The sequence below is a fragment of the Pantoea sp. USHLN256 genome (assembly GCF_037149875.1).
GTDB lineage: Bacteria > Pseudomonadota > Gammaproteobacteria > Enterobacterales > Enterobacteriaceae > Pantoea > Pantoea nemavictus.
The window spans coordinates 57,672-115,342 of record NZ_JBBCQO010000010.1 but is presented as its reverse complement, the minus strand read 5'-3'; the positions used below and the strand labels follow the sequence as shown (position 1 = coordinate 115,342).

The 57,671-nt window shown below is 56.9% G+C and carries 38 protein-coding genes and 3 tRNA genes (2 of these 41 cut by a window edge); 13 read left to right on the top strand and 28 right to left on the bottom strand.

Features of this window, described 5'->3' with window-relative positions; genetic code table 11:
* Both ppnN and xni read left to right on the top strand, forming a co-directional pair.
* Nucleotides 1-1,021, top strand: partial view of a nucleotide 5'-monophosphate nucleosidase PpnN gene (ppnN, locus tag WFL93_RS20145; protein WP_336778897.1) — the 3' portion only. It extends 344 nt beyond the left edge of the window; only the last 1,021 of its 1,365 coding nucleotides appear in the window; the start codon falls outside the window, past its left edge; the stop codon is at nt 1,019-1,021.
* Nucleotides 1,022-1,059: 38 nt separating this feature from the next.
* Nucleotides 1,060-1,818: a flap endonuclease Xni gene (gene xni / locus WFL93_RS20140; RefSeq protein ID WP_336778896.1), complete on the top strand. Its 759-nt coding sequence runs from the start codon at nt 1,060-1,062 to the stop codon at nt 1,816-1,818.
* Between the two features lie 328 nt (nt 1,819-2,146).
* Here xni and rlmM read toward each other — a convergent pair whose 3' ends face one another.
* The 4 genes from rlmM to WFL93_RS20120 all read right to left on the bottom strand — a co-directional run bounded on the left by rlmM (nt 2,147) and on the right by WFL93_RS20120 (nt 5,236).
* Nucleotides 2,147-3,247 carry a 23S rRNA (cytidine(2498)-2'-O)-methyltransferase RlmM gene (gene rlmM / locus WFL93_RS20135; RefSeq protein ID WP_336778895.1) on the bottom strand — a complete coding sequence of 367 codons (1,101 nt, stop codon included), beginning with the start codon at nt 3,245-3,247 and terminating at the stop codon, nt 2,147-2,149.
* Nucleotides 3,240-3,635, bottom strand: a complete 396-nt coding sequence (locus tag WFL93_RS20130) for a DUF423 domain-containing protein (RefSeq protein ID WP_007891744.1) — start codon at nt 3,633-3,635, stop codon at nt 3,240-3,242. Before WFL93_RS20130 ends, rlmM begins: the two co-directional genes overlap by 8 nt.
* Nucleotides 3,636-3,685: 50 nt before the next feature.
* Nucleotides 3,686-4,603 (bottom strand): transcriptional regulator GcvA, encoded by a 918-nt coding sequence (locus WFL93_RS20125; protein ID WP_007891745.1) that lies wholly within the window; start codon nt 4,601-4,603, stop codon nt 3,686-3,688.
* A 408-nt stretch (nt 4,604-5,011) separates the two neighbouring features.
* Entirely contained in the window at nt 5,012-5,236 is a 225-nt protein-coding gene (locus tag WFL93_RS20120) for a YgdI/YgdR family lipoprotein (RefSeq protein ID WP_007891746.1), read from the bottom strand.
* Between the two features lie 205 nt (nt 5,237-5,441).
* On the opposite strand from WFL93_RS20120, the gene csdA reads away from it, so the two are divergent.
* Both csdA and csdE read left to right on the top strand, forming a co-directional pair.
* The gene (gene csdA / locus WFL93_RS20115; RefSeq protein ID WP_336778894.1) at nt 5,442-6,647 is read left to right on the top strand and encodes a cysteine desulfurase CsdA; all 1,206 of its coding nucleotides are present in this window, start codon (nt 5,442-5,444) and stop codon (nt 6,645-6,647) included.
* A 4-nt stretch (nt 6,648-6,651) separates the two neighbouring features.
* A complete protein-coding gene (gene csdE / locus WFL93_RS20110; RefSeq protein ID WP_049852638.1) occupies nt 6,652-7,107 on the top strand; it encodes a cysteine desulfurase sulfur acceptor subunit CsdE in 456 nt (151 codons plus the stop codon).
* Here csdE and tcdA read toward each other — a convergent pair.
* On the bottom strand, nt 7,095-7,901 hold the full coding sequence (gene tcdA, locus WFL93_RS20105) for a tRNA cyclic N6-threonylcarbamoyladenosine(37) synthase TcdA (protein ID WP_049852637.1): 807 nt from the start codon (nt 7,899-7,901) through the stop codon (nt 7,095-7,097). The two genes, csdE and tcdA, sit on opposite strands and share 13 nt — an antisense overlap.
* A gap of 28 nt (nt 7,902-7,929) precedes the next feature.
* Nucleotides 7,930-9,078 (bottom strand): murein transglycosylase A, encoded by a 1,149-nt coding sequence (mltA, locus tag WFL93_RS20100; RefSeq protein WP_007891750.1) that lies wholly within the window; start codon nt 9,076-9,078, stop codon nt 7,930-7,932.
* Nucleotides 9,079-9,282: 204 nt separating this feature from the next.
* Between mltA and WFL93_RS20095 the strand changes: the two genes are divergently transcribed.
* The 3 genes from WFL93_RS20095 (at nt 9,283) to WFL93_RS20085 (ending at nt 9,617) form a co-directional block, all read left to right on the top strand.
* A tRNA-Met gene (locus WFL93_RS20095) sits at nt 9,283-9,359 on the top strand.
* 53 nt (nt 9,360-9,412) lie between these two features.
* Nucleotides 9,413-9,489 (top strand) — tRNA-Met (locus WFL93_RS20090).
* A 51-nt stretch (nt 9,490-9,540) separates the two neighbouring features.
* A tRNA-Met gene (locus WFL93_RS20085) sits at nt 9,541-9,617 on the top strand.
* 73 nt (nt 9,618-9,690) lie between these two features.
* Here WFL93_RS20085 and amiC read toward each other — a convergent pair.
* Nucleotides 9,691-10,926 (bottom strand): N-acetylmuramoyl-L-alanine amidase AmiC, encoded by a 1,236-nt coding sequence (amiC, locus tag WFL93_RS20080; protein WP_157178894.1) that lies wholly within the window; start codon nt 10,924-10,926, stop codon nt 9,691-9,693.
* A 233-nt stretch (nt 10,927-11,159) separates the two neighbouring features.
* Here amiC and argA point away from each other — a divergent pair, with 233 nt between their 5' ends.
* Nucleotides 11,160-12,488 (top strand): amino-acid N-acetyltransferase, encoded by a 1,329-nt coding sequence (gene argA, locus WFL93_RS20075; protein WP_007891884.1) that lies wholly within the window; start codon nt 11,160-11,162, stop codon nt 12,486-12,488.
* A gap of 808 nt (nt 12,489-13,296) precedes the next feature.
* Here argA and recD read toward each other — a convergent pair.
* The 12 genes from recD to rppH form a co-directional block, all read right to left on the bottom strand.
* Nucleotides 13,297-15,135 carry an exodeoxyribonuclease V subunit alpha gene (gene recD / locus WFL93_RS20070; RefSeq protein ID WP_336778893.1) on the bottom strand — a complete coding sequence of 613 codons (1,839 nt, stop codon included), beginning with the start codon at nt 15,133-15,135 and terminating at the stop codon, nt 13,297-13,299.
* On the bottom strand, nt 15,132-18,671 hold the full coding sequence (gene recB / locus WFL93_RS20065) for an exodeoxyribonuclease V subunit beta (RefSeq protein WP_336778892.1): 3,540 nt from the start codon (nt 18,669-18,671) through the stop codon (nt 15,132-15,134). The genes recD and recB overlap by 4 nt, the downstream gene beginning before the upstream one ends.
* On the bottom strand, nt 18,668-21,565 hold the full coding sequence (gene ptrA, locus WFL93_RS20060; protein WP_336778891.1) for a pitrilysin: 2,898 nt from the start codon (nt 21,563-21,565) through the stop codon (nt 18,668-18,670). Before ptrA ends, recB begins: the two co-directional genes overlap by 4 nt.
* A 107-nt stretch (nt 21,566-21,672) precedes the next feature.
* Nucleotides 21,673-25,053 (bottom strand): exodeoxyribonuclease V subunit gamma, encoded by a 3,381-nt coding sequence (gene recC / locus WFL93_RS20055; RefSeq protein WP_336778890.1) that lies wholly within the window; start codon nt 25,051-25,053, stop codon nt 21,673-21,675.
* Between the two features lie 115 nt (nt 25,054-25,168).
* On the bottom strand, nt 25,169-25,426 hold the full coding sequence (locus tag WFL93_RS20050; protein ID WP_442955897.1) for a prepilin-type N-terminal cleavage/methylation domain-containing protein: 258 nt from the start codon (nt 25,424-25,426) through the stop codon (nt 25,169-25,171).
* 16 nt (nt 25,427-25,442) lie between these two features.
* On the bottom strand, nt 25,443-25,862 hold the full coding sequence (locus WFL93_RS20045; protein ID WP_336778889.1) for a DUF2509 family protein: 420 nt from the start codon (nt 25,860-25,862) through the stop codon (nt 25,443-25,445).
* Nucleotides 25,859-26,398 carry a prepilin peptidase-dependent protein gene (locus tag WFL93_RS20040; protein ID WP_336778888.1) on the bottom strand — a complete coding sequence of 180 codons (540 nt, stop codon included), beginning with the start codon at nt 26,396-26,398 and terminating at the stop codon, nt 25,859-25,861. The genes WFL93_RS20045 and WFL93_RS20040 overlap by 4 nt, the downstream gene beginning before the upstream one ends.
* A complete protein-coding gene (locus tag WFL93_RS20035; protein ID WP_336778887.1) occupies nt 26,389-26,859 on the bottom strand; it encodes a prepilin-type N-terminal cleavage/methylation domain-containing protein in 471 nt (156 codons plus the stop codon). The genes WFL93_RS20040 and WFL93_RS20035 overlap by 10 nt, the downstream gene beginning before the upstream one ends.
* Before the next feature lie 237 nt (nt 26,860-27,096).
* Nucleotides 27,097-27,891: a thymidylate synthase gene (gene thyA / locus WFL93_RS20030; RefSeq protein WP_336778886.1), complete on the bottom strand. Its 795-nt coding sequence runs from the start codon at nt 27,889-27,891 to the stop codon at nt 27,097-27,099.
* Nucleotides 27,888-28,769: a prolipoprotein diacylglyceryl transferase gene (gene lgt / locus WFL93_RS20025; RefSeq protein ID WP_007890935.1), complete on the bottom strand. Its 882-nt coding sequence runs from the start codon at nt 28,767-28,769 to the stop codon at nt 27,888-27,890. The genes thyA and lgt overlap by 4 nt, the downstream gene beginning before the upstream one ends.
* Nucleotides 28,770-28,881: 112 nt before the next feature.
* Nucleotides 28,882-31,128 carry a phosphoenolpyruvate--protein phosphotransferase gene (gene ptsP / locus WFL93_RS20020; protein ID WP_007890934.1) on the bottom strand — a complete coding sequence of 749 codons (2,247 nt, stop codon included), beginning with the start codon at nt 31,126-31,128 and terminating at the stop codon, nt 28,882-28,884.
* 12 nt (nt 31,129-31,140) lie between these two features.
* Nucleotides 31,141-31,668: an RNA pyrophosphohydrolase gene (gene rppH / locus WFL93_RS20015; protein WP_007890933.1), complete on the bottom strand. Its 528-nt coding sequence runs from the start codon at nt 31,666-31,668 to the stop codon at nt 31,141-31,143.
* Between the two features lie 682 nt (nt 31,669-32,350).
* On the opposite strand from rppH, the gene mutH reads away from it, so the two are divergent.
* The 3 genes from mutH to WFL93_RS20000 all read left to right on the top strand — a co-directional run bounded on the left by mutH (nt 32,351) and on the right by WFL93_RS20000 (nt 34,545).
* Nucleotides 32,351-33,037: a DNA mismatch repair endonuclease MutH gene (gene mutH / locus WFL93_RS20010; protein WP_007890931.1), complete on the top strand. Its 687-nt coding sequence runs from the start codon at nt 32,351-32,353 to the stop codon at nt 33,035-33,037.
* 104 nt (nt 33,038-33,141) lie between these two features.
* Nucleotides 33,142-33,360, top strand: a complete 219-nt coding sequence (locus tag WFL93_RS20005; RefSeq protein WP_007890930.1) for a YgdI/YgdR family lipoprotein — start codon at nt 33,142-33,144, stop codon at nt 33,358-33,360.
* A 144-nt stretch (nt 33,361-33,504) separates the two neighbouring features.
* On the top strand, nt 33,505-34,545 hold the full coding sequence (locus WFL93_RS20000) for an NADP(H)-dependent aldo-keto reductase (RefSeq protein ID WP_049852626.1): 1,041 nt from the start codon (nt 33,505-33,507) through the stop codon (nt 34,543-34,545).
* 144 nt (nt 34,546-34,689) lie between these two features.
* Here WFL93_RS20000 and lplT read toward each other — a convergent pair whose 3' ends face one another.
* The 9 genes from lplT to WFL93_RS19955 all read right to left on the bottom strand — a co-directional run bounded on the left by lplT (nt 34,690) and on the right by WFL93_RS19955 (nt 53,613).
* A complete protein-coding gene (gene lplT / locus WFL93_RS19995) occupies nt 34,690-35,880 on the bottom strand; it encodes a lysophospholipid transporter LplT (protein WP_336778885.1) in 1,191 nt (396 codons plus the stop codon).
* The gene (gene aas / locus WFL93_RS19990) at nt 35,877-38,027 is read right to left on the bottom strand and encodes a bifunctional acyl-ACP--phospholipid O-acyltransferase/long-chain-fatty-acid--ACP ligase (RefSeq protein ID WP_336778884.1); all 2,151 of its coding nucleotides are present in this window, start codon (nt 38,025-38,027) and stop codon (nt 35,877-35,879) included. The genes lplT and aas overlap by 4 nt, the downstream gene beginning before the upstream one ends.
* A 567-nt stretch (nt 38,028-38,594) precedes the next feature.
* Entirely contained in the window at nt 38,595-39,995 is a 1,401-nt protein-coding gene (locus WFL93_RS19985; protein WP_442955896.1) for an efflux transporter outer membrane subunit, read from the bottom strand.
* On the bottom strand, nt 39,996-43,100 hold the full coding sequence (locus WFL93_RS19980; RefSeq protein WP_336778883.1) for an efflux RND transporter permease subunit: 3,105 nt from the start codon (nt 43,098-43,100) through the stop codon (nt 39,996-39,998).
* On the bottom strand, nt 43,097-46,267 hold the full coding sequence (locus tag WFL93_RS19975; RefSeq protein ID WP_336778882.1) for a multidrug efflux RND transporter permease subunit: 3,171 nt from the start codon (nt 46,265-46,267) through the stop codon (nt 43,097-43,099). Before WFL93_RS19975 ends, WFL93_RS19980 begins: the two co-directional genes overlap by 4 nt.
* On the bottom strand, nt 46,264-47,505 hold the full coding sequence (locus tag WFL93_RS19970; RefSeq protein WP_336778881.1) for an MdtA/MuxA family multidrug efflux RND transporter periplasmic adaptor subunit: 1,242 nt from the start codon (nt 47,503-47,505) through the stop codon (nt 46,264-46,266). The genes WFL93_RS19975 and WFL93_RS19970 overlap by 4 nt, the downstream gene beginning before the upstream one ends.
* A 142-nt stretch (nt 47,506-47,647) precedes the next feature.
* A complete protein-coding gene (locus WFL93_RS19965) occupies nt 47,648-49,048 on the bottom strand; it encodes an efflux transporter outer membrane subunit (protein ID WP_336778880.1) in 1,401 nt (466 codons plus the stop codon).
* A 287-nt stretch (nt 49,049-49,335) separates the two neighbouring features.
* Complete coding sequence (locus WFL93_RS19960) at nt 49,336-52,467, bottom strand: efflux RND transporter permease subunit (RefSeq protein ID WP_336778879.1); 3,132 nt, start codon at nt 52,465-52,467, stop codon at nt 49,336-49,338.
* A 9-nt stretch (nt 52,468-52,476) separates the two neighbouring features.
* Nucleotides 52,477-53,613, bottom strand: coding sequence for an efflux RND transporter periplasmic adaptor subunit (locus WFL93_RS19955; RefSeq protein ID WP_336778878.1), 1,137 nt, complete (start codon nt 53,611-53,613; stop codon nt 52,477-52,479).
* Between the two features lie 649 nt (nt 53,614-54,262).
* Here WFL93_RS19955 and WFL93_RS19950 point away from each other — a divergent pair.
* Nucleotides 54,263-56,812, top strand: a complete 2,550-nt coding sequence (locus WFL93_RS19950) for an Ig-like domain-containing protein (RefSeq protein WP_336778877.1) — start codon at nt 54,263-54,265, stop codon at nt 56,810-56,812.
* A 411-nt stretch (nt 56,813-57,223) separates the two neighbouring features.
* Nucleotides 57,224-57,671, top strand: the 5' end (the start) of a protein-coding gene (locus WFL93_RS19945) for an Ig-like domain-containing protein (protein WP_336778876.1). The gene runs 2,081 nt beyond the window's last position; 448 of the gene's 2,529 nt are visible here — the first part of the coding sequence; it begins with the start codon at nt 57,224-57,226; its stop codon lies beyond the right edge, outside the window.

Genomic DNA, 57,671 nt, shown 5'->3' with positions numbered 1-57,671 from the left:
ACGTTTCCAGCCTGAAGATACCGAAGACTCCGCGCACATCACCAACCAGGTTTTTTCGATACTGCGCAACGCGCGCGCACTTCATATTGGCGAGTACCCGAATACCGTGGTGTGCTGGGGCGGCCACTCAATTAATACGGTGGAATATCAATATTGCCGTAACGTCGGCACCCAAATGGGCCTGCGTGAACTCAACATCTGTACCGGCTGCGGGCCAGGTGTGATGGAAGCGCCAATGAAAGGTGCTGCTGTTGGTCATGCGCAGCAGCGCTATCACGACAGCCGTTTTATCGGCCTGACTGAACCGTCGATCATCGCCGCGGAGCCACCGAATCCGCTGGTTAATGAGCTGATCATCATGCCGGATATCGAAAAACGTCTCGAAGCTTTTGTGCGTATGGCTCACGGTATTGTGATCTTCCCTGGCGGCGTCGGCACGGCAGAAGAGTTCTTGTATTTGCTGGGTATTCTGATGAACCCGCACAACAGTGAGCAGGTTTTGCCCCTGATTCTGACCGGCCCCAAAGAGAGCGCCGATTACTTCCGTGTGCTGGATGATTTTATTGTTAACACGTTGGGCGAAGCAGCACGTAAGCACTACAAAATCATCATTGATGACGCCGCTGAAGTCGCGCGTCTGATGAAAAAAGCCATGCCGCAGGTGAAGGAATATCGTCGCGAAACCGGCGATGCGTATAGCTTCAACTGGTCGATTCGTATTGCACCGGAATTACAGGTTCCCTTCCTGCCCACGCACGAGAATATGGCTAACCTGAAGTTGTTCCCGGATCAGCCCGCCGAACTGTTGGCGGCCGATCTGCGTCGCGCCTTCTCTGGCATTGTGGCCGGAAACGTTAAGGAGATTGGGATTCGTGAAATTCGCGAAAAAGGCCCGTATAAACTGCATGGCGACGCCAATCTGATGCACCGTATGGACGAACTGCTGCAGGGCTTTGTTGCGCAGCAGCGTATGAAGCTGCCGGGCAGCGCTTACACGCCCTGCTACGAAATCATCAAATAACTCATCAGGAAGGCAGCCTGCGGGCTGCCGCTATCGCTATGTCGTTTCATCTTCTTATCATTGATGCGCTTAACCTGATCCGCCGCCTGCACGCCGTTCAGGGCTCGCCGTGCCGTGACAGCTGCGTTGCCGCCTTGCATCAGTTATTAGGCCATACTCAGCCCACGCACGTGGTGGCAGTTTTTGATAGCCATGAACGTCAGCCGGGTTGGCGCCATCAACTCCTGCCAGATTACAAAGCCGGTCGCCCGCCGATGCCGGAAGATTTACAGCGGGAGATGCCGGCACTGCAGGCTGCATTTCACGCTGCGGGCGTCAGCTGCTGGGTAGCGGATTTAGACGAAGCCGACGATCTTGCTGCCACGCTGGCAGTAAAAATGGCGGATGCCGGTCATCAGGCAACGATTGTGTCCACTGATAAAGGCTATTGCCAGTTGCTGGCACCGAATATTCGCATTCGCGACTATTTCCAGAAACGCTGGCTGGATGTGCCCTTTATCGAACAGGAGTTCGGCGTCTCGCCTGCACAGTTACCCGATTACTGGGGATTATGTGGTATCAGCAGCAGTAAAATCCCCGGCGTGCCAGGCATTGGACCCAAAAGCGCCCGTGAATTGCTAATGCAGTTTGGCTCACTTGACGCGATCTACCAGCAATGGGATCACGTGCCGAGTAAGTGGCAGGGAAAATTGCAGGAACAGCGGGAAATGGCAGAAATTTGTCGTAAAGTCTCGACGTTAAAACGAGATTTAGTGTTGCAGGGCAATCTTAACACGCTGAGATATAACGCTAAATAGCGGTCGCCATTAATGGCGACCTTACAACGGTTTTGAACCGTTTATAAGATATGCATAAAAACAATGCGGCCTGTTCAAACATATCCGCCAAAATAATTTGCACTACAGCAAGGCGGCAAGCGCGCGAGTCCCCGGGAGCATACATCAGTATGTGACCGGGGCGAGCAACGCAGCCGTAGTGCAAAGTCTGACGGCGGCAGGCATCCGCCAAAATAATTTGTGCTACAGCAAGGCGGCAAGCAAACGAATCCCCGGGAGCTTACACAAGTAAGTGACCGGGGTGAGTGCGCGCAGCCAACGCCGCTGTAGCGCAAAGTATGACGGCGGATTAGCGCTCGTCGCGACGGCCGCCTACAGCCGCCCAGAGCCGTCGTACGTGAACGGTGACTTCTTCACGGTCGTGATACAACTGGCGCGCCTGAATTTGCGCATTAATGCCCTGCGCTTTCAGTGCATCGTCAATCATTTTCAGGTTCTGCGTGACCTCTTCATAGCGCTTCTTCATTGGCAACTTGAGGTTGAAGATGGCTTCGCGGCACCAGCCATTCACCAGCCATTCAGACATCAGGCTCGCTACGCGCACCGGTTTTTCTACCATGTCGCACACCAGCCAGCTGATGTTGGTGCGCGGCGGACGGAATTTAAATCCATCTTCACGGCAGTGCGTGACTTGCCCAGTGTCCATCAGACTTGGCGCCATCGGGCCGTTATCCACCGCAAACACCCACATGCTGCGTTTCACCAGTTGATACGTCCAACCGCCCGGACAAGCGCCGAGATCGACGGCGTACATGCCGCTGGCCAAGCGCTCATCCCACTCATCGGCAGGCACAAACACGTGAAACGCCTCTTCAAGTTTAAGCGTGGAACGGCTCGGCGCATCAGAAGGAAACTTCAGGCGCGGAATCCCCATATAGAACGGCGAGTTGTTTTCCGGCAGCGAATAGCCAACATAGCAGGTGCCTGGCGCAATAAAGAAGACATGCACTACAGGACGCTTGGGCGTTTCGTAATTCAGCAGGATTTTGCTTTCACGTAGGCTGGCACGCAGCGGCACGGTTAATTTGCGACAGAACTTGGTGAGCTCTTTCGCTTCGTTGGTGTCCGGCACTTCAACCCGCAGTTCGCCGCCCTTTTCCACTACACCGGTCAGCATGCCGACAATCGGAGTGATGCGATCTTCCTGCGGCAAATCGCGCAGCAGTTCACCGACTACCAGCATCTGGCGTGCAAAAATAAGCTCGGCAAACGGCAGCGTTTGGATCAGCTTCTCTGCATCTTCCTGCTGATAGCATTCATACAGCACGTAACCCGAGTCATCTTTTACGCGTGGAAAGCCGTAAATCTCACGCTCAGCGGCTTTGGCACTGATTTCCGCCGCGCACTCTTTCTCAAATCCCGGACGGCAATAGAGTAAAACTTTATTCATGGCGATCTGCCTTTCGTTTCAGACGCAGTGCGCCAATCAACATCAAGAACCAGCCAATAAGGAAGCACAAGCCGCCCACTGGCGTAACAAAAACCCAAAACTTCATGTGCGACAGCGCCAGACAATACAGGCTGCCACTGAACAACACGGTACCGAGCGCCATCGCAGCGCTACTCCAGTAAAACCAGATATTGGCGCGGCGCAGCATGGCGGCACCCAGGCCGATCACCGCCAGCGTGTGATACGCCTGATATTCGAGGCCGGTGTGCACCCACGCCATTTCAGCTGGGCCGAGTGATTTGCTCAGCACATGCGCCCCGAAAGCACCAAACGCCACCAGCAGAAATCCACTAATGGCGGCAAAAACGAACATGGCACGACTGGACATCAAAAGAATCCTCAAGGTAATGCGCACATCACTGTGCAGCCATTAACGCATTAGTGATCGTAGCGAAAACGGAATTTTTCTTGTTCATTGGCCGCTTTTTCCAGGATCCACTGGCGAAAGGCGGCTATTTTACCCAGTTCTGCCTGACTGTCATGACAAACCAGATAAAAAGCATTTTTACTGACTAAGACGTCATTAAAAGGACACACCAGACGCCCGGCTTCGATTTCACTCTGCGCCATCACATTATTGGCCAGCGCCACGCCCTGACCATGAATCGCCGCCTGCAACACCATCGCGCTGTGGCTGAAAATCGGTCCCTGCTGCACATTGATATGCTGCAAACCGAGCTGACGAATATAGGATTGCCAGTCGCGGCGCGACGCATCATGCAGCAGTGTACAGTGCGCTAAATCGGCAGGCGATTTGAGCGGATGATCGCCCGTAAGCAGCATCGGTGAGCAGACCGGCAGTAAATATTCCGCGTACAACTTTTCCACGCGCAGGCCCGGCCAATTACCGCGACCGTAGAAAATCGCCACGTCGACATCGTCGGCCAATTTCTCTTCATCACGGTCTACCGCCTGAATACGCACGTCGATGCCCGGATAAGCCATATTAAAGCTGGAAAGACGTGGAACCAGCCACTGAATCGCAAAACTCGGCAGCAAACTGACGGTTAACGCACCTTTAGCGCTGCGCGCCTGTAGCTTGCGCGTCGCATCATTGATGGCGGAGAAAATCTCCTTGATATCTAAATAGTAGCTTTGACCTTCTTCCGTCAGTAAAAGCGAACGATTCCTCCGGCGAAACAGCTTTAAACCAAGGAAATCTTCCAGAGATTTTATCTGATGGCTGACAGCAGCCTGGGTAACAAACAGCTCTTCAGCGGCTTTGGTGAAGCTTAAATGACGGGCAGCAGCATCGAAGACGCGTAAAGCATTTAGCGGCGGAAGGCGTTTTGACATGGTTTTCCGTATCCGGATTGACAAGGTAATACTTCAACTTATACAAAGTCGCTACGTATTAGTTTTTTTAATCCGAGACATTATAATTTGTCCGTTGAGGAAGCTCCAGCAAATACCTATAGTTGCCGCACTTCCTGAGCCGGAACGAAAAGATTTCTAGAAACGTGCGAGAGATCGCAGACTTTTGGAGAGCTTTTGGCTTGTGGTCGTGATGTTGTGTTTGCATTTTGATCTGACGCTTGCAGATCAAGCTTTTAATTCCTGTAGATTTACCCTGTCTGTCCATAGTGATTTTAAATGGCACCGCTCATTGCGGTGCTTTTTTTTATGCCACACATCCTTGTGCGTCCCCTTCCGAGCTGTCGCTGCAACGACGCGACAAAACTAATCCCGGAAATCGTTATTCAGTTACTGCCCCATCTCTACCATCTCTTTGACGTCAGAGCGGTTAATTTGCTGCTTGTTGCCATTGGCATCCTGATAGCTGATCATACCGGTTTCGTCATCAACTTTAGGTTTGCCATCCGCAACAATGGTGCGACCATCGTTAGTGTGCATCACGTAATTGCTTGAACATGCGGCCAGGGTAAAGGCCATGGTGCACACGGCCAGCACTGCGGTGAGTTTATTCATCTTCTATCTCCTTGCAGATTGATTGCATTAAACCACCCGCAGGCGCGACTAAAGATAGCGCCAGTAGAATCGACCAGGAATCGCGATTCGTTATGCGGGTTTCGGTTCAAACCTTGCATTAATTAGCATAACGCGCTTTTCACGCTTTGCCAGGCAACGGGCCAGCTTTCGTCCTGGTCCTAACATTATTAACAGTAGGCTGAGTATGACCCTTTTTTCCCCTACCGCCTTTCGCCAGCAGTTTCCTGCGCTGAATGATGCCGGCATCTATCTCGACAGCGCCGCCACCGCGCTGAAGCCGCAAGCCGTCATTGATGCGACCGCCCAGTTCTATAGCTTGAGCGCGGGTACCGTGCATCGCAGCCAGTTCGCCGCCGCACGTGCGCTGACGGAAAAGTATGAACAGGCACGCGGTTTAGTGGCGCGCTGGCTTAACGCCGCAGACGACCGGCAAATTGTCTGGACGCGCGGCACCACCGAAGCCATTAATCTGGTCGCCAATAGTTGGCTGGCGCCACGGCTACAAGCGGGCGATGAGATTGTGGTTAGCGAAGCGGAACATCATGCCAATTTAGTACCATGGCTGATGGTGGCGCAGGCCAGCGGTGCGAAAGTGGTGAAATGGCCATTGGGTGCCGATCGCCTGCCCGATATCGCCCAATTGCCCGCCTTGCTTAACGCGCGTACTCGCTTGCTGGCCGTTGGCCAGATGTCGAACGTCACCGGCGGCTGTCCGGATCTGGCCCTGGCGATCCGCCTGGCCCATGACGTTGGTGCCAAAGTGATGGTCGATGGCGCGCAAGGCGTGGTGCATTGCCCGCAGGATGTGCAGGCGCTGGATATCGATTTCTATGCGTTTTCGGGTCACAAGCTTTATGGCCCGATGGGCATTGGCGTGCTATATGGCAAAGCCGAACTGCTGGAGGCTATGCAACCGTGGCAAGGCGGCGGCAAGATGTTGACGCAGGTCGATTTTAACGGTTTCACGCCGCAACCGGTGCCCTGGCGTTTTGAGGCCGGCACGCCAAACGTCGCCGGCGTGGTGGGTTTGAGTGCCGCACTGGAATGGCTGGCGCAACATCATGCCGAAAAAGCCGAAATGTGGAGTCAGCAGCTGGCGAGCCTGGCCGAAGAACAGTTGAGCGAAATACCCGGCTTCCGCAGCTTCCGCTGTGGTAATGCCAGTCTGCTCGCGTTTGATATTGCCGGTATTCATCACAGCGATATCGTCACGCTGCTTGCCGAGCAAGGCATCGCACTGCGCGCGGGACAACACTGCGCACAACCGCTGATGGCGGCGCTCGGCGTTAGCGGTACGTTGCGCGTCTCGTTCGCCCCCTATAATAATTTGCAGGACGTGGATGCGCTGGTGCGCGCCATGCACCATGCCGTCGACTTACTGAGTGAATAAGCTAATGACATCAACCTTGCTCGCCCCGCATCCGTTCGGCGATCTGATCACCGAAGCTAGCCTGACGGAAAAATTCACCCATTTTCATCAATGGGAAGATCGCTATCGTCAGTTGATCCAACTCAGCCGCCAGCTGCCCGCATTAGCGGAAGAATTAAAGACAGCGGATATCGAGCTAAGCGGCTGTGAGAATCGCGTGTGGCTAAGCAGCCAGTTGCTGAACAACGGCACGCTGCACTTTTATGGCGACAGTGAAGGCCGCATCGTGCGCGGTTTGCTGGCGGTGTTATTGACTGCAGTGGAAGGCAAAACGCCAGCCGACTTGCTAGAGCAAGATCCGCTGGCGTTGTTTGATACCTTAGGTCTGCGCGCGCAGCTCAGTGCATCACGCAGTAGCGGATTACAGGCACTGGCAGATGCCGTACAACGCGCCGCGCGCCAGCACACTCAGGCCGTTTGACGCGCCGCCTTCGCGAGGAATTTCTTCAACGCATGAGAGACCGCAACAAACCCAAAGGTAGCGGTCACCATGGTGGCCGCACCGAAACCAGCGGCACAATCCATGCGTTTCGGGCCTTCGGCGGTTGAGCGTGAGGTGCACACGCTGCCATCCGGCTGCGGATACATCAGCGCTTCCGTCGAAAACACGCAGTCGATGCCGAGCTTTCCTTTGCTGTTCTTCACCACGCCAAAATCGCCTTTCAACCTTTCGCGCAGTTTCGCCGCCAGCGGATCCTGAATGGTTTTCGCCAAATCACTCACCTGGATCTGCGTCGGATCGATCTGACCGCCCGCGCCGCCGGTGGTGATCAGCGGGATCTTGTTACGCCGGCACCAGGCAATCAACGCCGCTTTAGGGCGCACGCTATCAATCGCATCAATGACATAGTCAAAACCTGCCGACAACAGCTCAGCGGTATTTTCTGGCGTGATGAAATCATCGATGCAAATCACTTCGCATTCGGGATTGATGGCACGCATCCGCTCTGCCATCACTTCAGTTTTCGCCTGACCAACTTTGCCCTGCAGCGCGTGAATCTGGCGGTTGGTATTGGTGATACAGACATCGTCCATATCAATCAGGGTGATTCTACCAATGCCGGTGCGCGCTAACGCTTCCGCCGCCCATGAACCCACGCCGCCAATACCAATTACGCAAAAGTGGGCGTCGGCAAAACGCTGTAACGCATCCTGCCCATACAGACGCGCCGTGCCGCCAAAACGTTGTCGCCAGGCGTCGCTAACCACAGTCATAACCAAACCTTTCCGAAAAAACGGGACATTAATTAGAACCCAACAGCAGCGAACCGTTGTTGCCATTTTGTGGGTTGCTAAACACCGGCTGGCCGGTGCCCGGCGCGGCTTTCAGCACCCATACGCGGCCATAATGGTTGTAGAAACCCGCCAGATGCGCCGCATCCGGGCCAACGCCTTGATAGATATCGAAGTGCTGCCCTTTAATCGCGCCACCCACGTCCAGCGCGACCATCAAACGCATCTCATATTTGCCGTTGAACTTGCCCTTCTCATTCAGCTGCGGCACTTCCGCCAACAATACCGTGCCCGCCGGAATCAGCGAACGATCGGACGCCACTGATGCCTTGGCAATCAGCGGGACTGCGCTGGCGCCGCGTACCGGCACGTACTCTTCCGGCTTAAAGAAGACAAAGGATTGGTTAGTTTCCAGCACCGAACGCACTTCCTGCGGCGAATGCTCTTGCGCCCACTGACGAATCGCCTGCATCGACATATCTTCGCGCTTCACTTCACCGCGATCGATCAGCTCTTTACCGACGCTGTGATAGGCCCAGCCATTTTTGCCACCGTAGCCAAAGAAACGCAGCGGCCGACCATCACCAAAATCGACATAGCCGCTGCCCTGCACATCCATCATGAAGTTATCAATGAGCGAGTTGCTATAAGCAATGATGTAGCGGTCATCCAGTCCACCATTATAGATAGAAGCGCGGCTCGGCAGTTTCTGACCGCGGGTACGCGGTGGCATGCGGTAAATCGGATACTGGAATTCGCCCTGACGGGTATAACGCGCTTCCACCACCGGCGTGTAGTAACCGGTAAACTGCACGTTGCCGTAATTGTCAGTGCCTTCCATCTGATAGGCATTCAAGCCGAACTGATTGAGCTGGCGAGTATCAGCGCCAGACAGCAGCCAGTTTTGAATCGCACTATAGGTCCCGTTGTTGCGGCCGAACAGACCAGAAGAGGCGGTTTGAATCTGTACCACCTGATCGCTAAAGTCCTTACCGTTCACCGGACGCCCTTTGGCATTCGGTTGGTTAACCAGCCCAAGCGGTTGCTCCAGCTTGCCATCTATATATTGCTGACCGCGATCGGTCGGTTTAGAACTACAGCCCGCTAGCAGCGCGAAAAAAGCGCCCGTCAGTGCATATTTGGCCCAATGTGCTTTCATAACTTTCTCTTTTTATCGATTGTTTGCCCGGCGACGATAGCAAAGGGGCAGCAAGATTGAAATCTGCGACAAGCCGCCACGCTCACATCTGTACAATAATCCATCCAATGGCGAGTTTATTCACCAACTGACTGTAAATTTGGCGCTTTGTCTCAAAAAGGGGTTGCATCGCCGCGCGTCCAGAGTATAGTGCGCATCCACGGACGCGGGGTGGAGCAGCCTGGTAGCTCGTCGGGCTCATAACCCGAAGGTCGTCGGTTCAAATCCGGCCCCCGCAACCAATTCTTCTTAAATGAAGAGACAATGTGAAGTGTCGTGTAACGCGTCAGTCGGACGCGGGGTGGAGCAGCCTGGTAGCTCGTCGGGCTCATAACCCGAAGGTCGTCGGTTCAAATCCGGCCCCCGCAACCAATTGTCTTAAGAAGAATACAATGTGAAAAGTCGCTTAATGCGACAGACGGACGCGGGGTGGAGCAGCCTGGTAGCTCGTCGGGCTCATAACCCGAAGGTCGTCGGTTCGAATCCGGCCCCCGCAACCAATCATTTAAACACCTTAACGGGTGTTTTTTTGTTTCTGGCATCCGACAAAAAGCGGCATTTCTGCCGCCCTCTTCAGCGATGTGCCAGCGCCGCACCCTTGTCAAAATACGCCTTAATGCCATGCAGAATCGCCTCCGCCACCTGATGTTGATAACGCGGCGTACGCAGCTTGCGCTCCTCTTCTACATTACTGATAAACGCGGTTTCTACCAGAATGGAGGGAATATCCGGCGCTTTCAGTACCGCAAACCCGGCCTGATCAACGGTACGCTTATGCAGGTGATTGATGTGCCCCATGCGCGATAGCACTTCTTTGCCAAACTTCAGGCTGTCGCTAATGGTTTGCCGCTGCACCATATCGAACATGGTGTGATCGAGATAACGATCGCCGCTCATGCTGACGCCGCCAATCAAATCGGCTTCATTTTGCGTTTGCGCGAGGAAACGCGCCGCCGCCGAAGTAGCGCCGCTGGTCGAGAGCGCAAACACTGAAGAGCCGCGCGCAGCCCGACTGGTAAAGGCATCGGCGTGGATCGAGATAAACAGATCCGCACGCTGCTTACGTGCTTTCGCTACCCTTACGCGCAGCGGGATAAACACATCCTCATTACGCGTCATGTAGGCTTTCATATTGCGCTCTTTATCGATTAGCGCCTTCAGATAGCGACCAATCTTCAGCACAATGTCCTTCTCACGCGTTTTGTATTTTCCATGCGCGCCCGGATCTTCTCCGCCATGGCCAGGATCGATCATGATGATAATGGGTCGATCGCGCCCCGCTTTACCCGGCAGCGCCGCCTGCACCGGCTGATCGCGTTCAAGATCGCCCTGATTGTAATCCTGCAGTAATGCCAGTAGCGGATCCTCTTCCCGCGACTGCTGGCTGGGATAGAGATCGACCACTAAACGATGCTTGATACCGGCCACTGGCGCCAGGGTGAAAGTCTTCGGCGCGATGCTGCGTTTCAACTCCAGCACAAGGCGTACCGTGTTGGCATCAAACTGGCCAACGCGTGCCGTTTTGATATAGGGATCATCCACACGCACCAGTTTATCCACGCCTTTCAGTACCGGATTGATGTGCATATTTTCGATATCAATAACCAGGCGATCGGGATGACTCAGCGTGAACTGCTTGTACTTGAGGGGAACATTCGATTCCAGGGTAACGCGGGAATACGTCGATGATGGCCAGATGCGCACCGCCACAATATGCTGGCTGGCTGCCAGCCCGGTGCGCGTGACGCTAAGCATCAATAGTGCGCCTGCACCCTGTAATAATCGTCGTCGTGTGAAAGCTTCGGACATGCCGCTCCAACTGCTGTGTAATGTCTAAAAAATCGTCACTTGATGGCAAGAAGGCGAAAACTTTATTCGATGAGAAATGTCTTGTCTTGCCGGAAAACCCAGATAATGCAGTCTGTTAGCGCGTGTTGCATCAGGAAAATCGTAAAGTAACGTCAGGCCCGGCGCTTGCATTAATGGGCAAAACAGCATAAAAATACGAAAATTACGAATAAAAATGCAAAGAGGGTTTTGCCGTGAAGGAACGTAGTACAGAACTGGTTCAGGGTTTTCGCCATACCGTTCCCTATATAAATACCCACCGCGACAAGACATTTGTCATCATGTTAGGTGGCGAGGCCATCGAGCATGAGAACTTCTCTAGCATCGTCAATGATATCGGTCTGCTGCATAGCCTCGGCATTCGTTTAGTGGTGGTCTACGGTGCGCGTCCACAGATTGATGCCAGCATGGCCCAGCAACAGCTGGAACCGATTTACCACAAACACACACGCGTCACCGATGCGCAATCGCTCGAGCTGGTGAAGCAGGCCGCCGGCCGCTTACAGCTGGATATCACCGCGCGTCTGTCGATGAGCCTCAACAACACGCCGCTGCAAGGCGCGCATATTAATGTGGTGAGCGGTAACTTCATTATCGCGCAGCCGCTGGGCGTGGATGATGGTGTCGATTACTGCCACAGCGGCCGTATCCGTCGTATTGATGAAGAAGCGATTCATCGCCAGCTGGACAACGACGCCATTGTGCTACTCGGTCCGGTTGCGGTTTCTGTCACCGGTGAAAGCTTCAATCTGACCTCAGAAGAGGTGGCAACGCAGCTGGCGATTAAGCTCAAGGCAGAGAAGATGATTGGTTTCTGCTCCGAGCAGGGCGTGACCAATCGTGAAGGCGCCATTATTTCCGAGCTGTTCCCGAATGAAGCACAGGCGCGTATCGACGAGATGGAGAGCGACGGCGATTTTCTCTCTGGCACCGTACGTTTCCTGCGCGGCGCGGTAAAAGCCTGCCGCAGCGGCGTGCGCCGTAGTCATCTGATTAGCTATCAGGAAGACGGTGCTTTGCTGCAAGAGTTGTTCTCGCGCGACGGGATCGGTACGCAGATTGTCATGGAGTCCGCCGAGCAAATTCGTCGTGCCAACATCAATGATATCGGCGGCATTCTGGAATTGATTCGCCCGCTGGAGCAGCAAGGAATTCTGGTGCGCCGTTCACGCGAACAGCTGGAGATGGAGATCGATAAATTCACCATCATTCAGCGTGATAATCTCACTATTGCCTGCGCAGCGCTCTACCCTTTCCCCGATGAACAGATTGGCGAGATGGCTTGCGTCGCGGTGCATCCGGATTACCGCAGCTCGTCACGTGGCGAACTGCTGTTGGATCGCGTAGCGTTACAAGCGCGCCAGATGGGTCTCAAGAAGCTGTTCGTATTAACCACGCGCAGCATTCACTGGTTCCAGGAGCGCGGTTTCACGCCGGTGGATATTGAGTCGCTGCCTGAGAGCAAAAAGCAGATGTACAACTATCAGCGCCGTTCAAAGGTGCTGATGGCGGATTTGGGTTAGCACTTGCTGGTGGGCATTTATGCGCATCGGGAAGAGGTCGCCATGAATGGCGTAATGCCGATCAGTTAAGCGCTGAGCGATTTTCGTTCGCCCTCGGCTGGGGTAGTTTCAGCAATGCCGTGCGGCGACCGAGCAGAGGACGCCTGGCCGCGCCCTCTGCACTCCCGGGCCCTGCGCCAGCCCATCCCGCCGCTGCGCGGTGCCTTCACTCCCTCACGATTCCTGACGGACCGGCGGCGATTCGCTCCTGCTCAGCGCCGCCTCTCGCCGCATCCCTGCGGCTCGCCCTGGAATCCCTCACTCGCTCAGCGGGCTGGGATGTCGCCTCAACACCCGCGCTGCAGCATCAATGCCTATTCCTGAATTATAATCGCTGGAACGCCTGTAGGGTCGCCATTCATGGCGACCAGGTAACCCACAATCGTCAGCCAGCAAAATTTCAAATCATATGCGGTAATGACAGGCGACGGTGTTGGGCGCTATCCGCAGCGCCGAGCGCAGAGTGACGGCCAGGATGAGCCGACACGACGTCGGCGAAAGCGCGGCATGAGCCAGGGATGGCGAATCCGCGCGGTCCGTCAGGCCGGAGTGATAAGCGAGGGAACAGCGAGGACGGCGCAGGCGCGGATTGCTAAGGTCCGCGCCTTCGGACCTTAGCCCGGCCGCCGGCTTCACACATTCTGAAACTGCCCTAGGCTTAGCGGGCGGAACCCCCGCGATGCCAGTGCGCTGCTTAACTGACGAGCATTACGCCATGAATGGCGACCCTAGGATGCACTTGTAGGGGCGGCATTGATGCCGACCGGGTTTATTCCTCGCTTAACCGCTCGAGTAATCCGCTGCGTCGCTGGGTACGCAACTGCACCGCGCGGCGGAACACACTGTCATCGCTGTATAACGTCAGCTGCTTACGCGCACGGGTAATCGCGGTGTAAATCAGTTCACGGGTTAGCACCGGTAGAAACTGTGCCGGCATCACCAACGCCGTGTGATCAAACTCCGACCCCTGCGATTTATGTACCGTCATTGCCCACGCGGTATCGTGTGTGGGTAAACGACTTGGCTGTACCGCTTTAATGCTGCCATCCGGCAATGGGAAGAATACTTTTAGCAGGCCTTCATCGTCGAACAACGTAATGCCAATATCACCGTTAAACAGACCCAGCGCGCTATCGTTGCGCGTCACCATCACCGGACGTCCCTGATACCAACGACTGCCGCCGGTGGGACGACGAATCAACTGTAGTTGTATGAGCTTCTGCTCAATACGCTGATTCAACCCCTGCACCCCAAAGGGTCCTTCGCGCAGCGCGCACAGCAGCTGATAACGGCCAAACGCCGCAATAATCTCCGCCGCATCTGCCCGCTGGCTAATTAACCTGAGGAAAGGTTGATAGCCTGCGGCAATCTCCGTCAGCATCGCCTGATAAGCATCACTATCATTCAGCGGTTGGCGGGTGATATCGCTGAATCCCGCCTGAAACGCCGCTTCCACGGCTTTTGCATCTCCCGCGTTGACGGCGCTGGCCAACTGGCCGATGCCGGAATTAGCGTCAAAGCGGTAACTTTTACGCAGCAGGCAAATCGCATCGCGCACAGCGGGGGCGCTGACATCATCATTGCCCGCCACCGCACAGCCGGTGAGTTCGCTGAGTTGTGCTGCACGCGCAGGGCTGTAACCCGCTTCAGCACAGCGGCAGATATCACCCAGCACCGCGCCCGCTTCCACGGATGCCAGCTGATCGCGATCGCCAAGAAAAATTACCCGCGCCTGCGGTGGCAGGGCGGCAATGAGATTGGCCATCATGCCGAGATCCACCATCGAGGCTTCATCTACCACCAGCACATCCAGATGTAATGGATTTCCTGCGTGATAGCGCAAGCGCTGCGTTTCCGGCTGCGCGCCTAACAAACGGTGTAACGTGGTGGCATCAGCGGGGAAGCGCTGACGCTCCGCCTCGCTGACCGGCAACTTCTGCAGCGCTTTACCGAGTGATTCGGTAAGACGCGCCGCCGCTTTTCCGGTTGGTGCGGCTAACTGAACCCGCAGCGCACCTTCGCTGAGACGGATCAACGCGGCCAGCAGTTTTGCCACGGTGGTGGTTTTCCCGGTCCCTGGACCACCCGAAATCACCGCCGTTTTCTGCGTCAGCGCCACGGCAGCCGCAATTTTCTGCCAGTTATCCGGTTCGGTGCCAAATAGCTGATCCAGCACGGCTCTTACCTGCTGGGGTGCAAAAGGCTGTGCTGCCGACTGTGACTGAAAGAAGTGTGCTACCTGCCCTTCGTTGTGCCAGAGACGATGCAGGTAAAGACGATCTTCGCTTAATACAATCGGCGCCGCCTGCTCGCTATCACTGAGCGCAGACCAGCCGTTCAACAACGCAGGCCAATCCTGCGGCTCCCCCGCCGCTTGCCAGATAGCGTGCGCCAATTCTGGATGACGCCCCTTGAAAAGATTGTCACGGCTAAGCTGCGTCAGCGGCAAACAGACATGCCCATCCCCGGCTTCGGCACTCAGGCATGCCGCCAGAAGCAAGCGCGCCGGCTGATCGTCATCGGCCAGCAGTTGGGCAAACTGAACGTCCAATGAGCGCAGCAAGCGCAGCTCAGCCGCCTGAGATAAAAGCGCTGTCATGCTGCTCATGCTGACTCTCCTGGCCCGCGAAACAGGCTATCCAGTTGTGAGACAAAGTCGAAAGTGGGACGCGTGTGGAACACGCCGTTATCGGGCGAGCTGCCGTCCATGCCACGCAGGAAGAGATAGAAAACGCCGCCGAAGTGCTGCTCATAGTCGTAATCCGGCACACGATGCTGTAAATAGCGGTGCAGCGCCAGCGTGTAGAGCTGGTACTGCAAATCATAGCGATGATCGATCATTGCCTGCGCCATTGCCTGCGGCGTATAAGCTTCGTGGCTGTCGCCAAGCCAGTTGGATTTATAATCCAGCAGATAGTATTTACCCTGCCAGCGGAAGACCAGATCAATAAAGCCCTTCAGCATGCCCTGCACCTGACGGAAATCCAGCGGCGGAGCCTGAGCCGATAACGCATCCTGGGAGATCAACGCGCTCAGTTCATGCGCGGTCAGCACATTATCAATCGGCAGATAGAACGCCATCTCCACCAAACGATCGCTGCTCTGCACCTGCGCCAAATGAATGCCCTGCGCATTCAGCGGCGTGCTCAGCACGCGCGTGATCCACTCGCTCAGCATCGGTTGCCAGTGCAGCGGATAGCCATTTTGTTGCAGATGCTGCGCCAGTTTCTCCTCGCTGGGCGGTTGCGGGAAATCCAGCGACTCGAACAGCTCATGCAAAAATGTGCCGGGTGCGGCGCCGCGCGGGAAGTGGTGTGGCGTCAAGGCGGCTTCCCGCTCTTCTTCAAGATCCTCTTCGCCCGCCGCTTCAACATCGAAGTTAGGCATCACATCGAGTAAGCGATGCGAACTGTGCTGCTGTAAACCGGAATAGCTGGTCACACGCCAGGGATCGGCCAGTACCCGCGTCACAGCACGTGCGCCCAGCGCGCTATCGGCGACCGCATCGACCTGCCAGCGCTCGGCATCAATGTCATCCGCCAGCACCACGTCAGTGCCCGCTGCGTCCATTTCATGCAGTAATGTAGCGAGCTGTTCAGCCGTCGCCGCCTCGCCGCGTTGCAGCAGGAACCCGAGCGCGCTTTTGTGCAAATCGCTCGCACCTTCTTTTTTGCGCGTGCCACGAAACAGTGGCGCCACGCCAACGCTGCAGTGAAAGATCGAGCGGGTCAACGCCACGTAGAGCAGGCGCAGATCTTCCGCCAGACGTTCCTGTTCAGCCAACGCCAGGCTCTCCTCATCGGCTTGCAGATCCAGTACTGCGTTGAAGTTCTCACGATCGTGATACAGCGCGGTATCCGCTTCACGGAACCCGGCGGCAAACGGCAGCCACACCAGCGGATATTGCAGACCTTTGGATTTATGAATGGTAACAATCTGCACCAGATGGCGATCGCTCTCCAGACGCAGCTGCTGGCTAGCCGACTGGCTATCCGGACGCGCAATCTGCTGTGCCAGATGGCGCACCAGCGCATGCGGGCTATCCAGCTGCGCAGCCGCCTCCTGCAACAATTCACCCAAGTGCAGTAAATCGGTCAGGCGCCGTTCGCCGTTGTCCGAAGCCAGCAGATTTTCGGCCAGCTGACGTTCCAGCATCATTTCACGCAGCATCGGCAACACGCCGCGCTGCTGCCACACCAGTTGCCAACGGGCAAAGGTGTCAACCAGTTCGTCCCAGCCGCGCGCATCCTGATCCAGCGCATCAAGTTGTGAGGCATCGAAGGCAAACAGCGAGGTAGCCAGCGCGGTGCGCAGCATACGCTCCTGCTCCGGTGCCAGCACGGCCTGCAGCAGCCACAACAGTTCGCGCGCTTCCGGCGTGGTGTAGACGCTGTCGCGGTTCGAGAGGTACACCGACGGGATGCCGAGAAGATTCAATGCTTCGCGAATCAGGTTGGCTTCGTTACGGCTGCGCACCAGCACCGTGATATCCGAGGCTTGCACCGGCCGCAACGCCGCTGCTTTACCCAGCATCGCGCGCTGCTGCTGTCCTGCCTGCAACCAGCGACTAATATCAGCAGCACACTGCTGCGCCATCCTTTGCTGATAATCGCCCACGCTGCAGCCGTCACCCGGCTGCAGCCAGAAGCGCAATGCCGCTTGCTCAACCTGGTCGATACTGAGCGACAGCTGCTGATTAGGGGGCGCGAAGTGCACCGGCTGGAACGGAATATCGGCAAACAAGAATGGCGCGTCGAGGCGCGCAAACAGCTGGTTGACGCTGTTGACCATCGCCGGTGAGGAGCGCCAGTTGGTATCCAGCGTGTAGTGCGCACTCACTTCACTACGCGCGCGAATGTAGGTAAAGATATCCGCACCACGAAACGCATAGATCGCCTGCTTCGGATCGCCAATCAGCAGTAGCGCATGGGCTGGCTGATTGATATACAGCGTGCGGAAAATACGGTATTGCAGCGGATCGGTATCCTGAAACTCATCGATCAACGCGACCGGAAAACGCTGGCGGATAGCCTGCGCTAGCTGCTCGCCGCCAGGCTGCTGCAGCGCTTCGTCGAGGCGGCTTAACAGGTCATCAAAACCGAGTAGCGCCTGCTGCCGTTTCTCTTTGCGTACTGCCGCTCGCACCTCGACCAGCGCTCGCGCAATCACTAAATCGCGCAGCGAAAGTGGCTGCTTGAGGAAGCTGTCGATGGCGTCGAATAAAGCATGATGCGGCGGATTGCCCTTCTTAGTCTTCTCTTCAAGCATGCGCTGGCCAAAACGCGCCAGTTCAGCGGGCACCTGATAGTCGCGCGTTTCGCTTTGCGCCCAAAAATTCACCTTGTTGACCCAAACCGGCAAATTTTTGCTGCTGTAGCTGCGCTTATCCACATCGGATTGACCGACCAGCGCCAGCACCTCTTCACCCGCCGCCTGCCATTGCGCTTTCATGGCGGCGATACGCGCCAGGTTTTCGCTGTGGCGCGAGGCCAGCGTTTCACTGTCGGCCGGCGGCAGGCGCAGGCCAGGTGATTCGCCCTGCAACCACGGACGCAACGTCGCCAGTAGCTGCTCCGGACCGCTCCATTCGCTGACGATCACGCGCGCCACATCCAGCGTTAGCGGATAGCAGTGACGACGCCAGAAATCGGCCGTCGCCTGACGCAGCAACAGCTGCTCATCTTCAATCAGCTGTTGTTCAAACAACATTCCCGACTCAAAGGCGTTGAGATTGAGCATGCGCTGGCAGAAGCCGTGAATCGTGAAAATCGCCGCCTCATCCATTTGACGTTCGGCGGCCAACAGCAGCGAAGCCGCATCAGCAGGCTGCGGAATCTCCTGCAACAGTTGCATCAGCATCGGGTTGCCGCTGACGCCGCGCAGGCAGGCCAATCGCAGCTCGTGGATGTTGGCACGAATACGTCCACGCAGCTCGGCGGTAGCAGCCTCGGTAAAGGTCACCACCAAAATTTCTTCTACCGACAGCGGACGGGAATACGCATTTTGTCCACCTAACCCGAGCAGCAGGCGCAGATAGAGCAGACCGATGGTAAAGGTCTTGCCTGTTCCGGCTGAGGCTTCAATCAGACGCTCACCGCGCAGCGGCAGCGTCAGGGGATTGAGGGTTTCAGGTAACAAACTCATTGCGCATCACTCTTCACTGGCAATGATTGCTGCAATTTCTGCACCTCATCCCAGGTGGTCCAGCCCGGCAATGGCGCGTAGTCATCTTTGGTTGAGCCATCATGGTTACCGCCAACCTGCGAAATCATCGCCATGCCTTGTTGCGCTAACACCGCCTGATGGAAGAAGTCGGCCAGACCCGCTGGCGTCAGCTTTCGAATTTGCTCAATCGCTTTTTCACGCGTATCGAAAGCAAAGTTCTGCCGCTTAAAGTCACGGTTAAAGCGGTTCGCCTCTTCATCCAGCGTCTGCGGGCGCTGCTTCATATCATTGATCAGCGCCTGCTGATACTGCGCGAAATCTTCCGGTTTCATGGTGCGCAGGCGCTGTTCAGCCTGCGGATAAAAGGCCTCGAAGCGTTGCAGTAAGAAGGCAGGTTGTTTGCTGTTGCTTTGCAATAGGAAACCGATCCCCCATTGGCGACCAATCGGCATCTGATAGGCAAACACGGCATAACCGAGCTGCTCTTCGGTACGCAGCTGATTGTAGAACCAGGGCTGCACAATCTGGCTGAGCATGGTGCTGTTCGCCATACTGGCATATTCGCTATACCCCAGCGGCACATAGAGCGCCGCCAGCGCCGAGTCGGTGCTGCTGCCCGCTTTCTGCAGGTTCGCTTTCATCGCTTTATCTACCAGCACATAATCACTGTGCCAGTAGCCGTGACCGTCGCTCTGCAACTGCTGTTTGAGTTCATCACCCAGCTGTGTAACGCGATCCGCAGAGAGATTACCCACCACCATCATCTCTGGCGTGGCGTGATGAATCAGCGCATCGCGGTAATCAGTGACCTCTTTCAGCGTGATATCTTTCACCAGTTTGCGACGCGTTTCACGCTGGGTATAAGGCAGCTGCGACAGCATCTGCATCGGTTGAATGGCTTGCTCAAACGCTTTGCCTTTTTCGGCGGCTTCCAGGCGGTCCAGATACCATGATTTGGCCTGCTCCAACTGCTGTTGATCCGGCGTAAAGGTGGCATAGCCTTCCACCAGTTTTTTCAGCAACTCCGGCAAACGTTGGGTAAAGCCGCTGGCGCTAAACACGATGCCATCATCTTCGCCAGTGGAGAAGCTGATGCCGCCAACCGATGCCTGCGAGTTCAACTCATCCAGTGCCAGACTGGAGAGATAGTCATTCAAACCAAACAGCACCTGCTGACGGGCATCGCTAATCGCGGCTTTATTGCGTAGCGCTAAGGTGATGGCAGCTTTGGGTTCACTGGCGAAAATCTGGCTTGGCATCCAGTAGATGCGCATGCTGTCGCCATTGGTGAGCGCGACCGGATGATCGTAAGTTTTACCTGCGGAAGGCATGATGGCGAAATCAGACGGAATATAGGGATTCAGGGTTGGCATCGACAGCTGGAGCTGGCTCGCTCGCTGTTGCCAGTCACTGAACTGCGCGTCACTGATTTTATCCACCTGATACGGCGCATTCACAAAGTAAGCTTCTTTGTTATGCGGCTCCTGCGGGCTGATATACCAGATGCGCGCATTCTGCGGCGTCATTTCATCAAGACGCGCTTTGATGGCTGCGGGATCGAATTGATCGGCCAGATAGGGCGCATCCAGCGTGTGTTCAACCGGCACCCGCAGCATGGTATCCACCAACCATTCGATGTAATCCATATCGCGCGTGATTGACGGATAGCGGAAATCCAGCGCCAGCACGTGAGAAACTTCATCAAAGTAATCTTTGCTGATGCCCTTATTACGCAGCATATCGAGATAGTTAAATACGGCGGCGACCACCTCATCGCGCTGCGCCAGACCTTTATCGGTCAACGACACGCTGATGGCGAACACGCCGCTGTTACGCTCGGTCATGGGATCGGCACCGGCACTGACGCCGTCCGACAGGCCCTGTTTTTGCAGCCAGTCATTGAGGGTATTTTTGCTGCGATTGCCGAGGATATAGCTGATCAGCGTATCGGTTTTACTGCGGAACCGATCGCTGTTATTAGGAATGCGGAACTCAATTTTTAACTGCTTGCGCGGCTGAGCCGGCACGTAGTGAATGATAATGCCCTTCTGCGCATCGGTCACAACCGGTACGTCGATCTTCGGTATCGTGGTCTGATGATTAGCGACAAGACCAAAGGTTTTTGCCGCAATGTCGGCCATCTCCGGCAGCGGTTTATTACTGTAAATCACCGCCTTCATCAGGTTGGCTGAATAATGGCTGCGGTAAAAATCGGTCAACGCCTGATGCAATTTGCTGTCTGGTTTATCACTTAACGTATCCAGATTACCGCCAGAATAGCGTGAGCCGGGATGGGCCGGATTAAGGGTTTCAGCCCCAACCTGCGCCATGCGCAAACCATCGCGTGAGCGGGCCATGGTGAGTTCGGCATTGACGGCATGGCGCTCACGATCGGCATTGACCGGATCGAGCAGCGGCTCAGCAATCGCATCGGCCAGACGATCTACCGCGGGCTGCAGCGCATCGTTCTCCACTTCCAGATAGAACGCCGTGCGATAGGACGCGGTGCTGGCATTGTGGCTGCCTCCGTGTTTTTTCAGGAATTCGGCAAGGTTATCAGGCTGCGGATAACGCTTAGACCCCATCAGCACCATGTGCTCGAGATAGTGCGCCAGACCCAGTTGCTGATTGGGATCATCCAGCGAACCAATCGGCAACGTCAGTGCTGCCAGAGATTTCGGCGCGTCCTTGTCTGAGACCAGCAGTACGGTCATGCCGTTGCTTAAGGTAATCGCCTGGTAACTGCGTGGATCGTGATCGCTTTTACGAATGGTTTCATTAATGGGTTGCCAGCCGCGATCGGTATCGGCAAAGGCATTCAGCGCCAACGTGCTCAGCAGCAGCGCTCCTATACAGCGTGCGTAGATCCGCATTTAAACCCCTTACGTTACCCTTTTCCGCTGGCTGTGTGTCCAGCGGTGAAATAGAAAAACTTTTTTATAGTGTTGGGAACAGCTTCGAACCAAGCCGCGCCCGATTGCTAATCATCATGTTGATGCGCGAGACGCACCGGTAAATACCAGTGGCGTGCGGCGGCAGTCATTGCCTCTACCGTCGCTTCATCCAGTGTACGGCTAAGGCGCTGCAGATAGGGATCGCTGCCCTCGCCTTCCACCTGGAAACCACCCTGCCAGGCTTGCAGCAGTTTGTTAAGTGCCTTTTTCTGCGTTGCTTCGTCTTCCAGTAGCTGGCGAGACTTGCTATCAAAGCTCGCCTCCAGCCAGGCACCGCCAGACTTGTTCAGCAGCATCAGCGGCTGAACCAACCCGGCCTGATAACCTGCAACGTACTCATTGAGCAGCGCTAACGCCTGTTCGGCGGCTAGCGCAGTGAAGCGCCAATGACTCTGCTTGCGCCCGTACATGCGGCTTTCACCCGTACCGCCTAGCGCGCAATACACCAGATGCTCCAGCCATAACAGCAGGCCATCATTCATATTGAGTACGCCCGGACGCCAGCGTAGCAGTCCATCAGCTTGCACCTGAGTAAGCCAACCGGTCAATTGCACCTCAGCCAACTTCAGGTTGATCTCCCAACTCTCGGCCGGCTGGCGCTGACCACTCACTTCAGCCGCTACTTCCTGCATCTCTTCGGTCTGGCTCTGCCAGAAAAGTTCCCCGAATGGGCCATAAGGCAGATTGCCCGCAGCGCGATGGCGGGCATACAGCTGCGCCGGATCGTCACCGTTGACCAGCGTGTTCAACAGCTGGGCGTTAATTTGGTAGCGCTCCAGGCTGTCCGGCGCGAACGGTTCGCTGTCGGGCAGTTCACTCTCCTCCATCCAGAAGGCAACCCCTAAGCGCTGCTGGAACCAGGCGCGCACCGGATGTCGCCAGAAGCGTAGCAGTTGTTCCAGCGACAAGGTCTCTAACGGCACGGCAGGTAATGGCTGTACGAAATGCGGCTGCGCCACACCGCTGCCGCTGGCCGCTGGCAGCCACTCCGCGGCAAAACTTTGGCCTTGTGCGCCCGGCTGGAAGTTCTCAGCGGCAAAGGGCATACGGCTATGCAGCTTCTGCAGGTGTTCGCGTACGCGCTGCTCGCTGACATCAGGTTCACAGGCTTCATCGCCCGGCAAACGGAAACTCTGCCCGAGATAATCCACCAGCTCACTCACCAATACCGACGGATAGCGCTCCGTGTTGTCCTGAATTGCCCGGCCGATATAGCTGATGTACAGCTGCTGCTGCGCCGAAATCAGCGCTTCAAGGAACAGATAGCGGTCATCATCGCGGCGGCTACGATCGCCTTTACGCATCTGCTGCTGCATTAAATCAAAGCCCAGAGGCGCTAAGGTACGCGGGTAAACGCCGTCGTTCATTCCCAACAAGCACACTACCTTGAAAGGAATGGAGCGCATCGGCATCAGCGTACAGAAGTTGATTGGACCGGCGAGGAAACGCTGGCTAATTCGCTGCTGATCGAGGCGCGAACGCAGTTCATCACGCAACAACGTAACCGGAATGGGCTGTTGATAGGCCGCCTGCATGCCTTGTTCGATAATCTGCTGCCACTGTGTTTCGACCAGCAGCAGCGCGGCTTCACTTTCAGCATCACCGCTAAAGAAGTTTTCAATCAGTTCCCGACACAACGGCATCCACTCGGCTAACGAGCGCTCTTCGGCCAGACGGGCGCGCCACTGTTCAAGTCGCGACAGTAATTCGGCCAGATGCCCCGCCAGCTCGGCGATCAATCCACTGGATTCGTCATACGGCAGAATGCCTTGCCAGTCGCCATTTCTGCTCTCTAGCGCATAGCCCAGCAGCATGCGCTGCAGACCAAAGCGCCAGGTGTGCTGGCCGGTAACCGGCAGTGCCAATGCTTCAACGCTGGCATCATCTAATCCCCAGCGAATACCCGATTCCATCACCCAGCGACGCAGCAGACGCAGGCCGCTTTCATCCACTGAGAAACGCTGCGCTAACGCCGGAACTTCCAGCAGCGCCAGCACATCTTCCGAGGCAAAACGGCTCTCCGGCAGCGCCAGTAAACTGAGCAGTGCCAGAATCGCCGGGTGCGCCTGGCTGGCGCGCCGGTCCGAGATGGCAAAAGGTAAATAACGTTCACTCGGCGCGCTGGCAAAAGCGGCCTGAATGAAAGGTGCATAGCTGTCGATGTCGGCCACCATCACAATGATGTCGCGTGGCTTAAGCGCGGGATCGGCTTCCATTAGCGTCAGCAGATGATCCTGCAGCACTTCGACCTCGCGCTGAGCGCTGTGACAGACCTGCAGCGTGATCGAACGATCTTGCGGATCGAGCAGGCGCTTCTCGCGGCTGTCGGCCAGCTCTCCGGCGTTTAACCCGATCACCGCTTTATCATCCAGGTTGAGCAGGTCCGCTTGCAGGCTGTGCAGCAGGTTGTCCTGCGGCATTTCCACGAAGGCATCAATGTCGTTGGCAGCAGATTCCATCTGGCTCAGTAAAAACAGATTATCGCGCCCGAGTTTGCCCCAGGACGCCAGCAGTGGATTGGTTAACTGCTGCTCGCCGAGGTCATTAAACAGTGCCGAGGCGCTGGTCGGATCGCGGAAGAGTGGCTGCATTTCATCCGATTGAATTCGGCGGCGCTGGCGGCTTTGCAGCTTCGCCAGGAAGGCGTAATCCTGAATGTCGCCCCAGTAGTGGCGGCAGGGATTGGTGAACAGCAGATGAATATCGATGTGCCGACCTAGCGCCTCCAGCGCCTGCAAGTAGACCGGGGGCAGCGCGGAGATACCACAAATGAACACGCGTTGTGGCAGACCGGGCGGTGGCGTATCTGCCTGCTCAAGCTTATGGATAAAGCGAGCATAGAGATTGGCACGATGCCACATCGGCTGGCCCAGACTCTCCGTGAAGTTGACCAGATCGCACCAGAGCGGTGCCTGCCACTGTTGTGATTCGCCTAAGCCATCAATCAGCTCGCCGCGCTCCCAGCTGTTGAGCCAGTCCGAGCGATACACCAGATATTGGTCAAAGAGATCGGCCACGCGGGCGCTGAGCTGATACAGCTTGCGCTTGTCATCGTCGTCATTGAGATAGTGGCGCAGCGGCTGAAAAGCCTCTTGCTCCAGCAGTGTCGGCAGCCGATGCATTAGCTTCCAGCTCATGCTGGCTTTGGTGAAGGCGCTCTCCTCAGGAATATCAGGCAGCACCTTAACGAACATGTTCCAGATAAAACTGGCGGGCAGCGGGAAATCAATGTTGGCGGCAATACCGAAACTGTTGGCCAGCTCCATTTGCAGCCACTGTGCCATTCCCGGGCTTTGCACTAGCACCTGCTCAGCAGCAAGCGGATCGGCCAGCGGTTGGTTTTCAATCAGAATGCCTGCCAGATTTTTCAACAGATCAAGCTGATTGGAATGATAGACCCGGAACATAATTCTCCTTCAAAGATATACCCGTCATACTTCATGCCGCAGGTGCGTTGGCTGCACGCACGCAGCCGAGCCACTCTACCGTTTATCGCCATTGATGCCTACCGCTGAGGCCATCTCAGCGGCAATTGAGCTGCCCTAAAGAGGCCGAACGCTGTTGTGGTCCCGTAACCGTGACGCGCTCCAGCGTACAGCCACTGCCCAGGCTCTGCTGCTGGCGCTGGCTTTGCCAGCCCTCAACCTCATGGCCAAGCAGCGCCTGACCGGCAACATGCCAGGCTTGACGCTGCTGCCACTGTAGGCTGAAGCCCAGCGCCAGCGCGCGATGGTATTGCAGCAACGTGCTGATGGTCATCGCCAGCAATAACATCGCCACCAGCGTTTCTGCCAGACTAAAGCCCTGCTGCTGGCTGACACAGCTCCGGCTGCGACAGGGGACAGTAATCAATCCAGCCATGCTCTTGCGGCTGCGGCTGCGTGTTGCGCATCGATACCCAACGATAAAGCCACAGCGCCTGCCCTTCCCCATGTCCTGATAACAACGCATTGTCATCCTCCATTCTTAACAAGCAACTTTGCCACTGTTCTGCCGCCCACTGCTGGCATTGCCAGCCGGTTGCCAGCGGCCAGTTTTGTACGCTCCCCCACGCTAATGCAGCCTGCGCCTGCGAGAAATCCTTACTGTGCTGCTGCTCATCAGCCACTAACACCATGCCTTGCGACAGCTGGCTGCGCGTCGCGTGCAGCGTCAATCCGCCCATCAGTAACATCATCAGCACCATGCCCAGCGTGCTATTGCCGCGTTGCTTCACAGATTGATTCCTTCAATCCAGTTTTCCAGCGCCACACTTTGGTTACCGACGTGTCCGGCCAGCTGTAGAATAAGGCGCGAGCCTTGGCGTTCGACTTTGAAGGCATCAAGCGTGAGAAAGGCCGGATCGGACAGTTTCTCCCAGCCGCTGCTGTTGCACTCATCCACGCCACGCTGCATTTCCAGCTGCCCGCTGCGCAGTCGATAGCCGTAATAATCACTTTCGCTGTGGCCCACGCCCTCCCAGCGACCATTGCTGTTTTCATCCCAGCGCAGCAATACGCAACTGCCGTTAGCGACCAGCGTCAATGCCGAACCACTGCATTGACCGTGACAATAACCAGCACGACGCAATGCCTTTTGCAGCGTATGGGCGATCTGCTGCAGCTCCTGTTGTAACTGCACGCGCTGTTGCAGGCGCAGATTTTGTTCGAGCAGCAGCGGCAAAAAACGTCCGACGCTAATCATCAATACCGCGCCAATCGCCATGGCAATCAGCATCTCCAGCAGGCTGAACCCGCTTTGCGCTATTCGCATCCTTTCTCTCCCGGCTGGCAGGCGCGGATACGTGCTCTGGCGGAGATAATCAGGCGCCAACGCCCGGCATCGCTGGCGAGATCGATGCTGCCAGGGCGCCCGACATCGCGCCGACCGTAGAAACCGACGTCACCGGTGATCGCGGCGATACGCACGCTGTCATGCGGCGGTTTATACAGCCAGCGTGATGGCAGCGCGCAGCCCTCCGCGGGCTTTGCTCCTGCGCCAAGACAACCGTTCTCGCCTGGCTGCAACCACAGCGTAAGATCGCGATTATGCCAGTTGGCATGGGCACGCAGCCGCAGCAGGAATCCCTGCAGTTGCAGCACGCTGTCGCGCAGCTGTTGGTACTGCTGCCAGCGCTGCCAGCCTTGTAAGGCACCCACGCTGAGGATGCCAGCGATCACCATCACCAATAACAGTTCAGGCAAGGTGAAGCCGTGGTTATCGTTTCTGTTCATGGCGGCTAATTTGCCCGCCGAGAGGATGCCCAACAAGCGGCAGAGTGACGCGTTGGGGAATGCTGCGCAGGGAATCACTGGGATGTGCAGAGAGATACAGATTTTTGCGAGGCAGATTCAGAATAAATGTGCAGATAGAGGGTTAGTCACCATGAATGGCGACCTTACAGCTATTGAGCTCAGAGCATAAAAAAGCCCTGCTCGCATTGGCAGGGCTTTTCTTCCATCGCAGCAGCGTTAAATCGCTACGGGCGCTTTAATCGCTGGATGCGGATCGTAGCCTTCAATCTCGAAATCTTCGAACTGATAGTCGAAGATTGAGGCTGGTTTACGCTTGATCACCAGCTTCGGCAGCGGACGCGGTTCACGCGTCAATTGCAGTCGCGCCTGCTCAAGGTGATTGCTGTACAGATGCGTGTCGCCGCCAGTCCAGACAAAATCACCCACTTCGAGATCGCACTGCTGCGCCACCATATGCACCAGCAGCGCATAGCTGGCGATATTGAAGGGCAGACCGAGGAAGATGTCGCACGAGCGTTGATACAGCTGGCAAGAGAGCTTGCCGTTGGCAACGTAGAACTGGAAGAAGGCATGGCAAGGTGCCAGCGCCATCTGATCCAGTTCGCCCACGTTCCACGCCGAAACGATGATGCGGCGGGAATCCGGGTCGCGCTTCAGCTGCTCAATCACTTTGCTAATCTGATCAATCTCTTCACCCGAATTGCTGCCCCAGCTGCGCCACTGCTTACCGTACACCGGGCCAAGATCGCCGTTCTCATCTGCCCACTCGTCCCAAATCGTCACCTTGTTGTCTTTCAGATAACCGATGTTGGTGTCGCCTTTGAGGAACCACAGCAGCTCATGAATGATCGAGCGCAGGTGCACTTTCTTGGTGGTAACCAGCGGAAAACCGTCCTGCAAATTGAAACGCATCTGGTGGCCAAAGATGGAGAGCGTGCCGGTTCCGGTGCGGTCGGCCTTTTCTGCGCCTTCATTCAGCACATGTTGCATTAGGTCCAGATACTGTTTCATTTTACCTCACGAGTTTGTTGCTGCGGACGACGACGATACGCCCAAATCATCATTATCACCCCGGCCAGAATCATCGGGATCGACAAAATTTGTCCCATGCTGACGCCGCCTTCGAACAGGCCAAGCTGTGCATCCGGCTGGCGGAAGAATTCAACGATGATGCGGAATGCGCCGTAGCCAATCAGGAACAAGCCAGAGACGCTGCCCATCGGACGCGGCTTGCGAATAAACAGGTTCAGGATGATGAACAGCACGATGCCTTCAAGGCACAGTTCATACAGCTGTGACGCATGACGCGGCAGCACGCCGTAGGTATTCAGCAAATCCTGGTACTGCGGATTATTCGCCGCCAGCGCGATATCTTCGCTGCGTGAGCCCGGGAACAGCATGGCGTATTTGAAGTCTGGCGCCACGCGGCCCCACAGTTCACCGTTGATAAAGTTGCCAAGACGACCAGCACCCAAACCAAACGGGATTAGCGGCGCAATAAAATCAGCCACCTGGAAGAAGGTACGTTTGGTACGGCGTGCGAAGATCAACATCACCACGATGACGCCAATCAAGCCGCCATGGAACGACATACCGCCATCCCAAACCTTGAACAGATACAGCGGATTCTCAAGGAACAGCGGCAAGTTATAGAACAGCACATAGCCGATGCGGCCGCCGAGGAAGACGCCGAGGAAGCCCGCGTACAGCAGGTTCTCCACTTCTTCTTTTTTCCAGCCGCTGCCCGGTTTGTTGGCACGACGCGTCGCCAGCCACATGGCAAAGATAAAGCCCACCAGGTACATCAAGCCGTACCAGTGAAGCGAAACCGGTCCGATAGAGAAAATTACCGGATCGAATTGGGGAAACGAAATGTAGCCGTCAGTCATCTTTCACCATCGTTTTTTCTGCCCTGAAACGGGTCTGGCTAAGGGTTGATATAATAAAAGGCCGCGCATAATAGCACAGCCCGGGTATACAGAGTCCGGCAAGTTGTAACCGTTAACGCCCGCCGCGAATCAGGCCGCCTAAACCGCGACGCTCCATAAAGGTAGAGACTAAATGGCGCACTTCCGATGCCGTATGCGCCGCCTGTCCCTGCTCGCTGAGCTTCTGCGCTTCCTCAAAATCGAGATGGCGCAGCAGATATTTCACGCGCGGCACGTTTTTACCGTTCATGCTGAGGTGGTGATAACCCATCCCCACCAGCAGCGCGACGCACATCGGATCGCCGGCCATTTCACCACACAAGCACAGCTCCAGTTTGGCCTGGCGGGCTTCACTGGCAATGGTGTGCAGCGCCCGCAGCATCGCCGGATGCAGTGAATCATACAGATTCGCCACGCGCGTATTGTTGCGATCAACCGCCAGCAGATATTGCGTGAGATCGTTGGTCCCCACTGAGATGAAATCGATACGATCCGCCAGATGCGGGATCATAAACAGCATCGACGGCACTTCAATCATGATGCCAATGCGCGGCTTGGGAATCACATAGCCCAGCATCTCTTCCACTTCACGACCGGCGCGATCGATCAGACGACGCGCTTCATCAATCTCGTCGATATGGCTGATCATCGGCAGCAAAATGCTCAGGTTGCCGGATGCCACGTTGGCACGCAGCATGGCACGCACCTGCACCAGGAAGATCTCCGGTTGGTCGAGCGTCAGGCGGATGCCCCGCCAGCCAAGACAGGGATTCTCTTCGCTAATCGGCATGTACGGCAGCTGTTTATCGGCGCCGACATCGAGGGTACGTAGCGTGACCGGCTTGTCGTAGAACAGCTGCAACATGCCCTGATACTGCGCCACCTGCTCCTCTTCGGACGGGAAGCCGTTATGCAGCATGAAAGGAATTTCGGTGCGATACAGACCAATACCGTCAACCCAGCTGTCGAGCGCCCGCTCATGTTCCGGGCTAAGTCCGGCATTTAGCATCACCTGAACCCGTTCACCGCTTTTCAGCTCGCCGGGCTGCTCAACGACACCTTCGGCCATTTTGCTCAGCGCGTTCTCTTCGCTGATCAAACGCTGATACTCCTGCACCAGCACCGGTTCAGGATCGATCAGCACTTCGCCACGATAGCCATCAACAATCAGCAAACGTTTGTTGAGCTGCGCCGGTAAAATATCCGCGCCCATCACGGTTGGAATGCCCATCGCGCGCGTCAAAATCGCCGCATGTGAGTTGGCCGCGCCATCGCGCACCACCACACCGGCTAAACGCTCCTGCGGCAGTTCAGCCAGCGTGGTGGCGGTGAGTTCATCGGCGACTAACACGAAGCGTTCCGGCCAGGCATTGGTGCCGACCAGCGAATCATCGAGGTGGAACAGCAGACGTTGACCAAGCACACGCAAATCGCCGGCGCGCTCACGCAGATATTGATCCTGCAGATTGGCAAACTGCTCGGCGAACTTCTCGATCACCTGCTTAACCGCCCACTCCGCCACGGATCCGCGTTCGATCTCATCAAACAGATCTTTTTTCAGCCGCGCATCGGTGAGCAAGTGCGAGTAGAGATCGAAGATCGCCGCGCTCTCTTTCTGCACGCTGGCGGCAAAACGTTTACTGAAGCGGCGGAACTCGTTACCCGCCTCGCCCATCGCCATCACCAGACGCTCACGCTCACGCTGTACGTCAAGGGTGGAAGCGGCGGAGACCTGATCGAGCAGCGGCTGGGTTTCATCTACCCAGCCTGGCGCAACCGCCACGCCGGGTGACGCGGCAATGGCTTTGACGCGCGTCTGACGGAATTGTCCAAACAGTTGGCCGAGCTGCGACTGCGACAGCAAGCCCGCCATTTGCGTGGCGAGCGTGACGAGGAAGGACTCTTCGCTCTCATCAAACTGACGGTGTTCGCGCTGCTGGATAACCAACACGCCAAGCAGCTGGCGGCGGCTGATAATGGGTACGCCGAGGAAGGAGCGATAACGCTCCTCTTTAACAGAAGGAATGTATTTAAAGCTAGGATGGCTCTGCGCGTCGGCGAGGTTGATCGGCTCGGCTAACCGTCCGACGAGGCCAACAATGCCTTCGTCAAACGCCAGCGTGACCGTACGACCACGCGGCTTTTTTAGCCCGCGTGTCGCCATCAGGTAGTAGCAACGACGATCGTGATCGGCGAGATAAACCGAGCAAACCTCGGTTTCCATCGCAAGGCAAATTTCGTTTACCAGAATGTCGAGTGCTTCATTCAGACGTGGAGCACTCGCCACTTTCTCTACTATTTCGCGTAACTGAGTGAGCATAAAGGGCGTGGCCTATCCTCTTTTACGTCGTTGGGCGGCGTTATTGCGCTGCCCGGCACTCTCCTGCATAGACATCACCACGCCAGCGAACTCTTTCATGACGCGGCGATACACATCGCGCTTGAAAGAGACCACCTGACGCACCGGATACCAGAAGCTAACCCAGCGCCAACCGTCAAATTCAGGCGTGCTGCTGTGCTGCACATTGATTTCCGCGTCACTACACATCAACTGCAGAAGAAACCACTTTTGTTTCTGGCCGATACACACCGGCTTTGTGTCCCAACGCACCAAACGTTTTGGCAACTTGTAGCGTAACCAGTTTCGGGTTGAAGCAAGTATTCGAACATCTTTGCGGTGTAAACCCACTTCTTCGAACAGTTCGCGATACATCGCCTGTTCAGCGGTTTCACCCGGATTGATGCCTCCCTGAGGAAATTGCCAGGAGTGCTGTCCAAAGCGCCTGGCCCATAACACTTGTCCTTGCCTGTTACAGATTACGATACCAACATTCGGGCGGTAGCCATCATCATCGATCACTGGACTACCTCAAAGCTAAATTTGAATAGCCTGATTGTTTCACACTCCTTACAGGCGGTAAACCACTGGATACCGGGCTGCAAGCAGAATAAAAACAGGATAACTCACAGAGATGAGCCAAGTTATAAACAGCAAGGGGGATTTATCAGCGATCTTATTCACCTTTTCTGTGGATAGCTTTGTGCAGAACACGGGAATGACGTGAATAACCGCTTCGGAAAATTCTCATCGCCCAACCTTGAAATCACATTAAATTTGATATTTTTCATTATGATAAATTCATATTACTATTAAATGCCCATAAGGATCCTGGGTTATGCTCGCGTCTATTTTTTCGATCGGTCAAAGATCCATCAGCGACGTTTTTATCCACAGAGAACGCCCTAAACCTGGTCAAAGAAAGGAAAAAAAGCGTTCAAAACGCGAAAGTCAAGGCTGTAAATGGAAACAGGGGTAGGCGTAACAGGGGGTTACCCCATTTTTCTGTGGATAACCTGGTTCAACACCTGTTCATTGTCGATAACAAGCTGGGATAACCTTGCGATAACCGCAGACGCCTGGTGGTTATACGATTAAAAAAGCATGCTGAATCATGCTATTATCAGCGTTATTCACTTAACTGCCATGTGGACAAATCCAGGCCGCGTTTACTGTTCACTCTTCAACCAATGTGAGTTTTAGCATGCACTCCTCGCCCTTATTGTCATCGCCGCCTGAAAACGAAGCGGAATTACTGCAACGTGCCCAGCAGCTGGCAGGTCAGACATTTGCCGCGCTGGCGGCGCAGATCAACTTGCCTATTCCGGCGGATTTGAAGCGCGACAAAGGCTGGGTCGGCATGCTGCTGGAGCTGCATTTAGGTGCCAGCGCCGGCAGCAAAGCCGAGCAGGATTTCGCCCATCTCGGCATTGAATTGAAAACCATCCCGGTGGATGCACAAGGCAAACCGCTGGAGACCACCTTCGTCTGCGTCGCGCCATTAACCGGCAATAGCGGCGTCACCTGGGAAACCAGCCATGTGCGTCACAAGCTGGCGCGTGTGCTGTGGATCCCGATTGAAGGCGATCGTGCGCTACCGCTGGCCGAGCGGCGCGTGGGTTCACCGCTGTTGTGGCATCCCAACGAGGAAGAGGAGCAGCAGCTGCGGGAAGACTGGGAAGAGTTAATGGATATGATTGTGCTCGGCCAGGTTGAGCGTATTACCGCCCGGCACGGCGCCTGGCTGCAAATCCGGCCCAAAGCCGCCAACAGCAAAGCCCTGACCGAAGCGATTGGCGAACATGGCGAGCCAATCATGACGCTGCCACGCGGCTTTTATTTGAAGAAAAGCTTCACCGGTCCACTTTTAGCGCGACATTTTTTACTGTAAACGCATATTGCTGCCGATAACTTTAGGAATGATGCGATTACTCCTGGCGATGAAAGCATTTATTACTACACTTTTGCAGTTGAAGTCGCGAGAAGGAGATAAGAATGAAAGGGTTGGTGAGTGCAGTGGGTTTGGCGTTGGTGGCGGTATTGTTGAGCGGTTGCAGCAGTGATTACGTCATGGCGACCAAAGATGGCCGTATGATCATGACAGATGGCAAACCGGCCATCGATAAAGAGACAGGATTGGTGCAGTACACCGATGAGAAAGGCCATCAGATGCAGATCAATGGTGACGAGGTCTCAACCATCATTGAGCGTTAAGTGCCAAATTGCCAAGCCTGCACGCGTTTTCCCCTTGTGCAGGCGATTTCCCGAACTTTCCCCCCTTCCTTCCGCGCCGCTTGACACGTTATAGTCCCAAAGGACACAACATTCCCTTTCATAATGAAAAAAGGATGCCGGCAAATGCACTATCACCGTATTCCCCATAGCACGCTGGAAGTGAGTCAGCTGGGGCTTGGAACCATGACGTTTGGTGAGCAGAACAGCGAAGCCGACGCCCACGCACAACTCGATTACGCGGTTAGCAGTGGCATTAACCTGATTGATACCGCGGAAATGTATCCGGTGCCACCGCGCCCGGAAACCCAGGGATTAACCGAACAATATATTGGTAGCTGGCTGAAGAAGCGCGGCAGCCGTGACAAAATTATTCTGGCCAGCAAAGTTGCCGGACCAGTACGCGGCGCGGATGCCTCGATTCGCCCGCATCAGGCGCTGGATCGCAAAAATATCCGTGAAGCGCTGGATGCTAGCCTGAAACGCCTGAATACCGATTATCTCGATCTCTATCAGCTGCACTGGCCGCAGCGTCAGACCAACTATTTCGGCAAGCTGGGTTATCAATATACCGATTCCAGCGTGCCGGTCACGCTGCTGGAGACACTGGAAGCGCTGACGGAACAAGTGCGCGCAGGTAAGATTCGCTACATTGGCGTGTCGAACGAAACCGCGTGGGGCGTGATGCGCTACCTGCAGCTGGCCGAGAAGCATGAACTGCCGCGTATCGTCACCATCCAGAACCCGTACAGCCTGCTGAACCGCAGCTTCGAAGTCGGTTTGGCGGAGATCAGCCAGCATGAAGGCGTTGAGCTACTGGCTTATTCGAGCCTGGCGTTTGGTACGCTGAGTGGTAAATACCTGAACGGTGCGAAACCGGCCGGTGCGCGCAATACGCTGTTTAGCCGCTTTACCCGCTACAGCGGCGATCAGTCACAGCAGGCGATTGCCGCTTACGTGGCGTTGGCGAACAAGCACAATATGGATCCTTCGCAGATGGCGCTTGCCTACGTGCGTCAGCAGCCGTTTGTTGCCAGCACCCTGTTGGGCGCAACTACGCTGGAGCAGTTGAAGATTAACGTGGAGAGTTTCAATCTGACGCTGAACGCCGAGGTGTTAGAGGAGCTGGAAGCGATTCATCGCCAGTTTACTTATCCCGCGCCATAAATTGCATTTTGCATCCCTTGCGCAATAAATTGCGCCGCTACAAATATACGCACATTTCCGTAGCGGCGCGATTTATCGCGCGTAGTTCTAGCTTCATGCCAACTTTGCGCAATAAATTGCGCCGCTACGGTATGTTGCGCTGCGTTACTTACGGCTTTTCCACCACAGCACCGCAATTGCCACGGCGAAAATCGCACCGAATCCCACGCCGGTCGCCACCGCAGGCGCACCCAGCTTAATCGCCACGGTATACAACCCCAGCATCAGCAGCATGGCGCTGTTTTCACCCAGATTCTGCACCGCAATCGCGTTACCGGAACCCACGGATTCTTTGCCGCGCTCCTGCAGCAGCGCATTGAGCGGCACCACGAAGAACCCACCCAGCGCACCAATCAGCATCAGCACCAGATAAGCATTCAGCAAGCTCTGTTGTAACGCGAACACCACCACCATCACGCCAATCAGCACGCCCGCCGGCATGCAGCGACGCACGGTTTGCAGCGTCACCAGTTTTGCCGCCGCAGCCGCGCCAATCACGATGCCAATCGCCACCATCGCATTCAGCGTGGTCGGGGTTTTATTGTCGCTGATGCCAAGCGCCACCGGCACCCACAGCACCAGCAGGAAACGCAGCGTCACGCCTGCGCCCCAGAACAAGCTGGTGCCGAGCAGCGAGAAACGTGTTTCGCCGTTGCGCCACAGTATTTTGGTCGCCGCCACGAAGCTGCGCAGCATCGCGCCAAAATGCCAGCTCTGGCCCGGACGCGCTGCCGTCAGGCGCGGAATAAAGATATTCGCCACCACCGCCATGGCATACGTCATGGCACACACCACCAGCGCGGCGACCAGGTTCCAGTCCGCCAGAATACCGCCTGCCACTGAACCCAGCAGAATCGCCGCAATGGTCGAGCCTTCCATTAAGCCATTGGCTTTCACTAAGCGTTCACCGCTGGTGATTTCGGTCAGAATGCCGTACTTGGCCGGCGAGTAGGACGCCGCGCCAATCCCCACCAGCGTGTAGCCGAGGAACGGATTGAAGCCAAAGCAGATGATCAGCGCGCCCAGCAGCTTGAGGCTGTTGGCGAACATCATTACCCGACCTTTGGCGAAGCTATCTGCCATCTGCCCAACAAAGGGCGCGAGCAGAATGTACGTGGCAACAAACAGCATTTGCAGGATTGGCTGGCTCCAGTCCGGATAGAACTGATTCTTCAGCAGCGCCAGCGTGGCGAACAACAGCGCGTTGTCGCCAAACGCCGAGAAGAACTGCGCCACAATCACCGCCAGCATGTTGCGCGATAACAGCGGTGCATCCTTATTTAACACCTGGCTCATGCTTGTTCCTCTTCCGCCAGCTGCTTCAGGCTGACATAGTCCGGTTTACCGCTGCCCAGCATCGGTAGCTGTTTCATCACACGGATATCGCGCGGCACCGCCAGCTCCGGCGCACCGATCTCACGCGCCGCTTGCAACAAGGTGTCGCGGCCCAGTGCGCTATCGGTAGTGAACAACACCAACGCTTCACCACGATTGCCGTCCGGACGCAGCGATGCGGCATGCTGCTTCTCATGCGAGGCTTTCAGCGCGATTTGCTCAACGATTTCCAGCGATACCATCTCACCGGCAATTTTGGCGAAGCGCTTCGCACGGCCCTGAATCTGGCAGAAACCGCCTTCATCAAAGCTGACGATGTCGCCGGTGTCGTACCAGCCCGCTTCCATTTCGCCTTCGCCGTTATCGGCGACCGGCACTTCCAGCACGCCTGGATTCTCCACGCGCAGATAACCGTTCATCACGTTTGGACCACGCAATTGCAGGCGACCGCCCTGCTCAATGCCCGGTACCGAAATCAGACGCGAATCCATGCCGGGCAGAATACGGCCCACGGTGTGATTTTTTGCCGCCATCGGCACGTTAATCGCCACCACCGGCGCGCACTCGGTCACGCCGTAGCCTTCAAGAATGCGAATGCCGTATTTATCCATGTAGATCTGACGCGTCGCTTCCTGCAGCTTCTCCGCCCCGGCCACCACATAGCGCAGCCGCGCAAAATCATACGGGCTGGCGAAACGCGCGTAGTTGCCGAGGAAGGTCGAGGTGCCAAACAGCACGGTGCAGTTACGGTCATAAACCAGTTCCGGCACGATGCGGTAATGCAGCGGGCTTGGGTAGAGGAAGACCTGCGCGCCGGTCAGCAACGGCGTAAACAGGCCAACCGTCAAACCGAAAGCATGGAACAGCGGCAGCGCCGACATAAAACGGTCGCGCGGCGTGAAGTCCGCCACGGTACGAATCTGCTCTACGTTCGCCAGCAGGCTTTTATGTGAATGCACCACGCCTTTGGGATTGCCTTCTGAACCGGAGGTGAACAGCACCATTGCGGCATCTTCCGGCTGCTGCTTGACCTGCGCGCGGCGCGGCATCAGCAGATGCGCCACAATCCACACTTTGTCTTTCAGCGTGACGGTATCTTTCAGATCTTCCAGGTAAATCCACTGCACTTCTGTCAGGCCCTGCGGCAGATGCCACAAGTTGCCCTTTTCGAGGAACTGGCGTGAGGTGAAGACGGTTTTTACCTGTGAAGCGGTGAGCGCCGCACGCATGCCATTGACGCCCGCGGTGTAGTTGAGCATCGCCGGAACGCGTCCGCGCAGCGATGCGCCCAGGATCGCCGCCGCCGTCACCGTGGCGTTCGGCAGCAGCAGGCCCACGTATTCGCCTTGCTGACTATAGCGTTCAAGAATGCGCCCCACGCCGAGCGCTTTCTTCAGTAAACCGGTGTAGCTATCCGGCTTGAAGTTGACGTCTTCGATGCACGGCTTCATCAGCCCATAACGCTGGCGCGCATTAAGAAACGCCTCGAACAGCGTTTCACGCGGACGCACCGCCATGCGCGCTTCCATCATCACATGGTGTAAGTGCTCACCCGCCAGTTGACGGCGATCGCGCGCGCGTTTGGCTTCGGGCATCGGGATCACCGTCGCCGGCAGCACCGTCAAGGTGATGCGCGGGAACAGGCGGCGCTTAAACACGCCCGCCAGCCGACCAAACGGCGTATATTCCGCGCCTTCAATACGCATCGGCACCACGGTGGCGCCAGATTTCGCCGCCACAAAACCGGCGCCGCTGTAGATCTTCATCAGCGAGCCGGTCACGGTAATGCGCCCTTCCGGGAAGATCACCACCGGACGCCCTTCATTGATCATCCGCACCAGATGTTTAACCGACATCGGCTTGGTGGGATCGAGCGGCACGAAGTCGATAATCGGCTTCAGCAGGCGCATATACCACTGTTCGCTGATCGACGAGTAGACGGCAAACACCGGTTTGATCGGCAGAAACAGCGCCACCAACACCCCGTCGAGAAACGACATGTGGTTGGGGGTAATCAGCACTTTTTCTTTATGTAATGCCGTGAGATCGCCGCGCAACTCCACACGCCACAGCAGGCGGAACAGGAAACGGAAGAAGGTCAGTAACATGCCAGCTCCTTAGCATTCGCAAAAAATGGCTCTTACGATGCAGGATCTCAGGTTTTTCGACAAGTGGCGCGGTGATTTAAACGCAATTGCGGGACGGTGCGCTGTCTCACATCTCGGTCCGTGCTGGCTGTCTCCCTCCTCGGTCCGTGCTGGCTGTCCCCCTCCTCGGTCCTCCCCCGCGAGCGGGGGAGGAAGATGCTGCTACATGTTAGTGCTGAAGCTGCATGTGGCAGCGTCTCCTTCCCCTACTTGTGGGGGAAGGCCGGGATGGGGGGCAGCGAGCACAATTCAGCTACAGCGAGCAAACTGTTACCCATCAGCCCGGTTTGTACCTGAATGGCGACCTGGGTTACTGCGAACCCGCCTGCCAGCCACCGCGAGCGGGGGAGGAAGATGCTGCCATATGTTAGTTCTGAAGCTGCATGTGGCAGCGTCTCCTTCCCCCACTTGTGGGGGAAGGCCGGGATGGGGGGCAGCGAGCACAATTCAGCTACAGCGAGCACATTTTAACGACAGCGAGCAAACTGTTACCCTTCAGCCCGGTTTGTACCTGAATGGCGACCAGGCTTACTCATCCGCCTGCCAGCCGCCGCCCAGGGCGGCGATCAGCGCCACGCTGCTGACCCACTGGGTGCTCTGCAATGACAGCAAACTCTGCTGTGCGCTCAGGCTGCTGTTCTCGGTGGTGGCGACGTCGAGATAGTCGATCATCCCGGCATCATACTGATTGCGCGTGACCCGCGCCGATTCCTGCGCCGCGTCGGTGGCGCGCTGCTGCGAGGCAATCTCGCCCTGCAGGGTATTCAGCTGCACCAGATAATCTTCCACTTCGCCCATGCCCGTCAGCACCGCCTGGCGATAGCTGGCGACGCTGGCATCATAGGCGGCGCGCGCCTGTTCCACCTTCGACGAGGTAGCCCCGAAATCTAACAGCGTGCCGCTCAGCTCCGGCCCCAATGACCAGACACGATTGGGCAGCGAGAACAGGCTATTAATCGCCGATGAACTCACGCCGCCGCTGGCGCTCAGCGTCAGATCGGGATAGTAACCGGCAATCGCCACGCCCACCGCCGCATTGGCCGCTGCCACGTTACGTTCGGCGTAGGCGATATCGGGACGACGCTGCAGCAGCTGCGAGGGCAGGCTATTGGGGATCTCAGGTAACGCGGCATCCAGCTTCGCCACCGGCAGTGAAAAATCAGCCGGTGCGCGGCCCAGCAGCAGCGCAATCGCATGCTCCATCTGCGCGCGCTGCCACTGATAATCCTGCGCCGAGGCGCGAGCACTCTCCAGCTGCATCTGCGCCTGCGCTAAGGTGGCGCGCGATTCGCTGCCAGCGGCATATTTGTTTTCAATTACCGTCAGATAACGCTGATACGCATCAATGCTGCGCTGATAGAGCGCGATTTTCTCGTCGATGATGCGCAGCTGGAAATAGTCCTGCGCCAGCTCGGACTGCGCGCTCAGGGTGATATTCGCCAGTTCGGCTTTGCTGGCCTCGGCGCTGGCGTTGTTCTCCTCCAGCGTGCGGCGCAGTTTGCCCCACAGATCCAGCTCCCAGCTGGCGCTGAGATCGGCGGCGTGGCTGTTACTGACGCTGCGCTGTCCGCTGGTGCTGGCGCGGCTGCCGCTGCGCGTGCTGCTGGCGTCATAACCCAGCGACGGCAACAGCGCGGCGCGTGATTGCGCAGTCAGCGCCTGCGCTTCACGGTACTGCGCGGCATAGCTGGCGACGTTCTGATTGGAGATACTGACCTGTTTCAGCAGGCTATCCAGCGTGGCGTCGTGATACACCCGCCACCACTCGCCTTTGCTGGCGGTATCCTGCGGCGTCGCCTGCTGCCAGCCTTTAGCCTCTTTAAAATGGGTCGGCATCGCTATGGTGGGGCGCTGATAATCGGGACCAACGGCACAACCGGCCAGCAACAGCGCCAGCAGGACGGGAGTTATTTTCACGGACATTTTCATCTATCGGGATTCCACATGACGCAACCGCAGCCACTGACGCTGCGTGGCACGGCTTAAACGATCGAGCCAGAGATAAACCACCGGCGTAGTAAACAGCGTCAGCAGCTGGCTCAGCGCCAGACCACCGGCAATCGCCATGCCGAGCGGGCTGCGCAAGTCAGCATCACCACCGCTGCCCAGCGCCAGCGGCAGCGCGCCGAAGAAGGCGGCCAGCGTGGTCATCATGATCGGACGGAAGCGCATAAGACAGGCTTGGGTAATCGCCTGCTGCGGCGACATGCCCTGCGTGCGCTCGGCGTGAATGGCAAAGTCGATCATCATAATGGCGTTCTTTTTCACGATACCGATCAGTAGGATGATGCCGATCAGCGCGATCACCGTCAGCTGCGTATTGGTGAGCAGCAGCAGTAACAGCGCCCCGACGCCCGCCGACGGCAGCGTTGAGAGAATGGTGATGGGATGGATATAGCTCTCATACAGCACGCCGAGCACGATATACACCGCCGCCAGCGCCGCGATAATCAGCCACGGCATGGTGGCGGTGAGCTGGGCAAACGCCGCCGCCGTGCCGGCAAAACCGGCCTGAATGGTGGACGGCAAACCGAGCTGCGCCATCGCCTGCTTGATCAGCGCCTGCGCCTGCTCCAGCGATACGCCATCATTAAGGTTGAACGCCACGGTGCTGGTGGCCGATTGGCCCTGATGCGCCACCGACAGCGGCGCGTTGCCGCCTTTAAAGCTGGCGAACGCTGCCAGCGGCACGCGATCGCCGCTGTCGTTAATCACATACAGCTGCTGAAGAATCGCCGGATCGCGCGTGTAACTATCCTGCAGCGACATCACCACATGATACTGATTGAGCGTGTGATACAGCGTGGCGACCTGGCGCTGGCTGAAGGCGTTGTTCAGCATGGTATCAAGCATCTGCACGTTAACGCCGAGCCGGGTGGCGCGATCGCGATCGATGTTGATCACCACTTCCTGGCCGCCGGTTTGCGCATCGGAATCGACGCTGTTGAGCTGCGGGATGGCTGCCAGCGCCGCCTGCACTTTCGGCGTCCACTCGCGCAGCAGATCGAGATCGTCGGCCTGCAGGCTGTATTGATAGGTGGCGTTGGCGCTGCGCCCGCCGATATGCAGATCCTGCGCCGCCATCAGGAACATCTGCGCCCCAGCGATATGGCTGGTCTTCAGACTCAGGCGATTCGCCACTTCGGTGGCGGTGGCATCGCGCTGATCAAAATCCTTCAGCCGCACAAAGAAGTTGGCGCTGTTGCGCGAACCGAACATGCCGCTGCCCATCGACGACATCACGCTTTCTACCGCCGGATCGGACTGGATGATGTTAGTGAACTGCAGCATTTTCGGCTTCATCGCCTGAAAAGAGATGTTCTGATCGGCCCGCAGCGCGCCCATCAGCAGGCCAGTATCCTGATTGGGGAAGAAGCCTTTCTGCACCACCGAGAACAGGAACAGATTGAGCAGCACGGTCAGCACCAGGCTGAACATGGTCAGCTTTTGGTGCGCCATCACCCAGGTTAATCCGCGCGAGTAGGCCGCCAGCAATCCATTGAGCCGGTTTTCGATAAACTGATACAGCGGATGCGGCCGCTGAGTGACTTTCGCTTTTGGCTTGAGCAAGCGCGCGCACAGCATCGGCGTCAGGCTCAGCGACACAAACATCGAGATCAGCAGCGACACCGTCAGCGTCACGGCAAACTCGCGGAACAGGCGGCCGACGATGCTGCCCATCAGCAGAATCGGAATGAACACCGCAATCAATGACATGGTCATCGACAGCACGGTAAAGCTCACCTCCTGCGCGCCACGCAGCGCCGCACGCAGTGGGCTAAGTCCCTCTTCGATATGGCGCGTAATGTTCTCCAGCACCACAATCGCATCGTCGACGACAAAACCGGTGGCGATAATCAGCGCCATCAGCGACAGATTATCGAGGCTGTAACCAAGCAAATACATCACCGCGCAGGTGCCAATCAGCGACACCGGCAGCGCCAGCGCCGGAATCACCACCGCCTGCACGTTGCGCAGGAAGACAAACACCACGGCGATCACCAGCAGCATCGCCACCAGCAGCGTCTCTTCGGTGTCGTACAGCGAGGCGCGCACCGTCGGTGAACGGTCCACCACCACTTTCAGCTGGGTATCGGCGGGCAGATCTCTCTCCAGCGCTGGCAGCTGCGCTTTGATGGCATCAATGGTGTCGAGCATGTTGGCACCGGCCTGCCGTTTGATGCCCACCATCACCGATGGCATCGAATCCAGGAAACCGGCCTGATACTGATCTTCCACCGAATCGTAAACCGTGGCGACATCGTGCAGGCGCACCGCTTTGCCGTCCTGATAGCTAACGATCAGATCCTGATACTGCGCGGCTTTATCCAGCTGGCCGTTGCTGTCCACCACCCAGGATTGGCTGCTGCCCTGCAAAATGCCCTTCGGCTTATTGGTGGTGCCGTTAGCGATGGCGCTGCGCACCGTGTCGAGCGAAATGCCGTACTGCGTCAGCTTTAGCGGCTGCAGGTCGATGCGCACCGCCGGCAAGGCGCTGCCCATCAGCGACACTTCGCCCACGCCTTTTACCTGGCCCATCGCCTGCTCAATTTTGCTTTCGGCGAGATCGTAGAGTTCGCCCGGCGTGCGCGTGGCGGACGTCAGCGCCAGCATCACAATCGGCGCATCCGATGGGTTAGCTTTGCGGTAAGTCGGCAGCGACTCCATTGCGCTCGGCAGCAGGCTGCGCGCGGCGTTGATCGCCGCCTGTACGTCACGCGCCGCGCCGTTGATGTCGCGATCGAGATCAAACTGCAAAATCACGCTGGTCGATCCCTGCGAACTGGTCGAGGTCATTTCGCTAACGCCAGCAATTTGCCCAAGCGAACGCTCCAGCGGCGTCGCCACGGTCGCCGCCATGGTTTCCGGGCTGGCACCGGCTAAGCTGGCGCTCACCATAATGGTGGGGAAATCCACCTGCGGCAGCGGCGCCACCGGCAGCAGCCGATAACCCAGCGCACCGAGCAGCAGGATCGCCAGCGTCAGCAGCAGCGTGGCAACCGGACGGAAGATAAACAGCCGGGTTAAGTTCATTGATCGCCCCGCGCCTGTTGCTGCTTGCGCTGCATATAGCGCTTGCCGCGCTGGGCGATGCCATCAAACCACAGGTAGATCACCGGCGTGGAGAACAGCGTCAGCACCTGACTGACAATCAGGCCGCCGACAATTACCAACCCGAGCGGCTGGCGCAGTTCGGCACCGGAACCGGACGCCAGCATCAGCGGCAGCGCGCCGAGCAGCGCCGCCATGGTGGTCATCAGAATCGGGCGGAAGCGCAGCAAACAGGCCTGATGAATCGCCTCGCGCGCGCTCATGTGCTGCTTGTTCTCCGCTTCGAGCGCGAAGTCGATCATCATAATCGCGTTCTTTTTGACGATGCCGATCAGCAGGATCACGCCAATCAGCGCAATCAGGCTGAACTCGCTGCCGGCCAGCAGCAGCGTCAGCAAGGCGCCAACCGCCGCCGACGGCAGCGTCGAGAGGATGGTCACCGGGTGGATAAAGCTCTCATACAGAATGCCGAGCACCACGTACATGGTGATCAGCGCCGCCAGAATCAGCCACAGCGTGTTGCCGGTGGCGCTCTGAAACGCCGAGGTTTCGCCCTGATAACGCAGCGTGATGCTCGACGGCAGATTGAGCTGCTGCGTCACCTCGGCAATCGCCTTCTGCCCATCCTCCAGCGAATAGCCGCTGTTGAGGTTGAACGACACCATCACCGCCGGGAACTGATTCAGGCGCATGTGCATCAGCGAGCCGGTGCGCTGATGAATGGTGGCGATCGAGGTCAGTTTCACCATGCCGGTCGTTGTGCTGGTCTCATCCGACGACGACGTGCTGCTGTCGTCGCTGGATGAGCTGGTGCTGCTGCTGGTGACCGGCAGATAGACGTCATCAAACGACGCCGGTGATTGCTGATACTGCGGCGCCACTTCCAGCACCACGCGATACTGATTGGCCTGGGTAAAGATGGTGGAGACCAGCCGCTGGCCGAAACTGTTATACAGCGCAGTATCAACGTCGGCGGCGGTAATGCCGTAGCGCGCCGCTTTATCACGGTTCAGCTCGACGTAAGCCACGCGGCCCTGATCCTGCAGATTGCTCACCACGCCGTTGAATTCCGCACGCTGCTGCAACGCCGCCACCATTTTCGGCGTCCAGCTCACCAGGTTTTCGCTGTCGGCATCATCGAGCGTGAACTGATACTGGCTCGGCGACACCTGATCGTTAACGGTTAAATCCTGCGCCGGTTGCAGATAGAGCTGAATGCCCGCCACCTGCGCCGCCGCCTGCTGCAGCTGTTTGATCACCACGTCGGCTTTATCATCGCGATCGTCAAACGACTTGAGGTTGATCTGGATGCGCCCGCTGTTCAGGCTGGTGTTGCTGCCGTCGATGCCGATGGTTGATGACAAACTCTCCACCGACGGGTTTTGCAGAATCACTTTTGCCAGCGCCTGCTGGCGCTTCGACATCTCGCTAAACGACACATCCTGCGACGCCACGGTAACGCCCTGAATCAGGCCGGTATCCTGGGTCGGGAAGAAGCCTTTCGGGATGGCGATATACAGCAGCGCGGTGAGCGCAAAGGTCGCCAGCGCCACCAGCAGCGTCAGCTTTTGATGATTCAGCACCACCGTCAGCAGGCGATCGTAACCGCGCACCAGCTTGTCGAACAGCTCGCCGCCTTTGCGCGAAAAGCGCGACTGTTTCTCCGGCGGAATGTGCTGCAGCAGATAAGCGCACAGCATCGGCGTTAGCGTCAGCGACACCACCATCGACACCAGAATCGATACCGCCAGCGTGATGGCGAATTCGCGGAACAGGCGGCCAACCACATCTCCCATAAACAGCAGCGGGATCAGCACCGCAATCAGCGAGAAGGTCAGCGAGATAATGGTGAAGCCAATCTGCTGCGAGCCTTTCAGCGCCGCCTGCATCGGCGTTTCGCCCTCCTCCAGCCGCCGTGAAATGTTTTCTACCACCACAATCGCATCATCGATAACGAAGCCGGTGGCGATGGTCAACGCCATCAACGACAGGTTATTCAGGCTGAAGTCGGCCAGATACATCACGCCGAAGGTGCCAATTAGCGACAGCGGCACCGCCACGCTCGGAATCAGCGTCGCCGCCACGTTGCGCAGGAACAGGAACGTCACCATCACCACCAGCGCCACCGACAGCATCAGCTCAAATTGCACGTCGCTGATCGAGGCGCGAATGGTTTGCGTGCGATCGGACAGAATGCTCATCTTCACGCCGTCCGGCAGCGCCGCCTGCAGCTTCGGCAGCTGCGCTTTGATGCTGTCCACCACCTGAATTACGTTGGCGCCGGGCTGGCGCTGCACGCTGACCACAATCGCCGGGCTGTTATTCGCCCACGCCGACTGGAAGCTGTTCTCCGGTCCTTGTTCGATATGCGCGATATCTTTCAGCCGCAGCGCCGCGCCGTTTTGATAGGTGATGATCAGATTGCCGTACTCATCGGCGGTGCGCAGCTGGTCGTTGGCGTCGATGGTCACCGAGTGATATTTGCCGTCGAAGCCACCTTTCGAGCCGTTAACGTTGCTGTTGCTGATGAGCGTATTCACGTCTTCCAGCGACAGCTTATGCGCCGCCAGCGCTTTCGGATCCATCTGCACGCGAATCGCTGGCTGATGGCCGCCCGCCAGCGTCACCATGCCGACGCCGTTAATCTGCGACAGCTTGAGCGCCACGCGCGTGTTGACCAGATCCTGCACCTGGGTCAGCGGCAGCGTGTCGGAGCTTACCGCCAGGGTGATCACTGCGGTATCGGCCGGGTTAACCTTTTTATAGGTCGGCGGATTCGGCAGATCGCTCGGCAGCAGGTTATTGGCCGCGTTGATTGCCGCCTGCACTTCCTGCTCGGCGACATCCAGCGACAGATCGAGGCTGAACTTCAGCGTGATGATTGACGATCCGCTCGAACTGGTCGAGGTCATCTGGCTCAATCCGGCCATCTGCCCCAGCTGGCGCTCCAGCGGTGAGGTGACCGATGACGCCATCACATCCGGGCTGGCGCCGGGATAGAGCGTGGTGACCTGAATAGTCGGGTAATCCACCTGCGGCAGCGCCGAAGTCGAGAGAAAGCGATAGGAGAAAATCCCGGCGATCAGCACGCCGACCATCAGCAGGATGGTGGCGACCGGACGCTGGATAAACAGGCGCGACGGATTCATTGGCTTGCCGCGCTCGCGCCGGTTTTGCTCTCATCGGCCAGCTGCACTTTGCTGCCGTTGGTCAGCCGATCAATGCCCTCGGTCACCAGACGATCGCCCGGTTCCACGCCTTTAAGGATCGCCTGCTGATCGTCACCGAACGTTGGCCCGGTGGTGACGGCTTTGCGCGTCACGGTGTTGTCTTTATTAATCACAAACACAAAGCTGCCGTCGCTGCTCAACTGCAGCGCCTGCGCCGGAATCACCGTGGCATTTTTCAGGATGCTGGTTTGCAAACGCAGGTTCACAAACTGGTTGGCGAACAGCGCTTCATCTTCGTTCGGGAAGGTGGCTTTGAGCGCGATGGTGCCGGTTGCGGTATCAATTTGGTTGCTGATGAACTGCACCTCGCCCTGCGCCAGCGGCGTGCTGTTGTCCTGATCGAAGGCGGTGGCCGGTAAGCTTTGTCCACCGTGCAGCGCTTTGGTCAGCTGCGGAATGTTGCTTTGCGGCACGCTGAAGGTGACGGCGGCGGGCTGCATCTGCGTCACCACCACAATGCCGGTGGTATCGCTGGTTTGCACCATGTTGCCGGGATCGACCAGGCGCAAACCGACGCGTCCGCTAATCGGCGAGGTAATGCGCGCGTATTCGATATCCAGCTTGGCGCTGGCGATCTGCGCTTCATCGGCGGCCACCGCACCTTTATATTGCCCCACGGTGGCGGTTTGCGTGTCGAGATCCTGACGCGACAGCGAATCCTGCGCCGCCAGTTTCTGATAACGCACCAGCGTTAACTGCGCGCTTTTCAGCAACGCCTGGTTCTGATTGAGATCGCCCTGATATTGCGCCAGCGTCGCCTGATAGCTGCGCGGATCGATCTGCGCCAGCAGCTGACCGGCGCTGACTTTCTGCCCTTCGGTGAAGAACACTTTTTCCAGCTGACCGGCCACGCGGCTGGTCACCGTGACGCTGGCGTTGGGGATCACCGTGCCGAGCGCATTGAGATACTGCGGCACATCTGCCGTACTGGCCACGCCGCTGTGCACCAGCGTAGCGCCGCCCATCATCGCCATGCCCGGCGGGCCGCCCGCGCCCGCGCGATGTCCCCCGCGCGCGCCCTTCTCTGCGCCGGGCGGCATGCCGCCGTGCCCGCCAACCACGCGCCAGATCACGCCCGCTACCAGTAACAGCACAAGCAAAAGAAGCAGCCATTTCAGCCAGCGAAAAGAGGAGGAGCGGGAAGCGTTGTTAGTCATCAGAGTCTTCAGGTTAACAAGGAAACGGAAAATCCCCTGTAAAACAGGGGATTATTTCAATGGGAAATCATCACTTCGCGCATTATCGGCTGAATGCCCGCGCGAATTCCATACGCGAACCGTAAGGGTTTCGTTAAGAGATTCAGGATTGCCAGCCGCCGCCCAGCGCCTTGTACAAGGTGATTTTCTGGCTGAGCTGGCCGAGATGCGCGCCGATCAGTGACTGCTGCGAACTGTAAAGCGATCGCTGGGCCACTAACACATTGAGATAATTGTCGACGCCCTGCTTAAAGCGCAATTCGGAATAGTCGTAGTCGCGCTGATTGGCACCGACCTCCTGCTGCAGCGCCGTCAGCTGATCCTGCCAGGTATCCTGCCCGGCCAGCGCATCATTCACCTCTTTAAATGCGGTCTGGATCGCCTTCTCATAGTCAGCAATTTCAATGCGTTTCTCGATATGCGCGATGTTGAGGTTAGCGGTATTTTTACCGCCGTCAAAAATCGGCAGGTTAATCGATGGCATAAACGACCACGCGCCGGTGCCGCCGCCCAGCAAACTGCCGAGCGAGCTGCTGGTGGATCCGCCGGACGCCGTTAGCGTGATGCTGGGGAAGAAGGCAGCCCGCGCCGCGCCGATATTGGCGTTGGCCGCTTTCAACGTATGCTCATCGGCCATGATATCCGGACGACGCGTCAGCAGATCCGACGGCAATCCGGCAGGCGTCGCCGGGAACTGCCAGTGGGCATCGAGCGTGGCGTGTGACAGCAGCGTGGCGGGCAGATCGGTGCCGACCAGCAGGCGCAGCGCATCAACATCCTGCCGCACCTGGCGCGTGTAGCTCGCTACGTCAGCCTGCGCCGCGCGCACCGTGCTCTCGGCCTGCGCCAGATCCATCGCGCTGCTGGCGCCGCCGTTATAGCTGAGTTGGGTGATGCGATACGACTCCTGCTGGCTTTGCGCAGTACGTTGCGCCAGATGCAGCAGATCGTTATCCGAGCTCAGCGTCAGCCACGCCGTCGCCACTTCCGAAATCAGTGAAATGCGCGTGGCGCGTTCGGTGGCGGCGCTCGACAGGTAGGTTTCCTGAGCCTGATCGCTCAGGCTCTGCAGGCGGCCAAAGAAGTCCAGCTCCCATGAGGTGACGTTCAAACCGCTGTTGAGTTCGTGATAGGTCACCGCGCCGGTGCTTTTGGTGTTGTAGAGATTGGCCGGTTCATGCGCCGACGTCTGGCTGGCGCTGGCGCTGATTGACGGCATCATCGCCGCGCGCTGCACCGTCACGCCCTGCTGCGCCTCTTCGACATTCAGCGCCGCCACGCGCAGGTCACGGTTGTTGTCGAGCGACAGCTGAATCAGGTTGCGCAGCGTGGCATCGGTGAAGAAGTTCTGCCACGGCAGATCGGCGACGTTGCCGACCGGCGTTGGCTGATCGTATTTGGCGTCCACCGGCATTGCCGGACGCTGATAGTGCGGCGCCAGCGTACAACCGGCCAGCACCAATGCCAGCGGCAACAGCGCCAGGCGGAGATTTTTACTGTTCATTGTCAATATTCTCAATATGTTATGCCGTGCAGTTTGCCAGGTGCACATTAATGCGCACCCTACTAATACGAGCACGCTGCCGTAGCGGCGCGATTCATCGCGCGTATTAATGGCGGCACTTTGCCCATCCCGGCATTGCGCAATAAATTGCGCCGCTACAAGTTCTTGCGCGCGTGATTTATGCCGCGACTCTTTGCGCCGTGCAGTTTGCCAGGTGCGCATTAATGCGCACCCTACGTAACACCTCACTGCGTCTCACACGTAGGGTCGCCATTCATGGCGACCGCTTAACGCTCTTGCACGACCTCTGTGGATGTTTTTTTCTTGCGCGCAAACAGCTGTGAAACCACCACGTAAAACATCGGCACAAAGAAGATGGCGAGGAAGGTGGCGGTGATCATGCCGCCCGCCACTGCGGTACCGATCGAGTGCTGGCTGCCCGCGCCTGCGCCGTTAGAAATGGTGAGCGGCAGCACGCCGAGAATAAACGCCATCGAAGTCATGATGATTGGCCGGATACGCAGTCGCGCCGCTTCTACCGCCGCTTCCACCAGCGTTTTGCCTTCGCGCTCATGCAGCTCTTTGGCGAACTCGACGATCAGGATGGCATTTTTCGCCGCCAGCCCCACCGTGGTCAGCAAGCCCACCTGAAAGAACACATCATTCTGCAAACCGCGCAGCAGCACCGCGCTGATGGTGCCGAGGATGCCGAGCGGCACCACCATGATCACCGAGAACGGAATCGACCAGCTCTCATACAGCGCTGCCAGACACAGGAACACCACCACAATCGAGATCAGATAGAGCTGGGTGGTTTGGCTACCGGACGCCTGCTCCTCATAGGAAATGCCGTACCACTGCACGCGGAAACCGTGCGGCAGCTGTTTCGCCAGCTGTTCTACCGCTTTCATGGCTTCGCCGGTACTTTGGCCCGGCGCAGGTGACCCAAGGATCTCCTCGGCGGTTAAGCCGTTAAAGCGTTCGAAGTGTGGCGATCCGTACACCCATTTTCCCGAGGCAAAGGCGGAGAATGGCACCATGCTGCCGCTGCTGTTGCGGAAGTACCATTTATCCAAATCCGACGGCGTAACGCGGGAATCCGCTTTGCCCATCAGATACACCTCCTTGACGCGGCCGTTATACATAAACTGATCGATGTAGCTGGAGCCCCACGCCACCGACAAGGTGTTGTTGATGTCGGTCATGCTCAGGCCGAGCGCGCTGGCCTTCTCGTCATTGATCTCCAGTTGATACTGCGGTTCATCCTCCAGCCCGTTGAGGCGCACCTGCGCCAGATGCGGATCGTTGTTCGCCAGCGTAATCAGCTGATGCGTGGCATCCATCATCTGCTGATGGCTGTGCGCGCCGGTGTCCTGCAGATAGAGATCGAAACCGGTGGCGTTGCCCAGCTCCATCACCGCTGGCGGCACCATGGCGAAGATTTTGGCGTTCTGGTAGTTAGCGAAGTGCGCCATCACGCGGTTGGCGAGATCCTGCACGCTTTGCCCGCCGTGGGTACGATCGCCCCAATCTTTCAGGCGCACAAAGGCCATGGCGTTGCTCTGGCCGCGACCGGCAAAGTTAAAGCCCGCCACGCCAAAGGTGGTGGTGACCACCGAGGCTTCGTTCTGCTCCAGATAGGCGTTGAGATCGTTAATCACCTGCTGGGTACGCTGTGACGAGGCGTTCACCGGCAGCGTCATCTGCACCATCATCAGGCCCTGATCTTCCGCTGGTAGAAAGGTGGTGGGTACGCGGGTGAACAAAAAGCCCGTCACGCCGACGATAGCCAGATAGATCACCAGAAACAGGCCGCGACGGGAGATCACTTTGCTGACGCCATTGGTGTAATGCATCGCGCCGCTATCAAACTTGCGGTTGAACCAGCCGGCGAAGCCAGTGGTTTTGTGCTCCGCCGCCGCCGGTTTCAGCAGGGTGGCGCACAGCGCTGGCGTAAAGATCAGCGCCATGATCACCGACAGCGCCATCGCCGACACGATAGTGATGGAGAACTGGCGGTAGATCACACCGGTCGATCCGGAGAAGAACGCCATCGGCAGCAGCACCGCCGACAGCACCAGCGCGATGCCAAACAGCGCGCCCTGAATCTGCTGCATCGATTTGATAGTGGCGGCTTTCGGGTCGAGCTGCTCTTCGTGCATTACGCGCTCGACGTTCTCCACCACCACAATCGCATCATCCACCAACAGCCCGATGGCCAGCACCATGCCGAACATGGTTAAGGTGTTAATGCTGTAACCAAACGCCGACAGAATGCCGAAGGTACCGAGCAGCACCACCGGCACCACCAGCGTGGTGATCAGCGTAGCGCGCAGGTTTTGCAGGAAGATCAGCATCACGAAGAACACTAAAACTACCGCTTCGATCAGCGTTTTCACTACCTCTTCGATTGAGGCGCTGACCACCGGCGAGGTGTCGTACGGGTACTGGATCTCGACGTTATCCGGCAGCGACTCTTTTAAGTCGGCGATGGTTTGCCGCACCGCTTTGGCGGTATCCAGTTCGTTAGCACCGGTCGCCAGACGCAGCGCGATACCGGCGGCGGGCTTGCCGTTCAGCGTGGCATCAATGCCGTAGCTCTGCGGCCCCAGCGCCACGCTGGCCACATCTTTCAGCCGCACCTGCGAGCCATCGCTGTTCACTTTCAGCAGCACATTCTCAAACTGCTGCACGGTAGTAAAACGGGTTTTGCCGAGAATCGTCGCCTCGGTTTTCGCTCCCTGAATGGTCGGCAAACCGCCGAGCGAACCGGACGACACCTGCACGTTTTGGTTATCAATCGCGGTGGTGACATCGCTGGGGATCAGGTTGTATTTGTACAGCCTGGCCGGATCGAGCCAGATGCGCATCGCGTACTCCGATCCCAGCACCATAAAGTCGCCGACGCCCGGCGTGCGCGAGATTGGATCTTCCAGCTTCGACACCAGCATGTCGGCGAGATCGCCGTTGGTCAGCTTGCCGTCTTTAGAGATCAGCCCGATCACCATCATGAAGTTTTTCTGGTATTTACGGATGCGGATCCCTTGCTGCGTCACGTCGGTGGGCAGCTGCGACTCCGCCAGCGACACGCGATCCTGCACCTGCACCTGGGCGATATCCGGATTAATGCCCTGATTAAAGGTGGCGATGATCTGCGCGCTGCCGTCCGAGGCGCTGCTTGATTCCAGATAGCGCAAACCATCCAGGCCGTTGAGCTGCTGCTCAATCACCTGCACCACGGTGTTTTGCGTGGTTTCGGCGCTGGCACCCGGATAGGTCACCGAAATAGAGACCGCAGGCGCGGAGATGTTGGGATATTGATTGACCGGCAGGCTGATGGCAGCGATTGCGCCCACCAGCATCACGATAATCGCGATAACCCAGGCAAAGATCGGACGTTCAATAAAAAACTTCGACATGCCGCCCCCTTATTGCGCTGCTGCGTCAGTCATCGACAGACTGACCGCATTGGCGGATGGCGTGTCGTTGGTGTTGGCGGCGGCGGTGGTGACTTTCACCCCGTTGCGCACGCTTTGCAGGTTATTCACCACCACGTTTTCCCCCTGCTGCAGGCCCGCCGTCACCAGCCATTCTCCTTTGATCATCTCGCCGGTGTGGATGCTGCGCTGCTCGATGGTGCTGTCGCTTTTCACCACGAAGACATACGGCTGACCTTTGCTGTCATGCATGATCGCCTCCTGCGGCAGCAAAATGCCCTGCTGCTGAATGCCCTGCGGGAAGCTGGCGTGCACGTACATGCCGGGCAGCAGTTCGTTGTGCGCGTTGGGGAACACCGCGCGCAGCACCACGGTGCCGGTGGCGGTATCGACGTTCACTTCTGAAAACGCCAGCTTGCCCTGCTCGCCGTACTGGCTGTTGTCTTCCAGCGTCAAGCCCACCGCGGCGGTGTTGTCATCCACTTTGGCAATTTTGCCGTCGGCCAGCGCGCGGCGCAGTCGCAGCAGATCGGTCGCCGATTCACTGACATCGACGTAGATCGGATCGAGCTGGGTAATGGTGGCGAGATAGTCGGTTTGACCGTTGGTGACCAGCGCACCGGCGGTATACAGCGAACGGCTGATGTGGCCGGCAATCGGCGCTTTCACCAGCGTGTAATCAAGATTGACCTTAGCGGTTTCCACATCGGCCTGCGCTGCACGCGCGGCGGCCACGGCATCGTCGTAAGTTTGCTGGCTGATGGCGTGCGCGCTGGCCAGCGGCTGATAGCGTTTCACCACCATCGCATCGTTTTGCCAGGTTGCCATCGCTTTGTCGTAGGCCGCTTGGTAGGTGGCGGGATCGATCTGATACAGCGGCTGACCGGCTTTCACTTCGCCGCCTTCGGTAAACAGGATTTTTTCAATCACGCCGCTGACTTGCGGACGCACCTGCGCGGTACGCACCGCCGTGGTTCGGCCCGGCAGCTGGGTGACAAGCGTAACGGGTTGCGCTTTCAGGTTCACAACACCAACCTGCGGCGTTGCGGGTGCGGCGGGCTTGGCTCCGCCCTGGTCACAGGCTGCCAGTAAAAACACCGCGCTGGCAGAAAGAAGTTTCAGGCGCATAGTTGTTCTCTAAAAGATAGGAGGTGAATAGTCACGAAGGGAATGACTCTGGAGGGTCATTGTAGGGAGGCGGGAAACGCGCGGTTGTTAAGGTTGCGTAAAATATATTTTCCAAAGGAAAATGGTAAACCTTTCGTGCCATAAAACGTTGGAATTTTTAGCGTTTTGTGGGTTTCACAGCGTACGACCATCATCCCACCCGGACTCACCGGTTTTGTATTACGACAATCATCCCATCCGGACTCACCGGTTTTGTATTACGACCATCATCACATCCGGACTCACCGGTTTTGTAGGGGCGCCATTAATGGCGACCGGCAAACTGCTCGGCACGAATTTCGTTCGCTATCGGCGGAGGCGGGCCTGCAATTTTGCATGTGCTCGCTATCCCCCATTCCGGCCTTCCCCCGCCAGCGGGGGAAGGAGACGCTGCCACATGCCGCTCCCCAACGCACATCTGGCAGCGTCTTCCTCCCCCATTTATGGGGGAGGACCGAGGAGGGGGACAGCGAGCACCAGATTTACCCCCTTCAGGAGCAGACGTTTCTCATACGTCCCTTGCATCGTTTTTAGGCATTCTCCTAATCCAGGTCACTAGCGGCCGCTAAATCCACAACTTATTACCCATTCCACATCAGGTAACGCATGTATGAAAATTAATAAGCTTTTCGACCCGATCGAAACCGTTGTTGTAGAGTTCGCCACCGGCAAGATCGCCTTTGAATCCCGGGAGGATGCTCGCGACCCTGAAGAAGCAGGCGTCGTGGTGCACATCATCATCAACGATCAGCACTTCTCCACCATCATCGAGGCAGACGGCAACTGGCACTGGACCGCGCCGGAAGATTTACCGGACGGCACCTACAACGCCGTGATGTACAACGTTGATAAGGGCGGCTTGCAGTCGGAAGACTACACCCCGCTCAGCATCGTGGTTGATACCAAGCCGCCAGTCGCACCAACACTGCTTAATCTGTTCGATGACGTCGGCGAAACCGGCAGCTTCGATAAAGGCGGCATCACCGATGACACCCGTCCAACCCTGACCGGCGTGGCGCAAAAAGGCACCACCGTTTATCTGTTGGATGAAGCAGGCAACAAGCTCGGCAGCGCCGTGGCAGACAAAGAAAGCGGTATCTGGACCATCGAGCCTACAACAGACCTGAAAGAAGGCGTCAACTCGCTGCGCCTGCGCTCTGACGAGATGTTCGCGAACAAGCTGCGTGAAGGCGTGGTTTCGGATGCGTTTGTGATTAACGTCGAGGGCGGCACGCCACAACCGGTGACCGTTGAGATTACCGGCGCAGAGGATAACTTCGGCACCGCCACTGGTGACCTGGAAAACGGCGCCATCACCGATGACCAGACGCCAATCCTCAAAGGCACCGTCACCGGCGGTGATACCGTTACCGTTTACTACCGCCTTACAGGCACGTCCGGCGCGTGGATCCCCGGCGGCGCAGCCACCGTGACCGGCAACAGCTGGAGCTGGGAAGCGGGCAGCAACATCGCCGCCGGCAAGTACGATTTCGAGGCGCGCAACGGCGACGTCAGCTCGGCGCAGTTTGTGCTGGAGCTGGCGACTGGCAGCGGTTTGAGCACTAAAACCACTATCGTTGACGCCTGGGATGACGTGGGCACCACCGGCAAGCTGACGAGCGGCGCGATCACCGACGACTTTACACCGACCCTGCGTGGCCGCGGCGAAGCCAACAGCGTTGTCTATCTGGTGGCAAAGCATGCGCTGGAAGGTACCAAAAATTTCACCGCTCAGGTTGATGCATCCGGCAACTGGAAATTTACGCCAGACAATAATCTGACCACCGGCAGCTGGTCGTTCCAGGTGAAGAAAGACGCCTCCGCTACGCCGAGCACTGCGTTTAAGCTGATTCTGGAAAGGAATAATGCATCGGGACCGGAGATTGAGTCTGGCAAGGACGACTTTGGTACGCCAAAAGACCTGATCAGTGGCGATTCCACCGACGATCTGACGCCGAAACTGATCGGTACCGGCACGGCGAACACCACGATTAAACTGCGCGCAACGTCTGATGTGGGTTCCATGGACCCCGTGAGCGTTAAGGTCAATCAGTACGGCGATTGGTCGTGGTCCCCTACCGCTGATATGGCGCAGGGCAACTGGAAATTTGAGGTTAAAAAAGAAGGCGGAACCCGCTGGGAAAGTGCGTTTGATTTGACTTTAAAAAGTGGAAATTCAAGTTCAGGAATTCTAGACTTTGAAACTTTACTAACAGGTGGAGGTGATGTATCTCCTATTTCCGAAAAACGTATAATTAACGATGATTTTAGTACCCTCTCAGGTTTTAGTGGTGCCAGAACAGAACAGCTTGCGAATGTTATTGAAATAAACAATGGACCAGCCTCATTCGGCGATCATGCTTTGAGAACTCCTTACTATGTTGCATTTCTTGCTCGTGGTCATGAAACCAGAAAACCAGTTCCTACGAAATTTAGCGTTGATATCTATAATCCAAACTCAGTAGCCATCGAATATATTATACGTGCTTCTACTGGTTCTGATGGTAATAACTTTAAAAGCATTACAGTTACTTTATTACCCGGAAAGTTAACGACAGTGAGTGATGCCAATTTCCCATCGTTAGATTTTAGCGTTGGGCTAAATACGTTGATATTTAATGAAAATCTATCATATCCTTCTGGGCATGATATCTGGCTTGACAATTTCCGCTATGAATTATCAACCAGAACTTCAAGTTCTTTATTTTCCGAAGACAACGATGCTATCCACACAATCGATACTATCGACGATCTCACCTCGTCCGCCATTATCGGCCACGAAGGTCAGACCGACGAACTCTATCTGACCGGCCACGATCAGCTGCTCGATCTCAGCGCGCACAGCGCAGAAATCCAGTCGATTGAAGTGTTCGATATCAGCGGCGACGGCGATAACACCCTGGTGGTGGATATCAACAGCCTGCTGCAGCACGGCGAGAAAGATCTGTTTATCGATGACGGCAAAACCCAGCTGCTGGTGCGCGGTGACGCAGGCGACACCGTGCAGCTGAAAGATATCCTGCCGGAAGGCAGCGACGTCAGCGAGTGGGTGCATCAGGACGGCACCGTCACCGTTGCCGGTGTTGAGTACAACGTTTATAGCCACGGCGATGACGCCGAGCTCCTCATCCAGCAAGGCGTTAAAACCGAACTGGTGTAACAAAGCAGTACCCTTAACTTCGTCTATGTATTCAGACGCACACAGCAATAACCCAAAGCCACACTTCGGTGTGGCTTTTTTTGTTTTTGATAGGCCTGCTTGCTGGTAAAACCCGGTGGGCATGAATGCCCACCCTACAAAAAAGCGCCGGTTTTCAGCCAGGTACGCATCAGTCCACATTCTTGATAAATACCCTGATTATCAGTCATCTGCGTATCAATGCTCCGGCGACCAAACCTGCACCGATGCGTTGTAGGGTCGCCATTAATGGCGACCAGCCCATATCTCCCGGCAAGGAGCAGACGTTTCTCATACGTGCTTTGCGTCGTTTTTAGGCATTCTCCTAATCCAGGTCACTAGCGGCCGCTAAATCCACAAATTATTACCCATTCCACATCAGGTAACGCATTTATGAAAATCAATAAGCTTTTCGACCCGATCGAAACCGTTGTTGTAGAGTTCGCCACCGGCAAGATCGCCTTTGAATCCCGGGAGGATGCTCGTGACCCTGAAGAAGCAGGTGTCGTGGTGCACATCATCATCAACAATCAGCACTTCTCCACCATCATCGAGGAAGACGGCAACTGGCACTGGACCACACCGGAAGATTTACTGGACGGCACCTACAACGCCGTGATGTACAACGTTGATAAGGGCGGCTTGCAGTCTGAAGACTACACCCCGCTCAGCATCGTGGTTGATACCACGCCACCGACAGCGCCAGACCTGCTCAACCTCTACGATGACGTCGGCGAAATCGGCAGCTTCGACAAAGGTGGCATCACCGATGATACCCGTCCAACCCTGACCGGCCTCGCGCAGCCCGGCACCACCGTCTATCTGCTGGATGAAGATGGCA

What these genes read in the sequence shown, in the direction of transcription:
- mltA (WP_007891750.1), bottom strand. Translation starts at nt 9,078, where the DNA reads ATGAAAGCACATTGGGCCAAATATGCACTGACGGGCGCTTTTTTCGCG.
- WFL93_RS19960 (WP_336778879.1), bottom strand. Translation starts at nt 52,467, where the DNA reads ATGTCGAAGTTTTTTATTGAACGTCCGATCTTTGCCTGGGTTATCGCG.
- rlmM (WP_336778895.1), bottom strand. Translation starts at nt 3,247, where the DNA reads ATGAATAAAGTTTTACTCTATTGCCGTCCGGGATTTGAGAAAGAGTGC.
- WFL93_RS20005 (WP_007890930.1), top strand. Translation starts at nt 33,142, where the DNA reads ATGAAAGGGTTGGTGAGTGCAGTGGGTTTGGCGTTGGTGGCGGTATTG.
- WFL93_RS19975 (WP_336778882.1), bottom strand. Translation starts at nt 46,267, where the DNA reads ATGAATCCGTCGCGCCTGTTTATCCAGCGTCCGGTCGCCACCATCCTG.
- mutH (WP_007890931.1), top strand. Translation starts at nt 32,351, where the DNA reads ATGCACTCCTCGCCCTTATTGTCATCGCCGCCTGAAAACGAAGCGGAA.
- WFL93_RS20000 (WP_049852626.1), top strand. Translation starts at nt 33,505, where the DNA reads ATGCACTATCACCGTATTCCCCATAGCACGCTGGAAGTGAGTCAGCTG.
- WFL93_RS20035 (WP_336778887.1), bottom strand. Translation starts at nt 26,859, where the DNA reads ATGAACAGAAACGATAACCACGGCTTCACCTTGCCTGAACTGTTATTG.
- WFL93_RS19965 (WP_336778880.1), bottom strand. Translation starts at nt 49,048, where the DNA reads ATGAACAGTAAAAATCTCCGCCTGGCGCTGTTGCCGCTGGCATTGGTG.
- thyA (WP_336778886.1), bottom strand. Translation starts at nt 27,891, where the DNA reads ATGAAACAGTATCTGGACCTAATGCAACATGTGCTGAATGAAGGCGCA.
- tcdA (WP_049852637.1), bottom strand. Translation starts at nt 7,901, where the DNA reads ATGACTGTGGTTAGCGACGCCTGGCGACAACGTTTTGGCGGCACGGCG.
- amiC (WP_157178894.1), bottom strand. Translation starts at nt 10,926, where the DNA reads ATGTCCGAAGCTTTCACACGACGACGATTATTACAGGGTGCAGGCGCA.
- WFL93_RS20125 (WP_007891745.1), bottom strand. Translation starts at nt 4,603, where the DNA reads ATGTCAAAACGCCTTCCGCCGCTAAATGCTTTACGCGTCTTCGATGCT.
- WFL93_RS19955 (WP_336778878.1), bottom strand. Translation starts at nt 53,613, where the DNA reads ATGCGCCTGAAACTTCTTTCTGCCAGCGCGGTGTTTTTACTGGCAGCC.
- lgt (WP_007890935.1), bottom strand. Translation starts at nt 28,769, where the DNA reads ATGACTGACGGCTACATTTCGTTTCCCCAATTCGATCCGGTAATTTTC.
- WFL93_RS19950 (WP_336778877.1), top strand. Translation starts at nt 54,263, where the DNA reads ATGAAAATTAATAAGCTTTTCGACCCGATCGAAACCGTTGTTGTAGAG.
- WFL93_RS19980 (WP_336778883.1), bottom strand. Translation starts at nt 43,100, where the DNA reads ATGAACTTAACCCGGCTGTTTATCTTCCGTCCGGTTGCCACGCTGCTG.
- csdE (WP_049852638.1), top strand. Translation starts at nt 6,652, where the DNA reads ATGACATCAACCTTGCTCGCCCCGCATCCGTTCGGCGATCTGATCACC.
- WFL93_RS19985 (WP_442955896.1), bottom strand. Translation starts at nt 39,995, where the DNA reads ATGAAAATGTCCGTGAAAATAACTCCCGTCCTGCTGGCGCTGTTGCTG.
- WFL93_RS20120 (WP_007891746.1), bottom strand. Translation starts at nt 5,236, where the DNA reads ATGAATAAACTCACCGCAGTGCTGGCCGTGTGCACCATGGCCTTTACC.
- WFL93_RS19970 (WP_336778881.1), bottom strand. Translation starts at nt 47,505, where the DNA reads ATGACTAACAACGCTTCCCGCTCCTCCTCTTTTCGCTGGCTGAAATGG.
- recC (WP_336778890.1), bottom strand. Translation starts at nt 25,053, where the DNA reads ATGTTCCGGGTCTATCATTCCAATCAGCTTGATCTGTTGAAAAATCTG.
- recD (WP_336778893.1), bottom strand. Translation starts at nt 15,135, where the DNA reads ATGAGCAGCATGACAGCGCTTTTATCTCAGGCGGCTGAGCTGCGCTTG.
- lplT (WP_336778885.1), bottom strand. Translation starts at nt 35,880, where the DNA reads ATGAGCCAGGTGTTAAATAAGGATGCACCGCTGTTATCGCGCAACATG.
- recB (WP_336778892.1), bottom strand. Translation starts at nt 18,671, where the DNA reads ATGAGTTTGTTACCTGAAACCCTCAATCCCCTGACGCTGCCGCTGCGC.
- ptrA (WP_336778891.1), bottom strand. Translation starts at nt 21,565, where the DNA reads ATGCGGATCTACGCACGCTGTATAGGAGCGCTGCTGCTGAGCACGTTG.
- xni (WP_336778896.1), top strand. Translation starts at nt 1,060, where the DNA reads ATGTCGTTTCATCTTCTTATCATTGATGCGCTTAACCTGATCCGCCGC.
- WFL93_RS20040 (WP_336778888.1), bottom strand. Translation starts at nt 26,398, where the DNA reads ATGCGAATAGCGCAAAGCGGGTTCAGCCTGCTGGAGATGCTGATTGCC.
- aas (WP_336778884.1), bottom strand. Translation starts at nt 38,027, where the DNA reads ATGTTACTGACCTTCTTCCGTTTCCTGTTCCGCCTGCTGTGGCGTGTG.
- WFL93_RS20130 (WP_007891744.1), bottom strand. Translation starts at nt 3,635, where the DNA reads ATGTCCAGTCGTGCCATGTTCGTTTTTGCCGCCATTAGTGGATTTCTG.
- csdA (WP_336778894.1), top strand. Translation starts at nt 5,442, where the DNA reads ATGACCCTTTTTTCCCCTACCGCCTTTCGCCAGCAGTTTCCTGCGCTG.
- ptsP (WP_007890934.1), bottom strand. Translation starts at nt 31,128, where the DNA reads ATGCTCACTCAGTTACGCGAAATAGTAGAGAAAGTGGCGAGTGCTCCA.